Source organism: Aeromicrobium sp. P2_G6 (assembly GCF_056403535.1).
The window spans coordinates 829,691-885,739 of record NZ_JBFUFH010000002.1; the positions used below are offsets into that span (position 1 = coordinate 829,691).

At 68.7% G+C, this 56,049-nt stretch carries 58 protein-coding genes (2 of these 58 only partly in view); 49 read left to right on the forward strand and 9 right to left on the reverse strand.

Annotated features, from left to right (window positions below):
- From AC1DVU_RS10630 to AC1DVU_RS10730, 21 genes are all read left to right on the forward strand, one after another.
- On the forward strand, nt 1–551 hold the 3' portion of the coding sequence (locus tag AC1DVU_RS10630; protein WP_476922400.1) for a class I SAM-dependent methyltransferase. 220 nt of this gene lie to the left of the window's left edge; the window shows 551 of its 771 coding nt (coding positions 221–771); the start codon falls outside the window, past its left edge; it ends in the stop codon at nt 549–551.
- Entirely contained in the window at nt 538–924 is a 387-nt protein-coding gene (locus AC1DVU_RS10635; RefSeq protein ID WP_476922401.1) for a DUF3040 domain-containing protein, read from the forward strand. Before AC1DVU_RS10630 ends, AC1DVU_RS10635 begins: the two co-directional genes overlap by 14 nt.
- A 206-nt stretch (nt 925–1,130) precedes the next feature.
- A complete protein-coding gene (mraZ, locus tag AC1DVU_RS10640; RefSeq protein WP_332661654.1) occupies nt 1,131–1,580 on the forward strand; it encodes a division/cell wall cluster transcriptional repressor MraZ in 450 nt (149 codons plus the stop codon).
- A gap of 127 nt (nt 1,581–1,707) precedes the next feature.
- The gene (locus tag AC1DVU_RS10645) at nt 1,708–1,836 is read left to right on the forward strand and encodes a hypothetical protein (RefSeq protein WP_476922402.1); all 129 of its coding nucleotides are present in this window, start codon (nt 1,708–1,710) and stop codon (nt 1,834–1,836) included.
- Nucleotides 1,833–2,780, forward strand: a complete 948-nt coding sequence (gene rsmH / locus AC1DVU_RS10650) for a 16S rRNA (cytosine(1402)-N(4))-methyltransferase RsmH (RefSeq protein ID WP_476922403.1) — start codon at nt 1,833–1,835, stop codon at nt 2,778–2,780. The genes AC1DVU_RS10645 and rsmH overlap by 4 nt, the downstream gene beginning before the upstream one ends.
- Entirely contained in the window at nt 2,777–3,220 is a 444-nt protein-coding gene (ftsL, locus tag AC1DVU_RS10655) for a cell division protein FtsL (protein WP_476922404.1), read from the forward strand. The genes rsmH and ftsL overlap by 4 nt, the downstream gene beginning before the upstream one ends.
- On the forward strand, nt 3,217–4,962 hold the full coding sequence (locus AC1DVU_RS10660) for a peptidoglycan D,D-transpeptidase FtsI family protein (RefSeq protein ID WP_476922405.1): 1,746 nt from the start codon (nt 3,217–3,219) through the stop codon (nt 4,960–4,962). The genes ftsL and AC1DVU_RS10660 overlap by 4 nt, the downstream gene beginning before the upstream one ends.
- A gap of 159 nt (nt 4,963–5,121) precedes the next feature.
- Complete coding sequence (locus AC1DVU_RS10665; protein WP_476922474.1) at nt 5,122–6,600, forward strand: UDP-N-acetylmuramoyl-L-alanyl-D-glutamate--2,6-diaminopimelate ligase; 1,479 nt, start codon at nt 5,122–5,124, stop codon at nt 6,598–6,600.
- Nucleotides 6,597–7,943, forward strand: coding sequence for a UDP-N-acetylmuramoyl-tripeptide--D-alanyl-D-alanine ligase (locus tag AC1DVU_RS10670; protein WP_476922406.1), 1,347 nt, complete (start codon nt 6,597–6,599; stop codon nt 7,941–7,943). Before AC1DVU_RS10665 ends, AC1DVU_RS10670 begins: the two co-directional genes overlap by 4 nt.
- Nucleotides 7,944–7,996: 53 nt before the next feature.
- On the forward strand, nt 7,997–9,064 hold the full coding sequence (gene mraY, locus AC1DVU_RS10675) for a phospho-N-acetylmuramoyl-pentapeptide-transferase (protein ID WP_476922407.1): 1,068 nt from the start codon (nt 7,997–7,999) through the stop codon (nt 9,062–9,064).
- Nucleotides 9,061–10,518: a UDP-N-acetylmuramoyl-L-alanine--D-glutamate ligase gene (murD, locus tag AC1DVU_RS10680; protein WP_476922408.1), complete on the forward strand. Its 1,458-nt coding sequence runs from the start codon at nt 9,061–9,063 to the stop codon at nt 10,516–10,518. Before mraY ends, murD begins: the two co-directional genes overlap by 4 nt.
- Nucleotides 10,519–10,572: 54 nt before the next feature.
- Nucleotides 10,573–11,790, forward strand: coding sequence for a putative lipid II flippase FtsW (gene ftsW / locus AC1DVU_RS10685; protein ID WP_476922409.1), 1,218 nt, complete (start codon nt 10,573–10,575; stop codon nt 11,788–11,790).
- 4 nt (nt 11,791–11,794) lie between these two features.
- A complete protein-coding gene (murG, locus tag AC1DVU_RS10690) occupies nt 11,795–12,868 on the forward strand; it encodes an undecaprenyldiphospho-muramoylpentapeptide beta-N-acetylglucosaminyltransferase (protein WP_476922410.1) in 1,074 nt (357 codons plus the stop codon).
- The gene (gene murC, locus AC1DVU_RS10695; RefSeq protein WP_476922411.1) at nt 12,865–14,262 is read left to right on the forward strand and encodes a UDP-N-acetylmuramate--L-alanine ligase; all 1,398 of its coding nucleotides are present in this window, start codon (nt 12,865–12,867) and stop codon (nt 14,260–14,262) included. The genes murG and murC overlap by 4 nt, the downstream gene beginning before the upstream one ends.
- Nucleotides 14,259–14,990: a cell division protein FtsQ/DivIB gene (locus AC1DVU_RS10700; RefSeq protein ID WP_476922412.1), complete on the forward strand. Its 732-nt coding sequence runs from the start codon at nt 14,259–14,261 to the stop codon at nt 14,988–14,990. The genes murC and AC1DVU_RS10700 overlap by 4 nt, the downstream gene beginning before the upstream one ends.
- A gap of 124 nt (nt 14,991–15,114) precedes the next feature.
- The gene (gene ftsZ, locus AC1DVU_RS10705; protein ID WP_476922413.1) at nt 15,115–16,281 is read left to right on the forward strand and encodes a cell division protein FtsZ; all 1,167 of its coding nucleotides are present in this window, start codon (nt 15,115–15,117) and stop codon (nt 16,279–16,281) included.
- 2 nt (nt 16,282–16,283) lie between these two features.
- Complete coding sequence (locus tag AC1DVU_RS10710) at nt 16,284–17,003, forward strand: purine nucleoside phosphorylase YfiH/LACC1 family protein (RefSeq protein ID WP_476922414.1); 720 nt, start codon at nt 16,284–16,286, stop codon at nt 17,001–17,003.
- Nucleotides 17,000–17,692, forward strand: coding sequence for a YggS family pyridoxal phosphate-dependent enzyme (locus AC1DVU_RS10715; protein WP_476922415.1), 693 nt, complete (start codon nt 17,000–17,002; stop codon nt 17,690–17,692). Before AC1DVU_RS10710 ends, AC1DVU_RS10715 begins: the two co-directional genes overlap by 4 nt.
- A 40-nt stretch (nt 17,693–17,732) precedes the next feature.
- Complete coding sequence (locus AC1DVU_RS10720) at nt 17,733–18,215, forward strand: cell division protein SepF (RefSeq protein WP_476922416.1); 483 nt, start codon at nt 17,733–17,735, stop codon at nt 18,213–18,215.
- Between the two features lie 3 nt (nt 18,216–18,218).
- Entirely contained in the window at nt 18,219–18,512 is a 294-nt protein-coding gene (locus AC1DVU_RS10725; protein ID WP_476922417.1) for a YggT family protein, read from the forward strand.
- A 124-nt stretch (nt 18,513–18,636) separates the two neighbouring features.
- Complete coding sequence (locus AC1DVU_RS10730; RefSeq protein WP_476922418.1) at nt 18,637–19,431, forward strand: DivIVA domain-containing protein; 795 nt, start codon at nt 18,637–18,639, stop codon at nt 19,429–19,431.
- 71 nt (nt 19,432–19,502) lie between these two features.
- Here AC1DVU_RS10730 and ileS read toward each other — a convergent pair whose 3' ends face one another.
- Nucleotides 19,503–22,646, reverse strand: a complete 3,144-nt coding sequence (gene ileS, locus AC1DVU_RS10735; protein WP_476922419.1) for an isoleucine--tRNA ligase — start codon at nt 22,644–22,646, stop codon at nt 19,503–19,505.
- 82 nt (nt 22,647–22,728) lie between these two features.
- Between ileS and AC1DVU_RS10740 the strand changes: the two genes are divergently transcribed.
- The 4 genes from AC1DVU_RS10740 (at nt 22,729) to AC1DVU_RS10755 (ending at nt 25,895) form a co-directional block, all read left to right on the forward strand.
- On the forward strand, nt 22,729–23,130 hold the full coding sequence (locus AC1DVU_RS10740) for a TraR/DksA family transcriptional regulator (RefSeq protein WP_159540693.1): 402 nt from the start codon (nt 22,729–22,731) through the stop codon (nt 23,128–23,130).
- Nucleotides 23,103–23,645 (forward strand): signal peptidase II, encoded by a 543-nt coding sequence (locus tag AC1DVU_RS10745; RefSeq protein WP_476922420.1) that lies wholly within the window; start codon nt 23,103–23,105, stop codon nt 23,643–23,645. Before AC1DVU_RS10740 ends, AC1DVU_RS10745 begins: the two co-directional genes overlap by 28 nt.
- Complete coding sequence (locus AC1DVU_RS10750) at nt 23,642–24,580, forward strand: RluA family pseudouridine synthase (RefSeq protein ID WP_476922421.1); 939 nt, start codon at nt 23,642–23,644, stop codon at nt 24,578–24,580. The genes AC1DVU_RS10745 and AC1DVU_RS10750 overlap by 4 nt, the downstream gene beginning before the upstream one ends.
- 91 nt (nt 24,581–24,671) lie before the next feature.
- Nucleotides 24,672–25,895 (forward strand): pyridoxal phosphate-dependent aminotransferase, encoded by a 1,224-nt coding sequence (locus AC1DVU_RS10755; RefSeq protein WP_476922422.1) that lies wholly within the window; start codon nt 24,672–24,674, stop codon nt 25,893–25,895.
- Here AC1DVU_RS10755 and AC1DVU_RS10760 read toward each other — a convergent pair whose 3' ends face one another.
- The gene (locus AC1DVU_RS10760; protein WP_476922423.1) at nt 25,896–26,291 is read right to left on the reverse strand and encodes an iron chaperone; all 396 of its coding nucleotides are present in this window, start codon (nt 26,289–26,291) and stop codon (nt 25,896–25,898) included.
- A 145-nt stretch (nt 26,292–26,436) separates the two neighbouring features.
- Here AC1DVU_RS10760 and dnaE point away from each other — a divergent pair, with 145 nt between their 5' ends.
- Together dnaE and AC1DVU_RS10770 are read left to right on the forward strand one after the other, a co-directional pair.
- A complete protein-coding gene (gene dnaE / locus AC1DVU_RS10765) occupies nt 26,437–29,973 on the forward strand; it encodes a DNA polymerase III subunit alpha (protein WP_476922424.1) in 3,537 nt (1,178 codons plus the stop codon).
- Between the two features lie 26 nt (nt 29,974–29,999).
- Nucleotides 30,000–30,452, forward strand: coding sequence for a hypothetical protein (locus tag AC1DVU_RS10770; protein ID WP_476922425.1), 453 nt, complete (start codon nt 30,000–30,002; stop codon nt 30,450–30,452).
- Between the two features lie 2 nt (nt 30,453–30,454).
- Here AC1DVU_RS10770 and ybaK read toward each other — a convergent pair whose 3' ends face one another.
- Nucleotides 30,455–30,946, reverse strand: a complete 492-nt coding sequence (gene ybaK, locus AC1DVU_RS10775) for a Cys-tRNA(Pro) deacylase (RefSeq protein ID WP_476922426.1) — start codon at nt 30,944–30,946, stop codon at nt 30,455–30,457.
- Between the two features lie 34 nt (nt 30,947–30,980).
- Here ybaK and hisD point away from each other — a divergent pair, with 34 nt between their 5' ends.
- From hisD to hisH, 4 genes are read left to right on the forward strand one after another with little or no spacing between them, the layout of a single operon-like run.
- On the forward strand, nt 30,981–32,294 hold the full coding sequence (gene hisD, locus AC1DVU_RS10780) for a histidinol dehydrogenase (protein ID WP_476922427.1): 1,314 nt from the start codon (nt 30,981–30,983) through the stop codon (nt 32,292–32,294).
- Complete coding sequence (locus AC1DVU_RS10785; protein ID WP_476922428.1) at nt 32,294–33,370, forward strand: histidinol-phosphate transaminase; 1,077 nt, start codon at nt 32,294–32,296, stop codon at nt 33,368–33,370. The genes hisD and AC1DVU_RS10785 overlap by 1 nt, the downstream gene beginning before the upstream one ends.
- Nucleotides 33,367–33,966 carry an imidazoleglycerol-phosphate dehydratase HisB gene (hisB, locus tag AC1DVU_RS10790; RefSeq protein WP_149687846.1) on the forward strand — a complete coding sequence of 200 codons (600 nt, stop codon included), beginning with the start codon at nt 33,367–33,369 and terminating at the stop codon, nt 33,964–33,966. Before AC1DVU_RS10785 ends, hisB begins: the two co-directional genes overlap by 4 nt.
- Entirely contained in the window at nt 33,963–34,598 is a 636-nt protein-coding gene (gene hisH, locus AC1DVU_RS10795) for an imidazole glycerol phosphate synthase subunit HisH (protein WP_476922429.1), read from the forward strand. Before hisB ends, hisH begins: the two co-directional genes overlap by 4 nt.
- Before the next feature lie 9 nt (nt 34,599–34,607).
- Here hisH and AC1DVU_RS10800 read toward each other — a convergent pair whose 3' ends face one another.
- The gene (locus AC1DVU_RS10800; RefSeq protein WP_476922430.1) at nt 34,608–35,309 is read right to left on the reverse strand and encodes an alpha/beta fold hydrolase; all 702 of its coding nucleotides are present in this window, start codon (nt 35,307–35,309) and stop codon (nt 34,608–34,610) included.
- 44 nt (nt 35,310–35,353) lie between these two features.
- On the opposite strand from AC1DVU_RS10800, the gene priA reads away from it, so the two are divergent.
- The 3 genes from priA (at nt 35,354) to AC1DVU_RS10815 (ending at nt 37,862) form a co-directional block, all read left to right on the forward strand.
- The gene (gene priA, locus AC1DVU_RS10805; protein WP_476922431.1) at nt 35,354–36,079 is read left to right on the forward strand and encodes a bifunctional 1-(5-phosphoribosyl)-5-((5-phosphoribosylamino)methylideneamino)imidazole-4-carboxamide isomerase/phosphoribosylanthranilate isomerase PriA; all 726 of its coding nucleotides are present in this window, start codon (nt 35,354–35,356) and stop codon (nt 36,077–36,079) included.
- A 2-nt stretch (nt 36,080–36,081) separates the two neighbouring features.
- Entirely contained in the window at nt 36,082–36,621 is a 540-nt protein-coding gene (locus AC1DVU_RS10810) for a DUF1707 SHOCT-like domain-containing protein (protein ID WP_476922432.1), read from the forward strand.
- Nucleotides 36,622–36,791: 170 nt separating this feature from the next.
- Nucleotides 36,792–37,862 (forward strand): class I SAM-dependent methyltransferase, encoded by a 1,071-nt coding sequence (locus AC1DVU_RS10815; RefSeq protein ID WP_476922433.1) that lies wholly within the window; start codon nt 36,792–36,794, stop codon nt 37,860–37,862.
- Nucleotide 37,863: 1 nt separating this feature from the next.
- Here AC1DVU_RS10815 and AC1DVU_RS10820 read toward each other — a convergent pair whose 3' ends face one another.
- Both AC1DVU_RS10820 and AC1DVU_RS10825 read right to left on the reverse strand, forming a co-directional pair.
- Nucleotides 37,864–38,202: a hypothetical protein gene (locus tag AC1DVU_RS10820; protein WP_476922434.1), complete on the reverse strand. Its 339-nt coding sequence runs from the start codon at nt 38,200–38,202 to the stop codon at nt 37,864–37,866.
- A gap of 31 nt (nt 38,203–38,233) precedes the next feature.
- Complete coding sequence (locus tag AC1DVU_RS10825; protein ID WP_476922435.1) at nt 38,234–38,842, reverse strand: hypothetical protein; 609 nt, start codon at nt 38,840–38,842, stop codon at nt 38,234–38,236.
- A 107-nt stretch (nt 38,843–38,949) separates the two neighbouring features.
- On the opposite strand from AC1DVU_RS10825, the gene hisF reads away from it, so the two are divergent.
- The 8 genes from hisF to AC1DVU_RS10865 are packed head-to-tail and all read left to right on the forward strand — an operon-like array spanning nt 38,950 to nt 45,492.
- On the forward strand, nt 38,950–39,711 hold the full coding sequence (gene hisF / locus AC1DVU_RS10830; RefSeq protein ID WP_476922436.1) for an imidazole glycerol phosphate synthase subunit HisF: 762 nt from the start codon (nt 38,950–38,952) through the stop codon (nt 39,709–39,711).
- Nucleotides 39,701–41,551, forward strand: coding sequence for an ABC transporter ATP-binding protein (locus AC1DVU_RS10835; RefSeq protein ID WP_476922437.1), 1,851 nt, complete (start codon nt 39,701–39,703; stop codon nt 41,549–41,551). Before hisF ends, AC1DVU_RS10835 begins: the two co-directional genes overlap by 11 nt.
- Complete coding sequence (locus tag AC1DVU_RS10840; RefSeq protein ID WP_476922438.1) at nt 41,548–43,368, forward strand: ABC transporter ATP-binding protein; 1,821 nt, start codon at nt 41,548–41,550, stop codon at nt 43,366–43,368. The genes AC1DVU_RS10835 and AC1DVU_RS10840 overlap by 4 nt, the downstream gene beginning before the upstream one ends.
- Before the next feature lie 29 nt (nt 43,369–43,397).
- Nucleotides 43,398–43,745, forward strand: coding sequence for a phosphoribosyl-AMP cyclohydrolase (gene hisI / locus AC1DVU_RS10845; RefSeq protein ID WP_476922475.1), 348 nt, complete (start codon nt 43,398–43,400; stop codon nt 43,743–43,745).
- Complete coding sequence (locus AC1DVU_RS10850; protein WP_476922439.1) at nt 43,742–44,314, forward strand: Trp biosynthesis-associated membrane protein; 573 nt, start codon at nt 43,742–43,744, stop codon at nt 44,312–44,314. Before hisI ends, AC1DVU_RS10850 begins: the two co-directional genes overlap by 4 nt.
- Before the next feature lie 37 nt (nt 44,315–44,351).
- Nucleotides 44,352–44,555, forward strand: a complete 204-nt coding sequence (locus AC1DVU_RS10855) for an HGxxPAAW family protein (RefSeq protein ID WP_476922440.1) — start codon at nt 44,352–44,354, stop codon at nt 44,553–44,555.
- 11 nt (nt 44,556–44,566) lie between these two features.
- Complete coding sequence (locus AC1DVU_RS10860) at nt 44,567–45,061, forward strand: DUF4190 domain-containing protein (RefSeq protein WP_476922441.1); 495 nt, start codon at nt 44,567–44,569, stop codon at nt 45,059–45,061.
- 5 nt (nt 45,062–45,066) lie between these two features.
- On the forward strand, nt 45,067–45,492 hold the full coding sequence (locus AC1DVU_RS10865) for a DUF2752 domain-containing protein (RefSeq protein ID WP_476922442.1): 426 nt from the start codon (nt 45,067–45,069) through the stop codon (nt 45,490–45,492).
- A 3-nt stretch (nt 45,493–45,495) separates the two neighbouring features.
- Here AC1DVU_RS10865 and AC1DVU_RS10870 read toward each other — a convergent pair whose 3' ends face one another.
- Genes AC1DVU_RS10870 through AC1DVU_RS10880 form a run of 3 tightly spaced genes read right to left on the reverse strand, consistent with a single transcriptional unit; the run spans nt 45,496 to nt 47,111 of the window.
- Nucleotides 45,496–46,308 (reverse strand): hypothetical protein, encoded by an 813-nt coding sequence (locus tag AC1DVU_RS10870; RefSeq protein WP_476922443.1) that lies wholly within the window; start codon nt 46,306–46,308, stop codon nt 45,496–45,498.
- 45 nt (nt 46,309–46,353) lie between these two features.
- Nucleotides 46,354–46,662 carry a hypothetical protein gene (locus AC1DVU_RS10875; RefSeq protein WP_476922444.1) on the reverse strand — a complete coding sequence of 103 codons (309 nt, stop codon included), beginning with the start codon at nt 46,660–46,662 and terminating at the stop codon, nt 46,354–46,356.
- A complete protein-coding gene (locus AC1DVU_RS10880) occupies nt 46,659–47,111 on the reverse strand; it encodes a DUF4190 domain-containing protein (protein ID WP_476922445.1) in 453 nt (150 codons plus the stop codon). The genes AC1DVU_RS10875 and AC1DVU_RS10880 overlap by 4 nt, the downstream gene beginning before the upstream one ends.
- 101 nt (nt 47,112–47,212) lie before the next feature.
- Here AC1DVU_RS10880 and trpC point away from each other — a divergent pair, with 101 nt between their 5' ends.
- From trpC to gltB, 7 genes are all read left to right on the forward strand, one after another.
- A complete protein-coding gene (gene trpC, locus AC1DVU_RS10885; RefSeq protein WP_476922446.1) occupies nt 47,213–48,019 on the forward strand; it encodes an indole-3-glycerol phosphate synthase TrpC in 807 nt (268 codons plus the stop codon).
- Between the two features lie 62 nt (nt 48,020–48,081).
- On the forward strand, nt 48,082–49,305 hold the full coding sequence (gene trpB, locus AC1DVU_RS10890; RefSeq protein ID WP_476922447.1) for a tryptophan synthase subunit beta: 1,224 nt from the start codon (nt 48,082–48,084) through the stop codon (nt 49,303–49,305).
- The gene (gene trpA, locus AC1DVU_RS10895; protein WP_476922448.1) at nt 49,302–50,099 is read left to right on the forward strand and encodes a tryptophan synthase subunit alpha; all 798 of its coding nucleotides are present in this window, start codon (nt 49,302–49,304) and stop codon (nt 50,097–50,099) included. The genes trpB and trpA overlap by 4 nt, the downstream gene beginning before the upstream one ends.
- Nucleotides 50,100–50,103: 4 nt before the next feature.
- Entirely contained in the window at nt 50,104–51,003 is a 900-nt protein-coding gene (gene lgt, locus AC1DVU_RS10900) for a prolipoprotein diacylglyceryl transferase (RefSeq protein ID WP_476922449.1), read from the forward strand.
- A gap of 17 nt (nt 51,004–51,020) precedes the next feature.
- Entirely contained in the window at nt 51,021–51,374 is a 354-nt protein-coding gene (locus AC1DVU_RS10905; protein WP_476922450.1) for a nuclear transport factor 2 family protein, read from the forward strand.
- Nucleotides 51,375–51,471: 97 nt separating this feature from the next.
- Nucleotides 51,472–52,212 (forward strand): VIT1/CCC1 transporter family protein, encoded by a 741-nt coding sequence (locus AC1DVU_RS10910; protein ID WP_476922451.1) that lies wholly within the window; start codon nt 51,472–51,474, stop codon nt 52,210–52,212.
- 105 nt (nt 52,213–52,317) lie between these two features.
- Nucleotides 52,318–56,049 carry the 5' portion of a glutamate synthase large subunit gene (gene gltB / locus AC1DVU_RS10915; RefSeq protein WP_476922452.1) on the forward strand. Its footprint extends 822 nt past the window's final position, so 3,732 of the gene's 4,554 nt are visible here — the first part of the coding sequence; its start codon is at nt 52,318–52,320; its stop codon lies off the right edge, out of view.

The following is a 56,049-nucleotide window of genomic DNA, read 5'->3' on the forward strand; positions in this document are numbered from 1 at the left end:
GGGTCAACGCCGTTCAGGGCGATGCCGCCGATCTGCTCGAGCACGTCGCGCCGTCCTCGTTCGACCTCGTCATCTGTCACGACGTCATCGAGCACGTGGACGACCCCGGCCAGGCCCTCTCGACCATCGCGACGGTGCTGCGCCCCGGTGGCCACGTCAGCGTCGTCGTTGCCGGGCGCAATGCCGCGGTCGCGGCTCGTGCCCTCGCCGGTGACTTCGTCACGGCCCAGTCCCTCGTGGGCCGCTCCTCCAGCACGTGGGACGTCCGTACGATGGGGCCTCGACGGTTCGTCGTTGCTGAGCTCGAGGACCTGCTGACGTCACACGGGTTCGTGCCGGTCGCGACGACCGGCGTGCGTGTCTTCGCCGACCTCGTGCCCAGCGCGATCGTGGATACCGAGCCGGGAGCTCGTGATGCGTTGTACGCCCTGGAGCGTCTCCTGAGCACTTCTGAGGACTTCACCTCGCTTTCGGCTGGTCTGCACACGATCGCGCGCCTAGACTTGTCAGTAGCAACACCCGATCCAGGAGGCAAAAGTGCCGCTCTCTGATGAAGAGGCCCGGCTGCTCCACCAGCTCGAGCAGTCATTGGCCGCCGAAGACCCTGACTTCGCGTCCACCCTCCGTGGCTCGAAGTTCATGGCACACAACCGCCGCATCGCGATCCTGGCCGTCCTGGGGTTCATCGGTGGGTTGGTTCTGCTGTTCGCCGGCGCTGTGTCGGCCATGACGTGGCTCGGGGTCTTCGGATTCGTCACGATGCTCGCCACCGCCTATCTGTTCATGAATGCGTGGAAGCGCGGGATCGGCCGCACCAACGAGGAGCCCGCCCGCAGCTCGGGCAGGCCCGCGAAGTCCTCCGGAACCTTCGTCGATCGCATGGAGGAGCGCTGGCAGCGGCGCCGGGACGGCGACGAACGCTAGATCCGCCCCACTTCACTCCACTTTCACCATGACCGCCCCCTCGGGGGCGGTTTTTCTTTGCCCTGACGGCATTTTCGGCAGCCCCCACTACGGGGAGCGCATGCCCAGGAATTCCCGTAAACGTCTCCGATTTGGCGTACAGGTGGGGGATCGTGGGGTATGGTGGGGCGAAATGGAGGAACTGTTCGGCGGCGAGGAGGAGAGAGGTGAACCCGGATGTCGCAAACTTCTTCGGCACCTACACCCCTCGTCTCGACGACAAGGGCCGGCTCTTCCTCCCGGCGAAGTTCCGCCCCCGGCTCGAGCACGGCATCGTCCTCACCCGCGGACAGGAGAACTGCATCTACGGGTGGACGACCGAGGCGTTCAACGCCTTCACCGATCGGGTCCGGGACACGCCGTTCACGAACCAGGCCGCCCGAAACTTCACCCGCATGTTCTTCTCCGGCGCTTCCTCGGAGGTCCCGGACAAGCAGGGACGCATCTCCGTACCCCCGGTGCTCCGCGAGTGGGCCCATCTGGACCGCGACTGCACGGTCGTCGGAGCGATGGACCGCATCGAGATCTGGGACTCGGGCCGCTGGACCGATTTCTCGAACGCCCAGGAAGGTCCGTTCGCGGACATGTCAGAGGAAGTGATGCCCGGCATCTTCTGACGGTCGCGTGGCGAGATCTGCGCCCGCGTGGTTCTGACATCACTTCCCCGGTGTCAGACCCAGCGGACGCAGATCTGGCCACACGACATCAGCCGGGCAGTACGACAAGCGGAGAGGACGAGGTGGCATGAGGATCGACCAGGGCACGAAGCGCGTACGGCACGAGGTTGCCGACGGCGTGCGGCTCATGGCCTTCTCCCTCGGCTCTTCCGTCGCGGTCGCCGTGCTCGTCGCTCTCCTCCTGGGGTCGCTATGACCGAGGCGAGCCACGTTCCGGTCCTGCTCGAGCGCGTCCTCGACCTCCTCGCACCATCTGTCGCCGTTGACCGGCCCGTCGTCGTCGACGCGACGCTGGGCCTCGGGGGACACACGGAGGCGATGCTCAACCGTTTCGCTGACCTGCACGTCATCGGCATCGACCGCGACCCGGAGGCGCTGGCACGAGCCAAGACCCGGCTCGCCGGGTTCGGTGACCGGGTGACCTTCGCGCACGCGGTCTACGACGAGATCGCCGACGTCGTCGCCGAGGCCGGCTTCCGCACGGTGTCCGGAGTCCTGTTCGACCTCGGGGTGTCGTCGATGCAGCTCGACCTCGCCGACCGCGGTTTCGCGTACGCCCAGGACGCGCCGCTCGACATGCGTATGAATCCCGAGGACGAGCTGACCGCCGCCGACATCCTCAACACGTACACCTCACGCGATCTCGCCAGGGTGCTGCGGGAGTACGGCGAGGAGAAGTTCGCCAAGCGGATCGCCGACGCGGTGGTCGCCGAGCGCGCGCGTGAGCCGTTCACGGACAGCGCCCGCCTGGTCGACCTCATCCGTACGTCGATCCCGGCGGCCGCACGACGCACCGGCGGGAACCCGGCGAAGCGGACGTTCCAGGCCCTGCGCATCGAGGTCAACGACGAGCTCGGCGTCTACCGCCGCGCGTTGCCCGCCTCGCTGGAGATCCTGGCGCCCGGCGGCCGGGTCGTCGTCCTGGCGTACCACTCGCTCGAGGACCGCATCACGAAGCGCGCGTTCACGGAGGTCACCACGACCGATGTGCCGCGTGACCTGCCGTTCGTGCCCGAGGGGCACGAGGCGCGGTTCCGCCTCGTCACACGCGGTGCCGAGATGGCGACCGACGCGGAGATCGAGGAGAACTCCCGCGCCCGGTCCGTACGCCTTCGCGTCGTCGAGCGAGTCGCCGCATGAGCCCCCAACTTGCGCGCGCCGTGAACGCGGCCTCGTCGGCGGCGCCGCGGTTCTCACCGGAGAGTGCCAAGGCCGCAGGGCTTCGCCTCGTCCGACCCGTACGCAGCCGGGCCCGCAAGGCGCCGTTCGTCGTCGTGATCCTCACGATCCTGTCCATCGGGCTCGTCGGGCTCATCATCATGAGCACGGTGCTGCAGGCGCAGTCGTTCGAGGCGCAGAAGCTCAACCGTCAGGTGGCCGAGCTCGAGACCCAGCAGCAGCTGCTGTCCCGTGAGGTCGACAAGCTCCAGAGCCCCGCGAACGTCGCGCGGCGGGCCATCGCGTACGGCATGGTCCCCAACACCAACCCGGCGTTCCTGCGGCTCTCCGACGGCAAGGTCCTCGGCAAGCCGGAGGCGGCCCAGCCCGGCAAGACCAACATCAGGAGCGTGACACCGTGAGCAAGGCAGTGTCCGGCCGGCGCCTGCGGGTGTGCCTCGCGATGGTCGTCGGCGTGTTCATGGTCTTCGGCGTCCGCCTCTTCCAGATCCAGGGACTAGATGCGAGTGCGTACGCCGCCAAGGCGATCGAGGACGGCACGGCCAAGAGCACCGTCCCCGCACCCCGCGGAGCGATCCTCGATCGCAACGGCGCCGAGCTGGCCACGAACGTCGACGGCCTGACGTTGACCGCGGACCCGAAGATGACGGCCCCGAACGCCCCGCAGATCGCCCGCATCCTGCGCGAGAAGCTCGGCGACCGCATCGACTACTTCGACACGATCGACAAGCTCCGCACGCCGGACTCGCGCTTCGTCTACCTCACCCGCGACGTCCCGGCCTGGACCGCCAAGAAGGCCCTGACGGCAATCTCCGACGCCGGGATGACCGGAGTGTTCAGCGAGAAGGAGACCCTGCGGACCTACCCCGGCGGCAAGCTCGCAGCCAACCTGCTCGGCTACGTCAACGGTGCAGGCAAGGGCGTTGCCGGCATCGAGCAGCAGTACGACAAGACGCTGACCGGCACCGACGGCGCCAGCACGTACGAGGTCGACCCCAACACCGGTGTCCGCATCCCCATGGCCGACAGCACCGTGACCAAGATGGTGCCTGGCCGCAACGTCGCGACCACGATCGACCGTGACCTGCAGTGGTACGCCGACCAGCGGCTCGCCGACGCCGTGCGGCAGTCGAGCTCGGACTGGGGTCTCGCGATCACGATGGACACCAAGACGTGCCAGATCGTGCAGATGTCGCAGGCGCCGACGTTCAACCCTGACGACGAGACCGGGATGGTCGACTCCAACACCGTTTCGCGCGCCGTGCAGAACGTCTACGAGCCCGGCAGCGTCATGAAGACCGTCACGATGGCGGCTCTCGCCGACCAGGGCAAGATCGCGTCGGACACGCCGATCGTCGTCCCCTCGGGCATGAACATCGACAAGTTCCACATCGGTGACTACTGGAAGCACGGGGTCCTGCACCTCACCGCTGCGGGCGTCATCGCGAAGTCGTCGAACCTCGGCACGATCGTCGCCTCGCAGCAGATGAGCAACTCGGTGATGTACAACTACTTCCGCAAGTTCGGGCTCGGCCAGATGTCCGGCGTCAACCTGCCGGGCGAGTCCGACGGCATCCTCAGGAACGGCAAGGAGTGGACCAAGGCCAACCACGCGACGATCGCGTTCGGCCAGGGCATCTCGGTGACCGCGATGCAGATGGTCCGCGCGGTCGGAGCGATCGCCAATGCAGGCAAGATGTGCGAGCCGTCCGTCGTCAGCTCCACGACCGATGCCAACGGCAAGGAGATCAAGATCCCGGCCAAGGCGAGCAAGCGCGTCGTCTCGAAGGACGCCGCGGCAACCGTCACCCGCATGATGGAGGCCGTCACGGCCCCGGACGGCACCGCACCGGCCGCGTCGATCAAGGGCTACCGCGTCGCCGGCAAGACCGGCACGGCCTGGCGGGTCGACCCGGCAACGGGTCGCTACATCCGCGGCCAGAACACGGTGTCGTTCATGGGCTTCGCACCCGCCGACAACCCGCGGTTCCTGACGTACATCGTGCTCGACAAGCCGTACAGCAACGCGGGCGGCGGCTCCACCGCAGCGCCGGTGTTCCACGACATCATGTCGATGGCCCTCGAGCGCTTCGGCGTCGCGCCGACCGGCTCGAAGAGCCCGAAGGTGAAGCAAACTTGGTAAGTCGGAGGGCTGCTTCGTCGCCCTTCTGAGCGGCTTCGCCGCTGCCGACTGTCGGGCTTCGCCCGACCTTCATCTCGCGTGATCGCTGGGTCGGGTTTGCGCCGTGCCTGGCCGTGACCGGAATCAATCGACGGATAGGGTCGAGGAGTGACTGAGGAGATGCGCGTACGGCCGCGGGAGACGCCGCGATGGACCCTCACGGAGCTGGCCGCCGAGCTCGACGCCGTGGCCACCTCGGAGGCGATCGTCACGGGCATCTCGCTCAACACCAAGCACCTCGAGCCGGGCGATCTCTACGCCGCGCTGCAGGGTGCCAACTCGCATGGTGCGGCATTCGCCGGCATCGCCCGCGACCTCGGTGCCAGCGCGGTGCTGACCGACTCCGAGGGCGCCGCGATCGTCAGCGAGCTGCCGATGATCGTGGTCGAGGACCCGCGCCGTGAGCTGGCAAAGCTCAGCAGCACGTTCTACGAGAACCCCAGCGAGGCGTTCACGACGGTCGGCATCACCGGCACGCAGGGCAAGACCACCACGACCTATCTGGCCGAGTCGGCGCTCGGCGGCCGGGTGTCGGCCGTCGTCGGCACGATCGGCACCCGCATCGGCCGCGTCCCGGCGCCATCGACCCTGACGACCCCCGAGGCACCTCAGCTGCAGGCGTTGTTCGCGGTGATGCGTGAGGAAGAGGTCGAGCTGTGCGCGATGGAGGTTTCGAGCCACGCGCTGGTGCAGGGCCGGGTCGACGGGTTCGTGTTCGACATCGGGGTGTTCCTCAACCTCGGGCGCGACCACCTCGACTTCCACAAGGACCTCGAGGACTACTTCCTCGCCAAGGCCGCGCTGTTCACGCCTGACCATGCCCGCCACGCCGTCATCAACATCGACGACCCGCACGGCCGCCGGCTCCGTGAGCTGACGCCTTTGCCGGTCACGACGTTCTCGACCGACGGCAATCCCGCGGACTGGCGTGCCGTCAACATCCGTCCGCACCGCCTAGGCACGGACCTCGAGGTGCTCGGACCTGACGAGATCGCGGTCGACCTGTCGGTGCCGCTGCCCGGCGTCTTCAACGTCTCCAACGCACTCGCCGTCATCGCGGCGCTGTCACAGGCTGGGCACGACCCCAAGGAGCTCGCCGCCGGGATCGCCGCCAGCACCGGCGTGCCCGGCCGCATGGAGCGCGTCGAGGCCGGACAGCCGTTCACGGCGATCGTCGACTATGCCCACAAGCCCGACGCGGTGACCGCCGTCCTGACGGCGCTCCGTCCGGTCACCGCCGGCCGGCTCATCATGGTGATCGGCGCGGGCGGCGACCGCGACCACGGCAAGCGCCCGCTGATGGGTGAGGCGGCAGCACGCCATGCCGACGTCGTGATCGTGACCGACGACAACCCGCGCACCGAGAGCGCCGCGTCGATCCGGGCCTCAGTGCTCGAGGGTGCCGCTGCGGGCCCGGGCGTCGCGATCGAGGTGCCGGGCCGCCGCGAGGCGATCGCCCACGCGGTCCAGATGGCGCACCTCGGCGACACCGTCGTGGTTGCCGGCAAGGGGCACGAGCGCGGCCAGGAGGTCAAGGGTGTCGTGCACCCGTTCGACGACCGCGAGGTCCTGGTCGAGCTGATCGGGGAGCAGGCGTGATCCCTCTGACGCTTCGCGACATCGCCGAGATCACGGGGGGCACGGTCCACGGCGACGAGGCGATCGTCGTCGATGCGCCGGCAACTCTCGACTCGCGCGCGGCCGAACCCGGCGGCCTGTTCGTGGCGATCGCGGGGGAGCACGCCGACGGCCACGAGTTCGCGGCGCAGTCCGTCGCCAGTGGAGCGGCGGCCGTGCTCGCCTCCCGCCAGGTGGACGCGCCGTCGGTCGTGGTGGACGACGTCGTCGTGGCGCTCGGCACGCTGGCTCGCCACGTGATCGACGAGCTGCAGGACGTCACGGTCGTGGCGATCACCGGATCGAGCGGCAAGACCAGCGCGAAGGACCTCATCGCGCAGCTCCTGGAGCCCGATGGGATGACGGTCGCGACGGCCGGCAACTACAACAACGAGCTGGGCGTCCCGCTGACCGTCCTGCGCGCCGACGAGCTGACCCGCTTCCTCGTCGTCGAGATGGGCGCGCGCGCCCTGGGCAACATCGCCGAGCTGTGCCGGGTCGTCCCGCCAGACGTCGGCGTGGTGCTCAACGTCGGCCACGCGCACATCGGCGAGTTCGGCTCGGCCGAGGTCATCGCCCAGACCAAGGGCGAGCTCGCAGAAGCGGTCGAGAGCGACGGCGTGGTCGTCCTCAACGCCGATGACGCGCTCGTGTCGGCCATGGCTGCCCGCACAGACGCTGCGATCGTGACCTTCGGCGAGACCGGTGACGTACGCGTGAGCGACCTCGAGGTCGACCCTGCCGGCAACCCGCGCTTCACCCTGACGCACGGTGGCCGGAGCGTGCCGGCGTACGTCCCGCTGATCGGCGAGTACCACGCGTGGAACGCCGCGGCCGCGGTCGCCGTGGCGATCGTGCTCGGCGTTGATCTCGCGACGGCGACCGAGCGCCTGGCCACGGCCGGGTCCCGATCTCCGATGCGGATGGAGCGCCATGTGCGCGCCGACGGGGTCGTCGTGATCAACGACGCCTACAACGCCAACCCCGAGTCGATGGCGGCCGCCCTGCGCGCAGCATCCGCGATCGGAGCGGGGCGGGCGGTCGCGGTGCTCGGCGAGATGCTCGAGCTGGGCGCCGACAGCCATGCAGCCCATGTCGAGATCGGGCGACTCGCCGCAGAACTCGGGTTCACGCGGGTCGTCGTCGTCGGCGAAGGGGCTCGCGGCATCGCCGAAGGCGCGGGCGACATCGCGGTCAGTGTCGAGGATGTCGATGTGGCCGTTCGCACACTGTCCGCGAGCCTGTCCGGGGACGAGGTCGTTCTTGTGAAAGCATCGAGGGGCGGCCGGCTCGAGCGGGTCGCGGACGCCCTACTGGAGGGCTGACGGCATACTCGACCGAGCATGCCCAACAGCCCGGGGAAAGGACCAGCCACCCGATGAAGGCCATCCTGATCGCAGGAGCACTGTCCCTCTTGGGGACCCTCATCGGCACCCGCTTCGCGATCTCGGTCCTGGTCAAGAAGGGATACGGCCAGCTCATCCGGGACGACGGTCCCACCTCGCACCACACCAAGCGCGGCACGCCGACGATGGGCGGCCTCGTCGTGATCGGGTCCGTGCTGTTCGCCTACTTCATGGCCAAGCTGGCGACCCAGACCGAGCCCAGCGCATCGGCCCTGTTGCTGTTGTTCCTGTTCACCGGCCTGGGCGCGATCGGCTTCCTCGACGACTTCATCAAGGTCTTCAAGCAGCGCAACCTCGGGCTCCGCAGCAAGGCCAAGTTCATCGGCCAGGTGGTCGTCGGCCTGATCTTCGCGTGGCTCGCGATCCGCATGGAGGACAACACCGGAGAGACCCCGATCACCCACGCGATCTCGTTCACCCGGGACTTCAACGGCCCTGAGCTGCCGACCGCTCTGCTCGTGATCTGGGTGCTGCTGCTGATCGCCGGCGCGAGCAATGGCGTGAACCTCACGGACGGCCTCGACGGACTCGCGACCGGCGCCTCGGTGATGGTGTTCGGTGCCTTCGTCATCATCAACATCTGGCAGAGCAACCAGAGCTGCTCGGCCATCGGCGCCGGAGCGAAGTGCTACGAGGTGCGCGACCCGCTCGACCTGGCGGTGGTGGCGTCCGCCCTGACGGGAGCCTGTTTCGGCTTCCTGTGGTGGAACGCGTCGCCGGCCAAGATCTTCATGGGTGACACCGGCTCGCTGTCCCTGGGCGGCGCGATGGCCGGATTCGCGCTCATGACCCGCACGGAGCTCCTGCTGGTCGTCATCGGCGGCCTGTTCGTCGCGATCACGGCGTCGGTGATCCTGCAGGTCGGGTTCTTCAAGCTCAGCGGAGGCAGACGCATCTTCCGCATGGCACCACTGCAGCACCATTTCGAGCTGCTGGGCTGGGACGAGATCACGATCGTCGTCAGGTTCTGGATCATCAGCGGCCTGTGCGTCGCGGCGGGCCTGGGCATCTTCTACGCCGAGTGGGTCACCGGAGCATGACGAGCGTCGACACCCTGGGACGGGAGTCGTCGTGGGAGGGCGTACGAGCCGTCGTCGGCGGGCTCGGCGTCAGCGGGTTCGCCGCAGCCGACACCCTCCAGCACCTCGGTGCGAGCGTCATCGCGCTCGACGACGGCGACGACGACGCCCTGCGTGAGAAGGCGACCCTCCTCGAGATCCTGGGCGTCGACGTACGCCTCGGGCCGGGCTCGACCGCGAGCCTCCCCGCCGACGTCGACCTGGTCGTCACGTCGCCGGGCTGGGGTCCCAGCACCCCGATCCTGCTTGAGGCGGCCGGCCGTGGCATCCCCGTATGGGGCGAGGTCGAGCTTGCCTGGCGCCTGCGCGGCGAGGGCGCTGCGCCCTGGCTCGCCGTCACCGGCACCAACGGCAAGACCACCACGGTGCAGATGCTCGAGTCGATCCTTCGCGCCGAAGGCCTCAACGCGCTTGCCGTCGGCAACGTCGGCACACCCGTGCTCGAGGCCGTCATGAACCCCGAGCCGTTCGACGTGCTGGCTGTCGAGCTGTCGAGCTACCAGCTGCACTGGAGCTCGTCGATCTCGGCAGAGGCCAGCGTCGTGCTCAACCTCGCCCCCGATCATCTCGACTGGCACGGTGGACTCGAGGCGTATGCAGCCGACAAGGCGCGAATCTATGACCGCACACAGCTCGCCTGCGTCTACAACGTCCAGGATTCCGAGACCGAGCGGCTCGTCGAGGAAGCCGATGTCATCGAGGGTTGCCGGGCCATTGGCTTCACCCTCGGCATCCCCGCTCCGGGCATGATCGGCCTGGTCGACGACGCGATCGCCGACCGCGCCTTCATCGCCGGGCGGCTCTCGTCCGCCGCCGAGCTCGGCAGCATCCACGACCTGGCGCCGGCCGAGGGCGAGACGCCGGCCCCGCACAACGTCGCCAACGCGCTCGCCGCTGCGGCGCTGGCGCGGGCGCACGGTGTCGCCCCCCGAGCCGTACGGGACGGGCTCCGGTCGTTCAAGCCCGATGCCCATCGCATTTCCGAGGTCGCCCGCGTCGACGGGGTCCGCTGGGTCGACGACTCCAAGGCCACCAACACGCATGCGGCCCAGGCATCGCTGCAGAGCTTCGAGCACGTCGTGTGGGTCGCCGGGGGACTGGCCAAGGGGGCCAGCTTCGACGAGCTCGTGATCGCGACCCGTGACCGCCTCAGGGCGGCCGTCCTGATCGGCCGCGACCGCGCACTGGTCGCCGAGGCGCTGGCGCGACACGCGCCTGATGTGCCCGTCGTCGAGGTCGACACCGGGGAGACTGATCCCATGGATCGCGTCGTCGAGGTCGCGGCATCGCTCGCCCGCGAGGGTGACACCGTGCTGCTGGCTCCTGGCGCCGCGTCCATGGACCAGTTCCGCAACTACTCCGCACGAGGCGACAGCTTCGCCGCGGCGGTCCACCGGTTGCGTGACAGGTCCTGAACCTTCCTTCCCCGAGGCAGAGGACGACCAGGACATGACGCTAGGTAGTGGCACATGAGCGCCACCACTGAGCGCCGATCGCCCGCGATCGTCGAGGCTGCCCGTCGTACGCTCGAGCGCCCGCTCGCGTCCTACCAGCTCGTGCTGGGATCGACCGCCCTGTTGGTCGGGCTCGGCCTGATCATGGTGTTGAGCGCGAGCTCGGTCTACGCCTATCACAACTACGACGGCAACTCGTTCGCGATCGTCGAGCGTCAGGTCATCTTCGCCGTGCTCGGTCTCATCGGCGCCGTCATCGCCGCTCGTGTCCCGTTGAAGTTCTTGCGCAAGCTGATCCTGCCGTTCCTGCTGAGCACTGTCGCGCTCATCGCCGCCACGTTCGTGATCGGCGTCGACGTCAACGGCAACCGCAACTGGCTGGCGCTACCCGGCGGATTCCAGCTGCAGCCGTCGGAGTTCGCCAAGCTGGCGCTCGTCCTGTGGATCGCCGACCTCTACGCGCGCCGGCAGAAGCACCTCGGCACCCCGCGCTACGTCCTGACCCCCATGGTGCCCGTCGCCGGAGCTGTGGCCGCCCTTGTCGTCGGCCAGCACGATCTCGGCACGGCACTCGTGCTGTTCGCGCTGATCGGCGGCATGCTCTGGGTCGCTGGCCTGCCGGCCAAGCAGATGAGCGGGGTCATCGCCGGCATCGTCGTGATCCTCGTGTTCTTCGTCGCCACGGCGCCGCACCGTGTCGCCCGTCTGTTCAACTTCACCGATCCGCAGTCCGACCCGGACAGTGCCGGTTTCCAGGCCATCCACGGCATGATGGCCCTCGCCCGAGGTGGATTCTGGGGTGTCGGGCTGGGTGGCAGTCGGCAGAAGTGGGGCTCCCTGCCGGAGGCGCACACCGACTTCATCCTCGCGGTCATCGGTGAGGAGCTCGGGCTGCTGGGCACGTTCGTGGTCCTGATCCTGCTGATCGTGCTGGCCTTCGCCGGCATCCGCATCGCCAGCCGCACCAACGACCCGTTCGTCCGCTACACCGCGGCGGGCATCACGATCTGGATCATGGCGCAGGCCGTCATCAACATCGGCATGGTGCTGGGCCTGCTCCCGGTCATCGGGATCCCGCTGCCGCTGATCTCCTACGGCGGCTCGAGCCTCCTCGTGACACTGGTCGCCATGGGCGTTCTGCTTAACTGTGCCAAGACCGAACCCGGCGCCCGGCGCGCCCTCGCCGCAGGCCGTGCCAACCGCGCACGGGGCCGCGTTTCACGGAGGAGCTGAACCAGTGCGTGCGTTGCTCGCCGGCGGAGGAACCGCCGGTCACACGTCGCCGCTCCTGGCCACCGCTGCAGTGCTGAGCGAGGCCGGCGTCGACATCACCTGCCTCGGGACCCCGCGCGGCCTCGAGGTCACACTGATCCCACAGGCCGGCTACCCGCTGGAGCTGGTCCCGCCGGTCCCGCTGCCGCGCAGGCCCGGCAAGGCGATGGTCCAGGTCCCCGGCCGGCTGCGGGCCGCGGTCAAGGCGACGGGTGAGGTCATCGACCGCGTACGCCCTGACGTCATCGTCGGGTTCGGCGGCTACGTCTCGGTCCCGGCCTACCTCATTGCCCGGCGCCGGCACATCCCGCTGGTCGTGCACGAGGGCAACGCGATCCCCGGCATCGCCAACAAGCTGGGCGCACGGTTCACCGAGCACGTGGCGACGAGCTTCCCCGAGACCAACCTGCCGCACGCGCACTACATCGGCCTGCCGATCCGTCGCGAGATCTCGAGCCTCGACCGGGCGGCCGTACGCGCCGAGGGTCGGGCCCACTTCGGCCTCGACCCGGACCGGCCGACGCTGCTCGTGACCGGAGGATCGCAGGGCGCCCGGCGCATCAACCAGACGATCGCGGCTGCGGCGCGGGACTTGGCTGATGCCGGAGTCCAGGTGCTGCATGCCGCAGGCCGCCCTGACGAGGTGCCGGTCCATCCCGGCCCGGGCGACCCGCCGTACGTCGTGCTGCCGTTCATCGACCGCATGGACCTCGCGTATGCCGCGGCGGACCTCATCGTGTGCCGAGCCGGTGCCAACACCGTGACCGAGGTCGCCGCGGTCGGACTGCCCGCGGCGTTCGTACCCCTGCCGATCGGCAACGGCGAGCAGGCGCACAACGCGCATCCTGTCGTGCAGGCCGGGGGAGCGCTGCTGATCGACGACGCCGCGCTGTCTCCCGCGTGGATCGACAACGTCGTGATCCCGCTCGTCTCGCACCCCGGCCGCCTCGCCGCGATGTCGGCAGCCGCCTCGGGCATCGTGCCGCGCGACGCCGACCGGAAGCTCGCCGATCTCGTCCTGAAGGCGGCAAGGCCGTGAGGATCCCCGTACCGGACACGATTCCCGCGGCTCGGGAGCTCGGCGCCGTCCACTTCGTCGGCATAGGCGGCGCAGGCCTGTCCGCCATCGCGCGGCTCATGGCGCAACAGGGAATCCGCGTCAGCGGCAGCGACGCCAGCGAGTCCGCCGTCGTCGAAGCGCTGCGAGCCGAGGGCATCACGTGCTTCGTCGGCCACGACGCGGCCCACCTCGCAGGCGTTGACACCGTGATCGCCTCGACCGCGGTGCGCGAGGACAACCCCGAGATCGTCGAGGCGCAGCGTCGAGGGCTGCGACTGTGGCCGCGATCGGCCGGCATGCGCTCGCTCATGGAGGGCCGCCGCACAGTCGCGGTCGCCGGCACGCACGGCAAGACCACGACGACCGGCATGCTGACCTGCGCCTTGATCGCGGCCGGCGCGGAGCCGTCGTTCGCGATCGGTGCCGAGGTCGCGAGCCTCGGTGCCAACGCGCGCCTCGGCCGCAGCGACCTGTTCGTCGCCGAGGCTGATGAGAGCGACGGCGCCTTCCTGCACTACTCGCCGGAGGGGGCGATCGTCACCAACGTCGACGCCGACCACCTCGACAACTACGGGACTGTCGAGGCCTACGCCGCGGCATTCGATGAGTTCGTCGCATCGGTGAGCGAATTCCTCGTGCTCAACGCAGACGACCCGGGGGCGCGCGCGCTGATCGCCCCGGCACGGCAACGCGGCCTCGAGGTCCTGCTGGCCGGATTCGCCGACGACGCCGACCTGCGCGGTCGCGACCTCGTCGTCGAGGGATCGTCATCGACGTTTTCAGCGTCGCTCCACGGGGTCGACCTGGGTCCCGTACGCCTCTCGGTGCCGGGCGCCCACTACGCGCTGGACGCTCTGCTGGCGCTGGGTGCGGGCCTGTTGGTCGGCCAGCACGTCGATCTGCTCGCGGCGGGGCTCACTGCCTACACAGGAGCCAATCGCCGCATGCAGCTCCTGGGCGCGGCCGGTGGCGTGCGGGTCTACGACTCGTACGCGCATCACCCGACCGAGATCCGCGCCGACCTGGCCGCGGCCCGCTCGATCGCCGGCGGCGACCGGCTCGTCGTCGCCTACCAGCCACATCTCGTCAGCCGCACCCGTCTCTACGGTGCGGAGATGGGCGAGGCGCTGTCGAGCGCCGACCGGGTCTTCGTCGCCGACATCTATCTCGCGCGCGAGGATCCCGATCCGGCGGTCACGTCGGCCCTGATCGTCGACGCGATCCGCGGCACCGAGGCCTCGCTCGGCGGTCCGGTCGAGGGGCTGGCCGCAGTTGTTGCGCCTGAGCTGCGCCCCGGCGACCTGTTCCTCACGCTCGGCGCCGGCGACATCACGACCGTTGGCCCCGCGGTCCTGGCGGCGCTCGGAACATGACCGACTTGGATGAGCGGCTTGCTGCGCGTTCCGCCTACGAGCGCCGGCGTCGCTTCAAGCGAGTCGCAGCCGGTGTGTTGGCACTCGTCGTCGTGGGCACGCTGATCTGGCTCGTCATGTTCTCGAGCGTCCTGGCGGTCCGGCGGGTCGCAGTCGACGGCGAGACGACGCTGAGCGAGTCGCAGGTGCGTCGAGCCGCGGACGTGCGCATCGGCCAGCCGCTGGCACGGATCGACGTCGCGGCGATCGAGGCGCGGGTCGCTTCGATGGAGCGCATCCAGAGCGTCACGGTCTCGCGATCGTGGCTGCACACCGTGCGCGTCACGGTGGTCGAGCGCACGCCCGTCGCGTGGCTCACGGTGGGCGGTGCCATCCGTGCCCTCGATCGCTACGGGATCGACTTCCGCACGTACGACAAGGCGCCCGAAGGCCTCCTCGAGGCCGAGGTGACCGCCACGGATCCGCGCCAACGTCAGCAGACCCTCGAGGCCGTGGCGGCCGTCGTACAGCTGATCGAGGACGAGGACCCGGCCCTGCGCAAGCAGATGCAGGCGGTCAGCGCCGCGACCAAGGACTCGATCCAGCTCAACCTGACGAAGGGGCGGACGGTCGTGTGGGGGAGCCGGGCCGACTCGGCGCACAAGCTGACCGTGCTGCGGGCGCTCCTGCGCATCAAGGCGGACCGCTACGACGTCAGCGCGCCCGATCAACCCACGACAACCGGGTAGTCGCGGCGTGTCGCTCCGGCCAGACTGGCCGGTCCGCGTACCGTTTCACATGAGTCACAGGTTGACATAACTATAAACCTCCACCTCAGGGTTAGAGTTTTCGAATCCCCGGAAGGGACACACGATGGCGGTACAGAACTACCTCGCCGTGATCAAGGTCGTCGGCATCGGCGGTGGCGGCGTCAACGCCGTCAACCGCATGATCGAGGTGGGACTCAAGGGAGTCGAGTTCATCGCGATCAACACGGACGCCCAGGCGCTCTTGATGAGCGACGCAGACGTCAAGCTCGACGTCGGACGCGACTCGACCAGGGGCCTCGGCGCCGGCGCCAACCCCGAGATCGGCAAGCGCGCAGCAGAAGACCACGCCGAGGAGATCGAGGCTGCCATCAAGGGCGCCGACATGGTCTTCGTGACGGCCGGCGAGGGCGGCGGCACCGGCACCGGTGGCGCACCTGTCGTGGCCCGCATCGCCCGTTCGCTCGGTGCGCTGACGATCGGTGTCGTGACCCGGCCGTTCAAGTTCGAGGGCCGTAACCGCTCGGGCCAGGCCGATGCCGGCATCCAGGCGCTGCGCGACGAGGTCGACACCCTCATCGTGATCCCCAACGACCGGCTGCTGTCGATCAGCGATCCCAACGTGAGCCTGCTGGACTCGTTCCGTCAGGCCGACCAGGTCCTGCACCAGGGCGTCTCGGGCATCACGGACCTCATCACGACCCCCGGCCTSATCAACCTCGACTTCGCCGATGTCAAGTCGGTCATGTCCGATGCCGGCTCGGCCCTGATGGGCATCGGCTCGGCCCGTGGCGAGCACCGTGCGGCCGTGGCCGCCGAGAGCGCCGTCTCGAGCCCCCTGCTCGAGGCGTCGATCGAGGGCGCGCGCGGCGTCCTGCTGTCGATCGCCGGTGGTTCGGACCTCGGCCTGTTCGAGATCAACGAGGCGGCCGGCCTGGTGGCCGACGCGGTGCACCCCGACGCCAACATCATCTTCGGCGCCGTGATCGACGACGCCCTCGGCGACGAGGTGCGGGTGACGGTCATTGCGGCAGGCTTCGACGGCGGCGAGCCGATGCTCCGCGACGCGACCAAGCCGGCGTTGCTCAAGGAGACCAAGCCCGAGCCGGCCGACGTCACGACCCCGCCGACGGCGCAGAGCTTCCTCGAGCCGGATCCCTACCTCGACGGGCCCAAGGTCCCCGAGGACGGCGCCGGCAACGCCACGGTCCCGGCCGACCCCGTACCCACCGAGTACGGCGACGACCTCGACGTGCCCGACTTCCTTCGCTGAGCTTGTTCCTCCACCGAGAGACGGTAGGCCGGGTCGAGCTCGCGTTCACCGATCGTGACGGCGGGGTGAGTGACGGCCCGTGGGCCTCACTCAATCTCGGTACGTCCAATGGTGACGATCCCGATCTGGTCGAGCGCAATCTCGGCCTCCTCGCCGAAGAGCTCGAGCTCGACCGGCTCGTGCGGATGACCCAGGTCCACCAAGCCGACGTCGCGTGGACCAGGGACCTTGCCGAGGGTGAGATCCCGGTCGTCGACGCACTCCTGACCGACGAGCCGGGCGTCGGCGTCCTCGTACGCGTGGCCGACTGCACGCCGATCGTGCTGGTAGGCCTCGACGAGCCGGTCGCCGGGGTCGTGCACTGCGGGCGCGAAGGACTCGTCAAGGGTGTCGTGCTGGCTGCGGTGGCCTCGATCCGCGAGCACGGCACCGAGTCGCTCGAGGCCTGGGTCGGGCCGCGGGCCTGTGGGCGCTGCTACGAGCTTCCCGAGGAGATGGCCGACGCCGTCGCCGCCGTCGTGCCCCAGGCCCGGTCGACGACGTCGTGGGGCACGCCCGCGATCGACGTGGGCGCGGGCGTCGTGGCGCAGCTGCACGAGCTCGGGATTCCCGTCACGGACCTCGGCGCGCACGAGTGCACGATCGAGGACGAGCGGTTCTTCTCCTACCGCCGCCAGGGCCAGGACGCCGGCCGCTTCGGCGCCGTCGCGGTGATCAGATGAACCGCCTCGACGAGCTACGCCAGGGTCTCGCCACGACCGAGGAGCGCATTGCCGCCGCGTGCGCAGCAGCCGGACGCGACCGCTCCGAGATCACGCTGATCGTCGTCACCAAGACCTATCCGGCATCGGACGTCGAGCTGCTGGCCGAGCTCGGCGTCACCGACGTGGGCGAGAACCGCCACCCCGAAGCCGGCGACAAGGCCGCCGAGGTCGAGGCCGATGTCCGCTGGCATTTTCTGGGTGGGCTGCAGACCAACAAGGCGGGCGCCGTCGCTCGCTATGCCGACATGGTCCACAGCGTCGACCGCGTCAAGCTCGCCAACTCACTGGCGCGCGGTGCCGAGGCCGCAGGGCGTACGCTTCCGTGCCTCGTCCAGGTCGACTTCGACGCGACCAACCCCGGGCGGTCAGGCGTCGTGCCCTCGGGCATACCCGAGCTGGCCGCCTCGATCGCCGGCTCGGACCACCTGACCCTGGCCGGGCTCATGACCGTCGCACCGTTGGGGGAGGACCCGGCGCCGCACTTCGACCACCTCGTGCGCCTCTCGAAGGAGCTTCGCCAGGACCACCCGGACGCCACGATCATCTCTGCGGGGATGAGCGGCGACTTCGAGTCCGCGGTCGCCGCCGGCGCGACACACCTGCGCATCGGGCGCTCAGTGCTCGGCGAGCGTCCACCTGCGGGGTAATCTCAGTAATGTCATTTCCGATCGCACACACGGAGTTCTCATGGCTGGCGCAATGCGGAAGGTCGGCGAGTATCTCGGCCTCGTGGAACAAGCTGACTTCGACGACGAGTTCGAGGATGACATCGACGACCCCGCACCCGTGAGCCGGCAGCCTGCTGTCGTGCGCCCGGCGCCGGTCTCGAGCATCGACGACCACCGCCGTCCCGAGCGACGCCCCGAGCGCCGTGCGTCCACTGCGTCGGACCTCGCACGCATCGAGACCGTGACCCCTCGCACCTACAACGACGCCCGCACCGTCGGTGAGCACTACCGCTCCGGCGTCCCCGTCATCATGAACCTGTCGGAGATCGACGACGACGACGCCAAGCGCCTCGTCGACTTCGCCGCCGGACTGGTGTTCGCCGTGCACGGCTCGATCAACCGTGTCACCGCCAAGGTCTTCCTCCTGTCGCCCGAGAACATCACGGTGACGGACGAGGACAAGCAGCGCATCGCTGCCGGCGGCTTCTACAACCAGAGCTGACGCATGGAGCTGGTTGGCGGCATTCTCGACCTGATCCTGCTCCTTTGCATCATCTTGCTGATCGCCCGGTTCGTCCTGGACTGGGTGCAGATGCTGGCACGCCACTGGCGGCCACGCGGCCTGGTGCTGGTGTTCTGTGAGGGCCTCTACTCGATCACGGACCCTCCGCTTCGTGCCGTGCGCCGCGTGATTCCACCGCTGCGCCTGGGCGCGGTGATGCTCGACCTGTCGCCCATGATCCTGCTGATCGCGATCTTCATCCTTCGGAGCATCGTCCAGAGCATCTTCTTCTCTTAAGAGGATCCCAAGAGTCTGTCTCGCGACCCGCTGAGTTTGGGACTCCTGTGGAAGAAGTGAACGCGGGCAGAGTACGGTGGAGGCTCCGAGTCCCCAGGACTAACCCCAACCCCGAGGTGTACTCATGCCATTGACGCCAGAGGACGTGCGTAACAAGCGTTTTACGCCTGTCCGTCTTCGCGAAGGCTATGACATGGGCGAAGTGGACCAGTTTCTCGACGAGGTCGAGGCCGAGCTCGAGCGACTCACGGTCGAGAACGAAGAACTTCGCGCCAAGGTAGCCGCCGCATCAACCGGCGAACCAACCGGTCTCATCCCCGCAGTCCAGCCGGCGACCCCGGCTCCCCAGGCTGCGCCGACCCCGGCCGTCCAGGAGCCCGTGCAGCAATACACGCCGCCGCCTCCGCCGGAGCCGGTCCAGCAGGCTCCTGCCCCGACGCCGGAGCCGGTTCGCGCCGCACCGTCGATGGGCGACGCGTCGTCTGCTGCGGCTCGACTGCTCGAGATCGCGTCCTCCAACGCCGACCAGCTCATGGATGCGGCCAAGGAAGAAGCGGATCGGATCGTCGGTGAGGCTCGCGCCAAGGCTGAGCGTCTGGTCAACGAGGCACGTGGCAAGGCTGACCGGCTCGAGACCGATGCCCGCATCCGCGCGCAGAAGCTCGACGACGAGACCAACGAGCGCCGCCAGCAGGCCGTCGCGACGATCGAGCGGGATCGCTACGAGATCCAGCGCGAGGTCGAGCACCTGCGAGCGTACGAGCGTGAGTACCGGGCCCGGCTCAAGAACTACTTCCAGAGCCAGCTCGATCAGCTTGCCGCCAACGAGAGCACCAACAACTCGCAGGCTGTCCAGACTCCGGCTGAGGCGGGTCCCCGCCGTCTCCGGTCGCTGCTGGGCGACGACGAGAGCTTCTGAGCAGCATCTGACAAACGAAGGGCCCGCCACCGCAAGGTGACGGGCCCTTCGTCATGCCTGGGACCAGGGCGCTAAACCTTGGCGAGGGCGAATCCGAAGCCGAGCTCCTCGTCGGTGAAGTCCGACGCACCGTCGCTCTCGCTGATCGACGTCGCCAGCACCTCGTCGGCGATGAGACTGTCGTGCGCCCGCAGCGCGTCGGCCATCGGCCCAGAAGCAGACCACGACAGCGTGATGCGGTCGCTGATGGCGAGGCCGGTGGACTTGCGCGCCTCCTGGATGACCCGGATCGCCTCGCGGGCGAAGCCAGCCAGACGCAGCTCGTCGTCGAGCTCGAGGTCGAGCGCCACGGTCTCGCCCTGGTCGTTGACGACCGACCAGCCCTCGCGGGGGCGCTCGGAGATGATGACGTCGTCAGGGCCCACCTCGACCGGCGAGCCGTCCACGACGACCGTCGCGGTGCCGGTGGCAGCCAGCGAGGCGGCGAGCTCGGCGGCGTCGGCTTCCGCAACGGCGGCAGCGACCTGCGGCGTCTGCTTGCCGAACCGCTTGCCGAGGTTGCGGAAGTTGCCCTTGGCCGAATGGTCCACGAGGTCGCCGCCGGCGTCCGCGAGGGACTCCAGGGAGCCGACGTTGAGCTCTTCGCACACCTGGCCGCGCAGCTCCTCGCCGAGCTGCTGCCAGGCGCCGGACGCCACGAGAGCACGGCGCAGGGGCTGGCGCGTACGCACCTTGGCCTCCGCGCGGGCTGCCCGTCCGAGCTCGGTCACCCGTCGCGCGAGGTCGACGCGAGCGCTGAGCCCGTCGACGATGAGCGACTCATCAGCGACCGGCCAGTCGGCCAGGTGCACCGACTGCGGGGCGCCCGGGGTCACCGGCAGGATGACGTCCTGCCAGACCCGCTCGGCGATGAACGGCGTGAGCGGCGCCATGAGCCGCGTCAGCACGTCGAGCGTCTCGTGCAGCGTCGCGAACGCCGCGGTGTCGCCTCGCCAGAAGCGGCGACGCGACCGGCGGACGTACCAGTTGGACATGTCGTCGACGAACGTCGCGATGCGGGCTCCGGCGGCCTGCGTGTCGAACGCCTCGAGGGATGCCGTGACGTCGCGGGTCAGCGTGTGCAGCTCGGACAGCAGCCACTGGTCGAGCACCTCGCGCTCGGCGACCGGCGGCACCTCACCGGTGGCGGGCGTCCAGCCCTCCGTGCCGGCGTACAGGACATGGAAGGCCGTGGTGTTCCAGTACGTCAGCAGGACCTTGCGGACGATCTCCGACAGCGCGGTGTGACCGATGCGCCGCGGTGACCACGGCGAGCCGGAGCATGCCATGAACCACCGCAGGGCGTCAGCGCCGTGCTCGTCCATGAGCGGCATCGGCAGCAAGATGTTGCCCAGGTGCTTGCTCATCTTCTTGCCGTCCTCGGCGAGGATGTGACCGAGGCACACGACGTTCTCGTAGGAGCTCTGGTCGAACACCAGCGTGCCGACCGCCATCAGCGAATAGAACCAGCCGCGGGTCTGGTCGATCGCCTCGCAGATGTACTGAGCCGGGTAGGCCTGGTCGAACTTCTCCTTGGACCCCTCGACGTGCGGGTAGCCCCACTGGGCGAACGGCATCGAGCCGGAGTCGAACCACGCGTCGATGACGTCGGGCACGCGTCGGTAGGTGCCCGGCTGACCCTCGATCTGGAACGTCACCTCGTCGATGAACGGGCGGTGCGGGTCGAGGTCGGTCAGGTCGCGCCCGGTCAGCTCCGAGAGCTCGCGGAGCGAGTCGATGCACACGAGCTTGCTCGGGTCCTCGTCGTTGCGCCAGATCGGCAGCGGCGTGCCCCAGAAGCGGCTGCGCGACAGCGACCAGTCGATGTTGTTGGTCAGCCAGTCGCCGTAGCGGCCGTTCTTGATCGTCTCGGGGAACCAGTTGGTGCCGGCGTTCTCGGCGAGCAGCTTGTCCTTGATCGCCGTCGTGCGGATGTACCAGGCCGGCAGCGCGTAGTACATCAGCGGCGTGTGGCAGCGCCAGCAGTGCGGGTAGGAGTGCTCGTAGGCCAGCTCGTTGAACATCAGCCCGCGCGCGGCGAGGTCGTCGGCCAGGGCCCGGTCGGCGGTCTTGAAGAACTGCCCGCCGACGAGCGGCACGTCGGCCTCGAAGTGGCCGTCGGGAGTGATCGGGTTGACCACCGGCAGGTCGTACGCCTTGCAGACCGCCAGGTCGTCTGCGCCGAAAGCGGGGGACTGGTGGACCAGTCCGGTGCCGTCCTCGGTCGTGACGTAGTCGCCGAGCACCACGAAGTGCGCGGGACTGGGGAACTCGACCAGCTCGAACGGCCGCTGGTACGTCCAACGTTCCATCTCGCGGCCGCTGAACGACTCACCGGTGGGCGTCCAGCCCTCGCCCAGTGCCTTGGCCAGCAGGGGCTCGGCGACGACGAGTGTCTCCTCGCCGTTGGACGCGGTGACGTAGGTGACGTCGGGGTTGACCGCGACCGCAGTGTTGGACACCAGCGTCCACGGCGTCGTGGTCCAGACCAGCATCGAGGCCTGGCCGGCGAGCGGGCCGGAGGTCAGCGGGAAGCGTACGTAGACCGAGGGGTCGGTGATGGTCTCGTAGCCCTGCGCGAGCTCGTGGTCGGACAGCGTCGTGCCGCAGCGCGGGCAGTAGGGCGCGACGCGGAAGTCCTCGGTCAGCAGGCCCTTGTCGAAGATCGTCGACAGGGCCCACCAGACGCTCTCGACGTACGACGACTCCATCGTGCGGTACGGGTTCGCCATGTCGACCCAGTAGCCCATGCGATCCGTCATCTCCTCGAAGAGATCGACGTTGCGGACCACGGCCTCGCGGCACTTGGCGTTGAACTCGGCGATGCCGTATGCCTCGATGTCGGGCTTGCCGTTGAAGCCCAGCTCCTTCTCGACCGCGATCTCGACCGGGAGGCCGTGGCAGTCCCACCCGGCCTTGCGGTCGACGTGGTAGCCCTGCATGGTCTTGAACCGCGGGAAGATGTCCTTGAACACCCGGGCCTCGACGTGGTGGGTGCCGGGGGTTCCGTTGGCGGTCGGAGGACCCTCGTAGAACGTCCAGCGCGGCGCGTCGGACGGGGTGTCGAGGCTCGCGGCGAACGTGCCCTGATCAGCCCACAATTGCAGGATTTCGCGCTCCAACGCCGGCAGATCGACGTGGGCGGGGACGGGGCGATAGGAAGCGTGCTGGGTCACACGTTCAATTCTACGGGTGACCAGCGGCGACACTGCGGCGGTGCGAGTTGGCTTTGCCCCACCGGGGGTCTAATCTTCGTGCATGCCAAACACCAAGCTCGCCGTTCGAGCCGACGAGAAGCCCTGGACCGCTGCCGAGACCAAGGCCGTCCGTGCCGAGCTCGAAGCCGACCTCGTGAGGTTGCGAGGCGAGCTCGACCAGTCGGCCCGCGAGCTGCAGGACCTGCTGCGTGACGGCGTCGACGGTGCCGGCAACGACCAGGCCGATGTGGGCTCCAAGGGCCTCGAGCGTGACGCAGAGATGTCCCTCGCCGCCAACCAGCGCGAGCTGCTGCTCCAGACCGAGAAGGCGCTCGATCGCCTCGAGAAGGGGAGCTACGGCCAGTGCGAGATCTGCGGGGAGCCGATCGGCAAGAATCGTTTGATGGCGTTCCCCCGTGCGACACTGTGCATGACATGCAAGCAGCGCGAGGAGCGTCGCTGAGCCCTGGCGACGACCACGGCCCGACTGCCACACACACATACGTACGACTGTTTGCGGTTGTTGCTGCCCTGACGCTCGTCGTTGACCAGGTGACCAAAGTGCTGGCGGTCGAGAAGCTGCAGGGCCGCGAGTCGATCGAGCTCATCCCGAACGTGCTGTCGTTGTCGTTCATGCGCAACGGCGGGGCCGCGCTCGGCACCGGCGCCGGGTTCACCGTCGTGCTCACGGTCGTGGCGATCGCGGTGTCGATCGCCGTCGTACGCATGGCCGCCAGCCTGCGCGACCGCGGCTGGGCCGTCGGGCTCGGCCTGCTGTTCGCGGGAGCGGTCGGCAACCTGTGCGACCGGATCTTCCGGGAGCCGGCGCCGTTCAAGGGCCATGTCGTCGACTTCATCGACTACAACGTGTTCGTCGGCAACGTCGCCGACATCGCGTTGACGCTCGCCGCCGTCGTCATCGTCTGGCGCACGTGGCGCGGGATCGGTCTCGACGGTTCACGTCAGGGGAAGTCATGACTGCCGAGGGACTCGAGCACAAGGTCATCCAGGTCCCCGAGGGACTCGCCGGCGAGCGCGTGGACAGCGCCCTCGCCCGGTTGCTGGGGCTGTCGCGCACCCGTGCCAGCGAGCTCGTCGCCGAGGGCTTTGTCACGCTCGACGGCATGGCCCCGGCCAAGTCCGACCGCGTCACGCCGGGCTCGATCCTCGAGGCGTCGATCCCGGCCCCGCGACGCATCGCGGTCGTCGCTGCCGAGGTCGAGGGCATGCGCATCGTGTTCCAGGACGATGACTTCGTCGTGGTCGACAAGCCGGTCGGCGTCGCCGCGCACCCCAGCGTCGGCTGGTACGGCCCCACGGTCCTCGACCACCTCGCGGGCGCCGGCATCCGGATCTCGACATCGGGTGCTCCGGAGCGTCAGGGCATCGTGCACCGTCTCGACGTCGGCACGAGCGGCCTCATGGCGGTCGCCAAGTCCGAGCACGCCTACACCGTGCTCAAGCAGGCATTCCGCGACCGTACGGTCGACAAGACGTACCACGCGCTCGTGCAGGGCCACCCTGATCCGCACATGGGGACCATCGACGCACCGATCGCGCGCCACCCCAAGCACGACTTCAAGTTCACGGTCAAGGACGGCGGCCGCGAGAGCATCACGCACTACGACACGCTCGAGGCGCACCGCTACGCCAGCCTGCTGACGATCAAGCTCGAGACCGGTCGCACGCATCAGATCCGTGTCCACATGAGCGCGCTGCACCACCCGTGCGTCGGCGACCTCATGTACGGCGCCGATCCGACGCTCGCCAAGAAGGTCGGGCTCGACCGCCAGTGGCTGCACGCCAAGAAGCTCGGCTTCATCCACCCACGCACGGGTGACCACGTCGAGTTCGACTCGGACTACCCGGACGACCTCAACGAGGCCCTCGAGGTCGTACGTGACCTCGACTGAGGCCAGTCCCCGCGATTTGTGAAGACAGAGGCGTTATCCGGCCCGGGAGACGCCTCCAACCTCACAGATCGCGGTCATGGACAATGAGTCCATGAGTCCTGTCGTGCGCCAGTCCGAGAAGCTGAGGGATGTCCTCTACGACATCCGTGGACCCGTCGCGTCACGAGCCGCCGCCCTGGAGGCCGAGGGCCACCGGATCCTGAAGCTCAACATCGGCAATCCCCAACCCTTCGGCTTCGACGCCCCGGCGGAGATCCTGCAGGACGTCATCGCCGCGCTGCCCGGTTCGGCCGGCTACTCCGACTCGCGCGGCATCCAGTCGGCCCGGCGCGCGGTCGTGCACCACTATCAGCTGCAAGAGGGCTTCCCGACGATCGACATCGACGACGTCTGGATCGGCAACGGCGTCTCCGAGCTGATCCAGATCGCGCTGCAGGCGTTGCTCGACAACGGCGACGAGGTCCTCGTGCCGGTGCCGGACTATCCGCTGTGGACGGCCGTCACCAACCTCGCCGGTGGCGTGCCTGTGCACTACCGCTGCGACGAGGCCAACGACTGGAACCCCGACCTCGAGGACCTCGAGTCCAAGATCACCGATCGCACCCGCGTCATCGTCGTGATCAACCCCAACAACCCCACCGGCGCGGTCTACTCGCGCGAGACCCTCGACGCGATCGCCGATCTGGCCCGCAAGCACGACCTGGTCCTGATGGCCGACGAGATCTACGACAAGATCCTCTACGACGACGCGGTCCACATCCCGCTGGCCAGCGTCGCGCCGGACGTCCTGACGCTGACGTTCAACGGGCTCTCCAAGGCGTACCGGGTGTGCGGCTACCGGGCCGGCTGGCTCGTCGTCACGGGGCCGCTGGAACGCGCCGGCGACTACCTCGAGGGCATCACGCTGCTCGCGTCGATGCGGCTGTGTCCCAACGTGCCGGCGCAGAACGCGATCCAGGTTGCGCTCGGCGGCTACCAGTCGATCAAGGAGCTCATCCTGCCCGGCGGGCGGCTGCTGGAGCAGCGCGACGCGGCAGTCACCGAGCTGCGCAAGATCCCGGGTGTCAGCGTCGTGACGCCCCGTGGCGCGCTGTATGCCTTCCCGCGCCTGGACCCCGAGGTCTACCCGATCAAGGACGACCAGCAGCTCGTGCTCGACCTGCTGCTGCAGGAGAAGATCCTGCTGACCCAGGGCACGGGCTTCAACTGGCCCGAGACGGATCACTTGCGCATCGTCACGCTGCCGTGGGCCCGCGACCTCTCGGACGCGATCCAGCGGCTCGGCAACTTCCTCAGCACCTACCGACAGGTCTAGCTAGCGGCCGGCCTTCTTGCGCGAGGCGTACGCCGCGGCTTCCTCGGCGCGGAACCGGGTGATGGCGTCGATCAGGTCGACCGGCAGCGGCTCGTCGATCGGGAACTGGATCGCCGACTTGCTCGTCGGGTAGGGCGCCAGCTCCTCGCGGAAGTGCGCGAACGTGGCGGCCGTCGGGAAGAACGAGAGCGACGTGTGGTGGGTGAACCCCGCGAACTGGATCACGACGACGCCGTCCCGCTTGTACGCCGGGATGTTGTAGCTGACGGTCTCCTCGGCGTCGGGGAGCGCCGCGCGGATGATCCGCCGCATCTCGACCAGCCGCGGCTCGACGTCGTACGTGGCCGCCTCGAGGTACTCGTCGACCGTGGTGAATCTCTGCTTGTCGTCAGTCACCACTCAGGTGTAGTCGAGATTCGTCGCGAAGGACAATTTTCAGCGTGGGGACGGGTCGACACGGTCGATGTTGGTCCGGAGCGTCGGAGCCCTCGACTAGGCTGAAGACCTTCCCCCACGATCGCGCCGAGGAGGCCATTTTTCGATGTCGAGCGACTCGCCATTCGTGCACCTGCACGTGCACACGGAGTACTCGATGCTCGATGGTGCCGCCTTGCTCGACGGTCTCTTCGAACGCACGTCACAGCTCGGCATGCCGGCCATCGCGATGACCGATCACGGCAACCTGCACGGCGCCTACGACTTCTACAGCAAGGCCAAGGCGCACGGCGTCAAGCCGATCATCGGCATGGAGGCCTACCTCACGCCCAACATCCCGCGCACGGAGAAGAAGGCCGTGCAGTGGAACAAGGGAGCCAAGGACGCCGACGTCGCGGGCCGCGGCGCATACACGCACATGACGCTGCTGTCGGAGACGACCGAGGGCATGCACAACCTCTTCCGCATCGGCTCCTACGCGAGCCTCGAGGGGCAATACCGCAAGCCGCGTGCCGACCGCGACCTGCTGCAGCGCTACGGCAAGGGGCTCATCGCCACGACCGGTTGCCCGTCGGGCGAGATCCAGACCTGGCTGCGCATCGGCAACTACGACAAGGCACGTGCGTCGGCAGCGGAGTTCCAGGACATCTTCGGCAAGGAGAACTTCTTCCTCGAGCTGATGGACCACGGCCTGGCGATCGAGTCCCAGGTGCGCGAAGGTCTGCTCCGGCTCAAGAAGGACCTCGGCCTCCCGGCGATCGCGACCAACGACTCGCACTACACCGCCCCCGAGGACGCCGAGGCGCACTCGGCGCTGCTGTGCGTCCAGTCCGGCAGCACGCTGACCGACCCCAATCGCTTCAAGTTCGACTCCAACGACTTCTACATCAAGTCCGCCAAGGAGATGCGCGACCTGTGGGAGGACCGCTTCGACCTCAAGGAGGCGTGTGACAACACGCTCCTGATCGCCGAGCGGTGCGACGTCGAGTTCCGCGAGTCCAACGGCGGCTACATGGCGCGCGCCGACGTGCCCCCGGACGAGACCGAGGAGTCGTGGTTCGTCAAGGAGGTGTGGCGAGGCATCGAGTCCCGCTATCCGGGCGACAAGCTCACCGACGAGGTCCGGGCGCGCACCGAGATGGAGCTCGACGTCGTACGCGACAAGGGCTACTGCGGCTACTACCTCGTGGTCGCCGACTTCATCAACTGGGCCAAGGACAACGGCATCCGGGTCGGCCCCGGCCGCGGTTCGGGTGCCGGTTCGATCGCCGCATACGCCCTGCGCATCACCGACCTCTGCCCGCTGACGCACGGCCTGATCTTCGAGCGCTTCCTCAACCCCGAGCGCCCCTCGATGCCCGACTTCGACATCGACTTCGACGAGCGCCGTCGCGGTGAGGTCATCCGCTACGTCAGCAACAAGTACGGCGAGGAGCGCGTCGCGATGATCGCGACGTTCGGCCGGCTCAAGTCCAAGGCCGCGATCAAGGATGCCGCCCGGGTCATGGACTACCCGTTCACGCACGGCGAGCGCATCACCAAGGCGCTGCCCGCCGACGTCATGGGCAAGGGTGTCTCGCTCAAGGGCCTGTTCGACAAGGACGACAAGCGCTACGGCGACGGCGCCGACTTCCGCCGCCTGCACGACGAGGACGCCGACGTCCGCAAGATCTATCAGACCGCGCTGGGGCTCGAGGGCCAGATCCGTCAGTGGGGCGTCCACGCCGCCGGCGTCATCATGTCGAGCGATCCGCTGATCGACATCGTGCCGATCATGAAGCGCGAGCAGGACGGCGCGATCATCACGCAGTTCGACTACCCGATGTGCGAGGCGCTCGGGCTGGTCAAGATGGACTTCCTCGGTCTCCGCAACCTCACGGTGCTCGATGACGCGCTCGAGAACATCAAGCGCAACCGTGACATCGACCTGGTCCTCGAGGACCTGACGTTCGACGACCCTGCGACGTACGACCTGCTGGCCCGCGGTGACACACTCGGCGTCTTCCAGCTCGACGGCGGTCCGATGCGCGCCCTGCTGCGCAGCATGAAGCCCGACAAGTTCGAGGACATCTCGGCCGTCGGCGCGCTCTACCGGCCCGGGCCGATGGGCGCGGACTCGCACAACAAGTACGCCCGCCGCAAGAACGGGCGCGAGCCGATCGACCCGATCCATCCTGAGCTCGAGGAGCCGCTCGCCAAGGTCCTCGGCGAGACGTACGGCCTGATCGTCTACCAAGAGCAGGTCATGGAGATTGCTCAGGTCCTGGCGGGGTTCTCGCTCGGACAAGCCGACAACCTGCGGCGCGCGATGGGCAAGAAGAAGAAGTCCGAGCTCGACAAGCAGTACGCCGGTTTCCAGGCCGGCATGCTCGAGCGCGGCTACTCCCAGAAGGCGATCACGACGCTGTGGGACATCCTGCTGCCGTTCTCGGACTACGCGTTCAACAAGGCGCACTCCGCGGCATACGGCGTCATCTCCTACTGGACGGCCTACCTCAAGGCCAACTATCCGGCCGAGTACATGGCGGCGCTGCTGACCAGCACCCGCGGTGACAAGGACAAGTCGGCGATCTACCTCAACGAGTGCCGGCGCATGGGCATCAAGGTGCTGCCGCCGGACGTCAACGAGTCGGTCTCCAACTTCGCGTCGGTCGGCGCCGACATCCGCTTCGGGCTCGGAGCGATCCGCAACATCGGCGAGAACGTCGTCGCCGGCATCGTCGAGGGCCGAACGTCGAGCGGCCCCTACAGCGACTTCAACGACTTCCTCAACAAGGTGCCGACGCACGTCTGCAACAAGCGCGTGCTCGACTCGCTGATCAAGGCCGGCGCCTTCGACTCACTGGGACATCGCCGTCGCGCGCTGACGACGGTTGCCGAGGAGGGGGTCGACCTCTACATCGACCTCAAGCGGCAGGCCGCGATCGGCCAGGACTCGCTGTTCGGCGGCGTCGACGACGCGTTCACCGGCGGCACGATCGCGGTGCCCGACACGATGCCGGAGTGGGAGAAGACCCAGCTGCTGGCCTTCGAGCGCGACATGCTCGGCCTCTACGTCTCCGACCACCCACTGCAGGGTCTCGAGCACGTGCTGCGAGCCAGCAGCGACTGCACGGTCGGCGAGCTGCTGACCAACGCCGAGCTGCCCGACGGCAGCACCGCACGCATCTGCGGCCTGATCACCGGGGTGCAGCGCCGGATGAGCAAGAAGGGCGACTCCTGGGCGTCGGTCACGATCGAGGACCTCGAGGGTGGCATCGAGGTCATGGTGTTCCCGGGCGCCTACCAGCTGGCGATGCCGGTGCTGATCCCCGACACGATCGTCGTCGTCAAGGGCCGCATCCGCCGCAAGGACGATGGCGTCGAGCTCAACGCGCTCGAGGTCACCCTCCCGGCCATGAACACCGGCGGCCCGGAGCGGCCGCTCGTCGTGAGCCTCCCGGTGGCCCGCTGCACGACCGACACGATCAGCACCTTCAAGCAGGTGCTCGCGACCCATCCCGGCGTCTCCGAGGTGCACCTGCGCCTGATCGGCAACGGCTCGACCAAGGTCATGCGACTCGACGACAGCCTGCGTGTGGCACAGTCATCGTCGTTGATCGCTGACCTGAAAGAGCTGTTGGGCCCCCATTGCCTCTCCTGAGACGACTCCTGCTGTCTGCCGCCGCGATGCTCATCCTGGGTGTCGCGGCAGGTTTCGTGTGGGAGCTCCTCGCCACCCCGGCCGAGTGGGAGGTCACCAACCGCGGGCTGGTGATGGACGAAGCCGCATCCAAGGGGCAATTCTCGGTCATCGTGGTGTTCATCCTCGTCGGCGGCGTCGCGTCGCTGCTGCTGGGCTCGTTCATGGCGTGGTCGCTGCGTGACACCGGTTGGGTGACCACTCCGCTGGTCGTCGTGGCCACGTTGGCGGCGGCCGTGATCGCCTGGCGGCTCGGCATCCACCTCGGTCCACCAGACCCGTCATCGGTCAAGGGCGTCTCGGTCGGCGGTCACATCCCGGCCAGGTTCACGATCGACGGTGTCTCGCCGTTCCTGGTGTGGCCGATCTCCGGGCTCGTCGGCCTGATCGGAACGACGCTGATCGTCACGACTCGCGATGAGCTGACGCAGACCTACTGACGTCAGCGGGCGATGCGGGCGACGACAGCCTGCGTCAGCACGATCAGGTCGTTCGGCTGCAGCTCAGCCTCCAGGCCCCGGCGCCCACCCGACACGAAGATCGTCGGCCATTGCGCGGACGTCTTGTCGACCACGGTCCGGTGTTTCCGCTTCTGACCCAGTGGCGAGATCCCGCCGATGACGTATCCCGTGGCTCTCTGGGCCTGCGCGGCATCGGCCATCTGGGCACGCTTGCCGCCCAGCGCATCGGCGAGAGCCTTGAGATCGAGGGATCCCATCACGGGGACCACGCCGACGCACAGCTCGCCGTCGACCTCGGCCATCAACGTCTTGAAGACCCGGCCGGGTTCGACCCCGAGCGCCTCGGCCGCCTCCATGCCGAACGAGTCCGCGCGCGGGTCGTGGACGTACATGTGGGGGGTGAACGGGATGTTGGCGCGGTGCAGCGCGGCGAATGCCGGCGTTGCGTCAGTCGGCTTCCTGTTGGCGGCCACCAACCCACGGTAGCCCGTCCGTAGACTTGGCGTCGTGATGCGACGTCTCGACCTGCGAAGTCTCGACCCTGCTGCCGAGGAATGGCAGTGGGTCTACAGCGCTGCCGTGCCGCGCGCCGAGGTCGATGTCGAGCACGCGATGGCCGCGATCCGGCCGATCTGCGAGGACGTCAAGTCACGCGGGGCGGATGCCGTGCTCGACGCGGGGGAGCGCTTCGACGGCGTACGCCCTGCGCAGCTTCGCGTCCCGTCGGCCGCGATCACCGGCGCGCTCGAAGCGCTCGCCCCGGACATCCGCGCCGGTCTTGAGGAGTCGATCCGCCGGCTGCGCCAGACCAGCGAGGCCGAGCTCGAGCACAGCCTGGTCAGCGATGTCGCACCGGGCGCCACGGTCGAGCGCCGGATCGTCCCGATGCAGCGCGTCGGCCTGTACGTCCCCGGTGGCCTGGCGCCGCTGGTCAGCACCGTCATCATGAACGCCGTTCCGGCTCAGGTCGCGGGTGTCCCGGGCATCGCGCTCGCCAGCCCTCCCAACGCGGAGTTCGGCGGCCTGCCACACCCGACGATCCTGGCGGCCTGCGGGCTCCTCGGCATCGACGAGGTCTACGCCGCTGGTGGCGCCCAGGCGCTCGCGATGTTCGCCTACGGGGCGGGGGAGTGCCGGCCGGTCAACCTCATCACGGGCCCGGGCAACATCTACGTCGCCGCGGCCAAGCGCTATCTGCAGGGCACCGTCAGCATCGACGCCGAGGCGGGCCCCACTGAGATCGCGATCATCGCCGACGACACCGCCGACGCCGCGTTCGTCGCCGCTGACCTGATCAGCCAGGCCGAGCACGACCCGATGGCAGCCAGCGTGCTCATCACCGACAGCGAGCGGCTCGCCGACGAGGTTGACGCGGCGCTCAAAGACCAGATCGGTTCGGCCAAGCACGCCGAGCGCATCCGGACGGCACTGGAGGGGCAGCAGTCGGCCACCGTGCTCGTACGCGATGTCGACCAGGCGGTCCAGGTCGCCAACGGCTATGCCGCCGAACACCTCGAGATCCACACCGCAGGCGCCGCCGATGTCGCGGCACGCATCGTCAACGCCGGCGCGGTGTTCGTCGGATCGCACACGCCGGTCTCCCTCGGCGACTACGCCGCCGGTTCCAACCACGTCCTCCCCACGGCCGGCTGCGCCTGCCACTCGTCGGGCCTCTCGGTGCGGGCGTTCTGCAAGAACATGCACGTCGTGACCTACGACGAGTCCGCCCTGCGTGAGGTCGGCGATCACGTCGTGACCCTCGCTGAGGCGGAGAACCTGCCCTCGCACGGTGCAGCCGTGTCGATCCGGATGTCCCGCTGATGCCGCTGCCGGCCTGGGTGCCGATCCGCGAAGAGCTGCGCGACGACGAGCCGTACGGTGCGCCGCAGCTCGACGTCCCGGTGCAGCTCAACACCAACGAGAATCCTTATGGACCCAGCGAGAAGGTTGCCCGGGACATCGGCGAGTCGGTGCAGCAGGCTGCGCTGTCGCTCAACCGCTATCCGGACCGTGAGGCGACCGAGCTGCGTACGTCCCTCGCGGCCTATCTCGGCCACGGCCTGACGCCCGACCGGGTCTGGGCCGCCAACGGGTCCAACGAGATCATGCAGCAGGTCCTGCAGGCCTTCGGCGGACCCGGCCGGACCGCGGTGTCGTTCGCCCCGACGTACTCGATGTATCCAGAGTACGCCCGCAACACCCACACGCGCTGGGTGGCGGGGCGCCGGCGCGAGGACTTCGGTGTCGACGTCGACGAGGCACTCGCGCTCATCGCGGCCGAGCGGCCGGACGTCGTCATCCTCACGTCACCCAACAACCCGACCGGCACGGCCCTCGACCCCGCGCACACCCGCGCGATCGTCGAGGCTGCGCCCGGCATCGTCGTCGTGGACGAGGCCTACGCCGAGTTCCGTCGCGACGGCACGCCCAGCGCGCTCGAGCTGCTCGACGAGTTCCCACGGCTGCTGGTGACACGTACGATGAGCAAGGCGTTCGCGCTGGCCGGAGGACGGCTCGGCTATGTCGCGGCGGACGCCGCCATCATCGACGCCCTGCGGATCGTCCGGCTGCCCTATCACCTGTCGACCGTGAGCCAGGCAGCGGCGACCGCGGCCCTGCGGCACGAGGACGAGCTGCTGGCCCAGGTCGATGCGCTCCGGACCACCCGCGACGAGACCGCGGCGTGGCTTCGGGAGCAGGGATTCGAGGTCGCGGAGTCCGATGCGAACTTCATCCTGTTCGGCCGGTTCGATGACCGCCATGCCGTCTGGCAGGGCCTGCTCGACCACGGCGTCCTGATCCGCGAGGTCGGACCCCTAGAATGGCTGCGCGTGTCGATCGGCACGCCGGACGAAATGAACGCGTTCCGACACGCACTCCTGGAGGTGACCCGATGACCCGCACAGCGCGCATCGAGCGGAAGACCTCGGAGTCCCATGTCGTCGTCGAGATCGACCTCGACGGATCCGGCATCAACGACATCTCGACCGGAGTCGGGTTCTACGACCACATGCTGACGGCGTTCTCGCGTCACTCCCTGATCGACCTGACGGTCAAGTCCGAGGGCGATCTGCACATCGACGCTCACCACACCGTCGAGGACACGGCGATCTGCCTCGGCGAGGCGATCCGCGAGGCGCTCGGCGACAAGGTCGGCATCCGTCGCTACGGCGACGCGCTTGTGCCGCTCGACGAGTCGATCGCACAGGCCGTCGTCGACGTGTCGGGCCGTCCCTACTTCGTGCACTCCGGCGAGCCGGATCGGCAGATCACCGCGATCATCGGCGGCCAGTACACCGGTGCGCTGACCGCACACGTCTTCGAGTCCATCGCCCACCACGCCGGGATCACGATGCACGTACGCCTGCTGGACGGCCGCGACCCGCACCACATCGCGGAGGCCCAGTTCAAGGCCGTCGCCCGCGCCCTGCGTGACGCCGTCGCGATCGACCCGCGCGAGTCAGGCATCCCGAGCACGAAGGGTGCTCTGTGACGCGTCCGCGCGTCGCGGTGCTGGATTACGGCTCTGGGAATCTTCGATCGGCGGTTCGTGCAGTCGAGCGCGCCGGGGCCGATGCCGAGCTCACCAGCGACGCGTCCACGGCGATCGAGGCCGACGGCCTGCTCGTGCCTGGCGTCGGCGCGTTCGAGGCCTGCATGCGCGGGCTCCAAGGCGTCGACGGCGTGCGTATTGTCGAGCGTCGGCTCATCGCCAACCGGCCAGTGCTGGGCATCTGCGTCGGCATGCAGATCCTGTTCGCCGAGGGCATCGAGCACGGCGTACGCACCGAGGGTTGTGGCGAGCTGCCTGGCGTCGTCGAGCGGCTCCAGGCACCGATCGTGCCGCACATGGGTTGGAACACCGTCGAGCCCGGCGAGGGTTCGCGGATGTTCGCCGGCATCGAGAACGAGCGGTTCTACTTCGTGCACTCCTACGGCGTGCGCGACTGGGTGCTCAGCCAGCCACCGGCCATGCCGGACCCGGCGGTCACGTGGACCGACTATGCAGGGGACCGCTTCGTGTCAGCCGCCGAGCACGGGCCCTTGTGGGCAACGCAGTTCCACCCCGAGAAGTCCGGCGACGCCGGATCCCAGCTGCTGAAGAACTGGCTCGCGACACTCTGACCCTGCGGTTCAGATCGCGTCGCGCAGGACCTCGGCCAGCTGCTCGGGCTTGGTGAACTGCGGCCAGTGGCTGGTCGGCAGCTCGACGATCGTCACGTCCTTGATCTTGGGCAACTCGGAGAAGTAGGCCTCACCGGCGGCGACGTACTTGTCGATCTCGTCGCGCGTGAACGTCGTGCTGACGAGCGTGACCGGCACGTTGAAGCGAGCCTCGTCGCCCAGGTCCTGTGGGTCCCTGGCGACGCCGATCGGAATCGGCACGGCGCGAGCGCGGAAGTCGTCGAGCTGCGCCTCGGTGAAGTCGTCGAGGTCGCGCGAGCCATCCTCGCGGAAGACCTCCCAGGGCGGCAGCGGGATCTCGCCGCTCACGTCCGGCAGCCCGGCGTTGATCGCCGCACCGTGCGGGAGCGGGCCGCTGTCGACGTAGATCGCCCGAGCCACCTTGTCCGGCCGCTTGTCGACCGCGCCGTGGACCGCCGCGCCGCCACCACTGTGACCGACGAGCACGACCGGCTCGCCCGCCTCGTCGATCGCCGCGACGATGGCGTTGACGTGGTCGGCGAGCCCGATGCCCGAGCGATCGGCGTCGATCGACTCGACGCCGGGCAACGTGAGGGCGGTGACGTCATGGCCGACCGACTCCAGCGCGGGAGTGATGCCGTCCCACGACCATGCGCCGAGCCAGAAACCGGGTACGAGGATGACCTTCATACCGACCACCGTAGGGGTGAGTGCCGACAGATACGATCACCTGCGTGACCCTCGAACTCCTCCCCGCCGTCGACGTCGCTGACGGACAGGCCGTGCGCCTCGTCCAGGGCGAGCTCGGCAGCGAGACGACCTATGGATCCCCGCTCGACGCCGCGCTGCAGTGGCAGTCCGATGGTGCGGAGTGGATCCACCTCGTCGACCTGGACGCCGCTTTCGGCAAGGGCTCCAACCGTGAGCTGCTGGCCGATGTCGTCAACCGGCTCGACGTCAAGGTCGAGCTGTCGGGCGGCATCCGCGACGACGCCTCGCTCGAAGCGGCGCTCGCCACCGGCTGCACCCGGGTCAACCTCGGCACCGCCGCCCTGGAGAACCCGGAGTGGTGCCGCAAGGTCGTCAGCCAGTACGGCGACCAGATCGCGGTGGGCCTCGACGTGCGCGGCACGACGCTGGCGGCACGGGGTTGGACGCAGGAGGGTGGCGACCTGTTCGAGGTGCTCGAACGGCTGGAGCGTGACGGCTGCGCCCGCTACGTGCTGACCGACGTCACCAAGGACGGCACGCTGACCGGTCCCAACCTCGACCTGCTGCGCCAGGTGTGCGAGATCACCGACAAGCCCGTCGTCGCCTCCGGCGGGGTCTCGAGCCTCGACGACCTGCGGGCGATCGCCTCGCTGACCGGGGTCGGCGTCGAGGGCGCGATCGTCGGCAAGGCCCTGTACGCCGGTGCGTTCACGCTCCCCGAGGCACTCGCCGCCGTCGCCGAGGTCTAGACATGGCCTCCGGGAAGGCGGTCTGGTCGGCGTTCTCCGCCGATCCCCGCGATCCCGCCTCGGCCGACCTGAAAGCGACTGACGCCGACCGCGACGTCGCCGCAGATGCGCTTCGTGAGGCGTACGCGGACGGGCGGCTGACCCGGCCCGAGTACGACGAGCGCTCGGCCACGGCGCTCGGGGCGCGAACGATCGGCACGTTCCTGCCACTGCTGGTCGATCTCCTCCCTGCAGGCCAGGCCGCCGCGATCCACGATCCCTCGGCCGATCTGCGCGCCAAGGCCGTGCAGCGCTACGAACGCGATCTCCACGATGCCCGCAACGGCTGGATGTTCGTCTCCGTCGTCACGTTGGTGATCTGGGGCGTCACGAGCCTGGCGTCGGGGCAATGGCTCTTCTTCTGGCCGGTCTTTCCGATTGTCGGCGTCGGCATCGGTTACGTCTCGACCCGCGCCAACGCGGAGTCGCGCATCGAGAGGTACGAGGAGAAGATCGCAGAGACGCGCCGTGTCAGACGCAGGCGCAACCGCGACCTCGAGTGAAGTCGGACGGGCCGGAAAAGCCTGAACATCCTGCAATTCCCGGGCGTACGATCGGTGGACAGGCGACGAGCCACAGCCTGAAAAGGTGAGTTCGCTGACGCACGGGGAGCCGGACGGACGAGCATTCGAGTGCAGCGGCCGCACGGCCGTGAGTCCAAGGAGGCGGAGCCATGGCAACGGTCGACGAGCAGCTCGTCGAGAAGTTCGCGGGGGAGCTGATCGGGCACTACACCAGCGGGATGGTGACCATGATGGTCGACATCGGCCATCGCAGCGGTTTGTTCGAGGCGGCCGCCGAGGGCCCGGCCACCAGCGAAGAGCTGGCTGACCGCGCCGGCCTGAACGAGCGGTACGTCCGCGAGTGGCTCGGCTCGGTCGTGTCGGCCGGGATCTTCGGCTACAGCCCGCGGACCAGCACCTACACGCTGCCGCCCGAGCACGCGGCATGCCTGACCGGGCCCGGCTCGGCGAATCTCGCGACGGTGGCGCAGATCAACACCCATCTGGGCAAGCACCTGCACCAGGTCGCGACGGCGTTCCGCGACGGTGGCGGGGTGCCGTACTCGGAGTTCCGGCCCGAGTTCACCGACGTCATGGACAGCCTGAGCCGCGGTACGTACGACGAGCTGCTGGTCAACGCGTGGCTGCCTCTGGTGCCAGGCCTCACGAAACGACTGGTCCAGGGCATCCGGGTTGCCGACATCGGCTGCGGGACCGGCCACGCGGTCGTGACGATGGCTGCGGCGTTCCCGGCCTCCACGTTCGTGGGTTACGACATCGCCGAGGAGGCCCTCGAGCGTGGTCGCGCCGAAGCGAATGAGCGCGGGCTCACCAACGTCGTCTTCGAAGCGCAGGACGCCGCGACCCTCGTCCCCGAGACGCCGTTCGACCTAGTCACGTCGATCGATGCGATCCACGACCAGGTCGACCCGGTCGGCGCGGTGCGCAGCATCTTCGAGGCGCTCGTTCCCGGAGGGACGTACGTGATGGTCGAGCCGGCCGCGTCGAGCAATCTCGAGGACAACGTCAGCAACCCGTTCGCGCCATGGATCTACGGAGTGAGCACGCTCCACTGCCTGACGGTGTCGCTGGCCCATGGCGGAGCGGGACTGGGTACGGCGTGGGGTGAGCAGCGAGCCCGCGAGATGCTCACCGCCGCCGGGTTCGGGGACGTGACGACGCACGAGACACCCGGAGATCCGCTCGACACGATGTTCGTGACGACCAAGCCGGAGGCCTGAGTCAGCGCTGGAGGACTTCCTGCCAGAACTGGATCCCGCCGTAGACCGTCAGCGCGACGATCACGGGGATGACGAGCGTCAAGGCAAGGCATCCGGCCACGCCTCCCGGCGAGACGCTGTCGTCGATCCTGACCGGGGGGAGGGGCACCCGCTCCATGTGCGCGCCGAGGTGTTGCTGGCTGCAGTACCGGAAGGTCAGGCGCTCCCCGGACACCAGCTCGTCGGGCGCGTCGTCCCACTCATTGGCGTCCACTCGCCGATGCACGCCCACGATCAGCGCCGTGTCGGTCCTCGTGTCGATCGTGGCCCGGCAGTAGTCGCAGCTGAAGGTGTCGGTCACCCGCTGATCCTAGGTCGCGCGCTCCAGCGGCTCAGCAGCCGCTACGCATGAGCTCCGGGAGCTTGCCGGACGTGACTTCCATGAACGAGACCTTGGAGGAGTTGGTGATCGTCGCCGGGGTGGCATCCCCGAACAGGAAGCCGATGTGGTCCTCGCCGACGGTGTGGAACGAGCCGGCCTGGTCGAACCCGGCCTCCTTGACGGAGGAGAGCTCGGGATAGGCGGCCTTGACCTCGGCGAGCGTGCTGCCGACTCCGACGCCTTCCAGGGTCTTGGGCCCGCCCGCCGTGACGCCGAGCGAGCCGATCGCGCCGTCCTCGTGAGTCAGCACGTCGACACCCTCGTACTGCTTCTTCCACTGCAGCTGGAACGTGCAGCCCTCGACGCCCTCGACGTCGGCGTCGAAGAACCCGGTGGCGAGCGCCTCGTCCTTTGTCATCCCGGCCCTGACGTCGCCGACCTTTCCGGGGGTCACCACCAGTCCGCTCGAGTCGGTGGGCGGTGCGGTCGTCTCAGGCGTGTCGCTGGGCGCGGAAGACGTCTGCTCGGCGGGTGTCGAGCCGCCGTCGCTGCTGGGATCGCTGCCGCATCCTGCGGTGAGCAGGGCGAGCACCGCGAGAGTGCCGAGCATGCGCTTCAATGAGTCCTCCGACCGGGCTGGGTGAGTCGACCGTAGTGGCTGGCGCCGGTGGCCGGAGGGATTTCCCCGACGGCCGCGTTGTCGGCGCCGACAGATAGGCTCATCCAGTGAGCCTCGCCGTGCGTGTCATTCCGTGTCTGGACGTCGACAACGGCCGGGTCGTCAAGGGCGTCAACTTCGTCAACCTGCGCGACGCGGGCGATCCCGTCGAGATGGCCAAGGTCTACGACGCCGAGGGCGCCGACGAGCTGACCTTCCTCGACATCACGGCGTCATCGGACAGCCGCGACACGACGTTCGACGTGGTCGGGCGCACGGCTGACCAGGTGTTCATCCCCCTGACGGTCGGCGGCGGAGTGCGTACGCCTGAGGATGTCGACCGCCTGCTGCGTGCCGGGGCGGACAAGGTCGGCATCAACACCGCGGCGATCGCGCGGCCCCAGGTCATCGCCGAGATCGCCCAGCGATTCGGCAACCAGGTCCTCGTGCTGAGCGTCGATGCGCGACGCAGCAGCGACCAGCCGAGTGGCTTCGAGGTGACGACCCACGGCGGTCGTACGTCGGCCGGACTCGACGCCGTCGAGTGGGCGCGCACGGCCACCGAGCTCGGCGCCGGAGAGATCCTGCTCAACTCGATGGACGCCGACGGCACCAAGGACGGCTTCGATCTGGAAATGATTCGGGCGGTCCGTGGCGTTACACAAGTGCCACTCATCGCGAGTGGCGGCGCCGGCCGGCTCGAGCACTTCCCCGCGGCCATCGATGCCGGCGCCGACGCAGTGCTCGCCGCAAGCGTGTTCCACTTCGGCGACATGACCATCGGACAGGTGAAAGAGACGTTGCGAGCAGCAGGACACTGTGTCCGATAGGACCACGGCGGACCCCATCGAGTCCGCCGCTCCCGATCCGGACGAGCGTGACCTCGGATCGGCCGATCACACGCATGTGACCGGCCGAGGATTCGCCCTGCTCGGGCGCGGCATCCGCGAGCAGCGATTCCTGTTCTCGCTGTCGGTCATCGGCAGCATCCTCTACGGCGCCATGACCGTCGCCGACGCCTGGGTGCTCGGCTGGGCGACCGATCACGTGATCCGCCCGTCGTTCGCGCAGGGTGAGATCGCCAAGGGAGCGCTGGCCGCCGCCATCGCGCTGTTTCTCGCCGTCGCGATCCTCCGTGCGCTTGGCATCATCGGCCGCCGGCTCATCGGCGGCATCGTGTTCTACCGGCTCATCGCCGACTACCGGCGCCGCGTCACGCGCAAGTACATCTCCCTGCCGATGGCCTGGCACCACCGTCACCCCACGGGCCAGCTGCTCTCCAACGCCAACGCCGATGTCGAGGCGACGTGGTCGGTGTTCATGCCCCTGCCGATGGCCGTGGGCGTCATCGCGATGCTCCTCGCCGCGATCATCGCGATGCTCGCCGCCGATGTCGTGCTGACGATCGTCGGGCTGATCGTCTTCCCGGCGCTGTTCGCGATCAACGTGTTCTACCAGCGCTGGCTCTCGCCCAAGGTCTCCTACGCCCAGTCGCTCCGTGGCGACGTGAGCTCGGTGGCTCACGAGTCGTTCGACGGTGCGCTGGTCGTCAAGTCGCTGGGCCGTGAGGCCGACGAGACAGAGCGGTTCACCCGCGTGACGCACGAGCTGCGTGACGCCAACATCGCGGTCGGTCGCATCCGCAGCATGTTCGACCCGTTGCTCGAGGCGCTGCCCAACTTCGGCATCCTGCTGGTCATCGTGCTCGGCGTCGGCCGGGTGGCCAGCGGCGCCGCTGACCCCGGCGACGTCGTCCAGGTCGCCTACCTGTTCACGGTCGTGGCGTTCCCGGTCCGTGCGATCGGCTGGGTGCTCGGCGAGCTGCCGCGCAGCGTCGTCGGGTGGGAGCGCGTGTCGTCGGTCCTCGAGGCCGAGGGGTCGATGGCCTACGGCTCCCGCAACCTGCCCGGCGCTGGGCCGGTGTCTCTCGACGTCGACGGCTTGACGTTCGGGTTCGCCGACGGGGATCGCGATGTCCTGCGTGGCATCGACTTCGAGGTCGAGCCCGGCAAGGTCATCGCGGTGGTCGGGGCGACCGGCAGCGGCAAGAGCACCCTGACGTCGCTGCTGACCCGGCTCGTCGACCCGCAGCACGGCGCGATCCGGGTCGACGGCCACGACATCCGCGAGCTCACCCACGCTGAGCTCGCCAAGGCGATCGCGGTCGTGCCGCAGGCCACGTTCCTGTTCGACGACAGCGTGCGCGAGAACGTCACGCTCGGCGGCGACTTCACCGATGAGGAGGTCTGGGCCGCTCTGCGTACGGTCCAGGCCGATGGGTTCGTCGCCAATCTCCCGGCCGGACTCGACGCCGAGCTCGGCGAGCGCGGCACGACGTTGTCGGGCGGCCAGCGGCAGCGACTTTCACTGGCTCGCGCGCTCGTACGCCGCCCGCGCCTGCTGGTGATGGACGACGCGACCAGCGCGGTCGACCCCGAGGTCGAGCAGCGCATCCTCAAGGCGCTCGCGGCCCACACGGCCGACGACGAGGGCCCGACGGTCCTCGTCGTGGCCTACCGCAAGGCGACCATCGCGCTCGCCGACGAGGTGGTGTTCCTCGACGAGGGCGTCATCGCCGATCGGGGCGGCCACGCCGACCTGGTGGCGCGCTCCGCCGACTACCGCGACCTCGTCAACGCCTACGACCACGCCAGGGAGGTGGAGTCATGAGCACTGCGACCGACACCGACACCCAGGCCGACCGGCTGACCGGCATCGCGATCATGCGTCGCGGCCTCGCACTCTCGCCGGCGATCAAGGACGGCCTCGGCCTGACCCTGCTGCTGGCGATGCTCAGCACGATCGGCGGGTCCGTCGTGCCGATCGTCATCAAGGAGACCGTCGACTCCGGCCTCGGCGAGGGCAACGGCACCGAGCTGAGCGACGTCGCCCCCTACCTCCTGGCTGCGCTCGCGGTGATCATCGTCTCCGGGCTGCTGGCCTACTGGATGCGCGTACGCCTGTTCGTCGCGAGCGAGCGGGGCCTCGCCCAGCTGCGCGTCGACGCGTTCCGGCACGTCCACGACCTGTCGATGCTGACCCAGAACTCCGAGCGCCGCGGCGTGCTCGTCTCGCGGGTGACCTCCGACATCGACCAGGTCTCGCAGTTCCTGCAGTTCACCGGGATCATGATGGTCGTCAGCATCGGCCAGATCATCGTGGCCACCGGCATCATGGCCTACTTTTCCTGGCAGCTGACGATCGTCGTGTGGGTGTGCTTCCTGCCGCTCGGCATCAGCCTCAGGTACTTCGCCGAGCGACTCAGCCGGGCCTACGACATCGTGCGCCGCACCGTCGGCGAGATGCTCGCGGTCATCGCCGAGCCCGTTGTCGGCGCCTCCGTCGTCCGTGCCTACGCGATCGAGCGCCGCACCCAGCAGCGCGTCGACGACGGCATCGCCCGCAACCTCGACGCCAACGTGAAGGCCCAGAAGCTCGTCGCGGTCACGTTCGCTTCCGCCGGCGTCGCGGGCGGCCTTGCCAACGCCGCGGTCATCGCGTTCGGTGTCGCGATCGGCCTGTCCGGGCAGCTGTCGATGGGCACCGTGATCGCGTTCGCGTTCCTCGTCGGCCTGTTCGTCGGCCCCGTGCAGATGGCCACCCAAGTCCTCACGGATGCCCAGAACGCCATCGCGTCCTGGCGCCGCGTGATCGACCTGCTCGACACCCCGGCCGATGTCGTCGACCCCGGCGAGGCCGGCACGACGCTGCCCGGCGGCACGCTCGGCGCCCGATTCGAAGGCGTGACGTTCGCCTATCCCGGCGGTCCTGACGTGCTCAAGGACGTCGACGTCGAGATCGCACCACGTCAGCGGGTCGCGGTCGTGGGCGAGACCGGGTCCGGCAAGACCACGTTCGCCAAGCTGCTGACCCGGCTCATGGACCCCTCGGCCGGCGTCGTACGCCTCGGAGAGACGGACATCAGCCGCGTCTCGTTCGACGACCTCCGCAAGCACGTGCTGATGGTCCCGCAGGAAGGCTTCCTGTTCGACGCCACGCTGCGCGACAACCTGCTCTACGGCAAGAAGGACGCGACGGAGACCGAGCTGCTGGACGTCTTCGACCGGCTCGGCCTGACCGACTGGTACGCTTCGCTGCCGCGCGGTCTCGACTCACAGGTCGGCCAGCGCGGCGAGTCCCTGTCGGCGGGGGAGCGCCAGCTCGTCGCGCTCGTACGCTCCGCGCTCGCCGATCCGGAGTTCATCGTGCTCGACGAGGCCACCAGCGCGGTCGATCCGCAGACTGAGCTGCGAGCCACGCGAGCGCTCGACCGACTGCTCGAAGGTCGCTCCAGCGTCACGATCGCGCATCGCCTCTCGACTGCCGAGAACGCCGATCGCGTCCTGGTGTTCGACGCAGGCCGTCTGGTCGAGGACGGCACCCACGCCGAGCTCGTCCAGCTCGGTGGCGTCTACGCCCGCCTGCACGCGAGCTGGGTCGCCCAGGCGTCGCTGTCGAGCCACCACCCGGTCGTCGACCCCGTGTGACTCCGTCACGTTCAGTGCGGCCTGAGACAATGGTGGGCGTGAGCTCCCTCGACCCTGCCATCGCCGCGCGCCTCAAGCGCGACGCCAACGGCCTCGTGACCGCCGTGATCCAGGACGCCGAGAGCCGTGACGTCCTTATGGTCGGCTGGATGGACGACGAGGCGCTCCACCGCACCTTGACGACCGGACGCGGCACCTACTGGAGCCGCAGCCGTCAGGAGTACTGGGTCAAAGGTGAGACCTCGGGCAACACCCAGGCCGTGCGCGAGGTGCGGCTCGACTGCGACGGCGACACATTGCTCGTGCTGGTCGACCAGACCGGTCCCGCCTGCCACACGGGCGCCCGCACCTGCTTCGACGCGGACCGCTTGCTGTGAATCCCCGCCGCCTCTACGCGCCTGTCGTGCTCGGTACGCTCGCAACCGGCGGGCTCGCGTTCTTCGCCGCGTCACGCACCTGGGCGCACGTGCGCGTCGCCACCGACGGCCTGCCGTCGGACTCCGTCGATGTCAGCGGGGCCGATGCCCAGCCGCTCGTGTCAGCCTTGGCGCTGGTCGTCGTGACGGCTGCCCTCGCCGTACTCGCAGCGTCGCCGCGCGTACGTCGCGGGGTCGGCGTGTTCACGGTGCTGGTGGCTGTCGGCGCCGCCATCGTGGTGCTGGTCGGCTCGTCCCTCGACAGCGCCGTCGACCGTGCGGTCGAGGCCTCACCGGCCTACACCGGCACCGGCGACCACGACTTCACGACGTCGCCCTGGAAGTTCGTCACGGCGCTCGCCTTCGTGCTCGCGGCCTTGCTCGGCGCCATCACGGCGAAGTTCGGGGCAACCTGGCCGACGATGAGCAGCCGCTATGACGCCCCGGCTGCCCGGCCGGCGGCCGCGACTCCGCAGTCCGATGCCGAGATGTGGAAGGCGTTGGACGAGGGCCGCGATCCCACCCAGTAGTCTGAGCGCAGATCACCACCACGAGGAGACTTCACCCATGCACGGATCATCGCCCGCCGCCTGGACCGCCGTCCTGCTGTGCCTCGCCGGCATCACGATCGGCGGCGTCGCTCTGATTCCCGATCCGCACTGGGTGTGGTTCATCGTGGGTTGCGTCGTCGCGGTCGGTTCAGGTCTCGTGGGCCTCGGCATGTCGGCCGCCGGCTTCGGGGTCGACCGCGCTGAGCACTCGGAGCACTGAGCGCCGCAGGCATGAGCAACGAACCGCCGCAGTACCCGAGCTATCCCGGCTCCGAGGAGCCGCACGGCCAGGAGCCGGGGCAGCAGCCGCCGCCCCCTCCTCCGGGTTACGGCCAGGCCCCGCAGGGTCCACCCGCCTACGGTCAGCCTGCCTACGGGCAGCCTGCGTATGGCCAGCCTGCGTACGGTCAGCCTGCGTACGGGCAGCCCGCGTACGGCCCGCCGGCATATGGCTACGGCTACCCGCCACAGCAGCGCACCAACGGCAAGGCCATGTGGGGCATGATCGTCGGGATCATCGCGATCGTGTTCTGCTACCTCGGCGTGCTGATCGGGCCGGTCGCGATCGTCCTGTCGGCGCTCGGCAAGAAGGACATCAAGCGGAGCAACGGCACCCAGTCGGGTGATGGCATGGCGACCGCCGGCCTGATCACCGGCATCGTCGGCACGGTGCTCTGGCTGGCCCTCGACACGTTGCTGATCCTTGCGGAGCTGAACAACTGGTGACACCAATGCCGAGGCTGGACTCCGGGCGCCGCGTGACGGCGGCCGCTCTTCGCGCCCCGGCTCTGGTCGGCGCCGCCGGCCTCGGTGCCGCTCTGCTGCTTCACCTCCACGACCCACATGAGTCGGGGTCGTACGGCTACTGCCCGTTCCTGCAGCTGACCGGCAAACCGTGCCCGGGGTGCGGGGGCCTCCGCGCCGTCAACGACCTGACCCGTGGGGACGTCGTCGGAGCGGCGAGCAGCAACGTCCTCGCGGTGGCACTGGTGGCCTCCCTCGCGGCGGCATGGGTGCTGTGGGTCGCGCGTCGGCTGCGGGGCAGGGTCGGCCCGATGATCACGCTCAACCTGCAGGCCGGCTTTGTCCTGCTCGGTCTAGTCGTGGTCTTCGGGATTCTCCGCAACACCCCATGGGGCTCCTGGCTCGCTCCCTGACGCCTACGGCGCGACAGGCTGGCCCTGGAACCGCCTGTAGGCGTACGCGCCGGCGAGCGTGACGACCGGAACAGCAGCAAGCAGGCCCACGAGGCAGAGCACCGCTCCCGCGATCAGCACCAGCCCGGCCAGCAGTCCGCTGAGCAGGCTGTTGCCGAAGTTGCGGCCGACCAGCGTGCAGCTCGATCCGATCGCCTCAACGGGTTCCTTGGCTTTGTCGACGACGAAGTAGACCGTGAAGAACGAGAAGATCGAGAAGACGAGGCCGGGCAGGACGCACGCCAGGTAGCCGACCGTGGTGATCACGCTGAGCAGCAGCCCGACCAGGAGCACCTTGGGGATGTCGAGGGCGCCAAAGGCCCGGCCGATGTCGAACGACCCGCCATCGACGACGTCCAGAGCCCCCTTGGCCATCATGGCGAACAGGATGTAGCCGATCGTGCCGGTGATGGTCTGGACGATCAGAGAAGCGATGGTCGCGCCGAGCTCGAAGTCGAACTCCCCGCCGTTCGTCACAATGCTGGGGGAAGGGGCGATGACCTCCCCGAGGATGCCGAGCACGATCGCACCAACCGCGACGATCAGCGTCGCGGCGATCATCACGCCGGCGTTCTCCTTGAACTTGCGCCAGCCGTAGCCGATCGCGTCGGGCGCGCTGTAAGGCGCCGCGCCGTAGCCGCCCGGCGCGGGCGGGTGGCCGCCGGGTGGTGGTGGCGGTGGGTAACCGCCCTCGGGCGGCGGAGTCGATCCGTAGGCCGGGAGATCATTCGTCGAGGGGTTGGGGTCTCCGGGATACGGCGGCGGCTCATTCGTCATGTCGTGAGCATAAGGGTGCCTGCTGCCGACCGGGGTCTTTCGCGGTCATCCGGTGACGTACGGCGACAGCAGCCACGACAGGAACACGAGCCCGAGCGTGGTGGCTCCGATCGTGAGCCCGACGACCGCGGTCATGTCGCCGCCCTCGTCGCCCTTCGACGCACTGATCTCGCGGCGGGCGTAGACGCCGCTCGTCACGGAGGGCACGGCCAGCACGAACGCCAGGAACGGGTGGATGAACAGGCTGGGAAACGCCGCCGCCCCCAGGATGACGCTGGCGATCGCCTTGTGGTTGGTGGGGACCCCGGCCCCGCCGTCGGGCGCACCCGGCGGCGGGGCAGGCTCCTGGCTCACGATGTGGAGAAGTCGAACGTGCCGGTCGCGAACAGGATGACCGAGATGACACCAAACACGATGGAAATGATGCCCATCACGAAGCCGGCAGTGGCCATGCCCTCGCCGGTCTGGCTGCCACCCGAGGCACGGATCTCGCTCTTGGCCTGGTTGCCCAGGATCAAGGCCGGGATGCCGGTGAAGAACCCGCAGCACAGGATCCCGATGATGCCGAGGATCATCGACCAGAGCGCCTTCTTGTTCTGCTGTGGTGGTCCGCCGTAACCGCCCGGCGCTGGCGGCGGGTAGCCGCCGGGAGGCGGCGGCGGGTAGGAAGGATAGCCACCGCCGGGAGGCGGCGGAGCCGAACCGTAATTGGGCGGTTCGCTCGGCGGCGGAGGCGGGGTCTGCGGATCGTTCGTGGACGGGTTGGGTTCGCCCGGGTAGGGAGGCGGCTCGTTCGTCGTCATGCGGAGAGCATAGTGACAAGGAGACTCCGGGGAACCCCTGCGAGACGTGACTCGGACCGGGGATACTCTTGAACAAGTCCATTGCGAGTCAGGAGGGTCCCGTGTCCGTACTCGACGAGATCTTGGCCGGTGCGGCCGAAGACCTCCGCGAGCGCATGGACGTGACCTCACTGGACGAGCTCAAGGCTCAAGCCGCTCGCCAGAAGGAAGCCCTCGACCCGATGCCGGCGTTCCGCGGCGACGGTGTCTCGGTCATCGCCGAGGTCAAACGCGCGAGCCCCAGCAAGGGTGAGCTCGCCGCGATCAAGGATCCCGCTGCGCTGGCGTCGGACTACGCCGCCGGTGGCGCCGCCGCGATCAGCGTGCTCACCGAGCAACGACGGTTCAACGGCACGCTCGACGACCTGCGGGCCGTACGCGCGAACGTCGACGTCCCGGTGCTGCGCAAGGACTTCATCACGACCTCCTACCAGCTGTGGGAGGCACGAGCTGCCGGCGCTGACATGGCCTTGCTGATCGTGGCCGCCCTCGAGCAGATCGCGTTGGAGAGCCTCATCGAGCGGGCTCGCTCGATCGGCCTCACACCGCTCGTCGAGGTGCATGACGAGGCCGAGGTCGACCGCGCGGTCGAGGCCGGCGCCGACCTGATCGGCGTCAACGCGCGCAACCTCAAGACCCTCGAGATCGACCGCGGCACGTTCGAGCGCTTGTCGCCGCGCATCCCCGACGGCGTCGTCAAGGTCGCCGAGTCGGGCGTGCGCGGACCCCATGACGTCATCGAGTACGCCAAGTGCGGTGCGCATGTCGTCCTGGTCGGCGAGACCCTCGTACGCGGCGACGACCCCCGCGCGAGTGTCGCGGACCTGGTCGCCGCAGGAGCGCACCCCGCCCTCCAGCACCGGTGGTAGCAGCGTCATCGTCTCGACGGTGACGCGCCTTCGCCCTGCCACTTCCACACCTTTGAGGACCCATGTACGCACAGCCTGACGCCACGGGGCACTTCGGACGCTTCGGCGGCCGCTTCATGCCCGAAGCACTCATCGCCCCGCTCGACGAACTCGATCACGCCTGGACCGACGCCAAGGCCGACCCGGTCTTCATGGCTGAGCTCGACCGCATGCTGCGGGAGTACGCCAACGTGCCGAGCCCGCTGTATGAGGCCCACCGCTTCTCCGAGGCTGCGGGCGCCCGCATCCTGCTCAAGCGCGAGGACCTCAACCACACGGGCGCGCACAAGATCCGCAACGTCATCGGCCAGGCCCTGCTCGCCAAGCGCATTGGCAAGCCGCGAGCCATCGCCGAGACCGGTGCCGGCCAGCACGGCGTCGCGTCGGCGACGGCCTGCGCCTACCTCGACCTCGAGTGCGTCGTCTACATGGGCGAGCTCGACACGCAGCGGCAGGCGCTCAACGTCGCGCGCATGAAGATGCTGGGCGCCGAAGTCGTCCCGGTGACGACCGGCAGTCGTACGCTGAAGGACGCGATCAACGAGGCGCTGCGTGACTGGGTCGCCAGCGTCGACACGACCTCATACCTGTTCGGCACCGCCGCCGGTCCGCACCCCTTCCCGAGCATGGTCCGCGACCTGACCAGGGGCATCGGCGACGAGGCGCGGGCCCAGGTCCTCGAGCTGGACGGCTCGCTGCCTGATGCCGCGGTCGCCTGTGTGGGCGGCGGCTCCAACGCGATCGGGCTGTTCACGGCGTTCATCGACGACGCCGACGTCAGGCTTGTCGGCATCGAGGCCGGCGGCGACGGGGTCGAGACCGGGCGCCACGCGGCGACGATCACCGGCGGCGACGTCGGCGTGCTGCACGGTGCGCGTTCGTTCCTGCTGCAGGACGAGGACGGCCAGACGATCGAGTCGCACTCGATCTCAGCAGGGCTCGACTATCCCGGTGTGGGGCCGGAGCACTCCTTCCTCGCCGACACGGGCCGCGCGTCATACGTGCCTGCGACGGACGCCGAGGCGATGTCGGCGTTCGACCTGCTCTGCAAGACAGAGGGCATCATCCCGGCGATCGAGTCGGCCCACGCACTCGCCGGCGCCCTGGCCCTCGCCAAGGAGCTCGGCCCCGACTCGACGATCCTCGTCAACCTGTCGGGCCGCGGCGACAAGGACGTGCACACCGCTGCGGAGTACTTCGGGCTGATCGACGAGCCGGTCGTGCTCGAACAGGGGGTCGAGGAATGAGCTCGATCGACGAGCTGTTCGTGCGTACCCGCGCGGCGAACCGTGCCGCGCTGGTCGGCTACCTCCCCGCGGGCTTCCCGTCCAAGGAGCTGTCGATCAAGGCCATCGAGGCGATGGTCGAGGGCGGCGTCGATCTCGTCGAGGTCGGCCTGCCCTACAGCGACCCGGTCATGGACGGCCCGACGATCCAGGCCGCTGCCGACCAGGCGCTGCGGGCCGGCACGCGTACGACCGATGTCCTCGACGTCGTGCGCGCGAGCGCTGCGACCGGCGCGCCGACGGTCGTCATGACGTACTGGAACCCGGTCGAGCGCTTCGGCGTCAACCGGTTCGCCGAGGCGCTGGCCGACGCCGGGGGAGCGGGCCTCATCACCCCGGACCTGATCCCCGACGAGGCGGAGGAGTGGGTCGCCGCGTCGGAGCAGTACGGCCTCGACCGGGTCTTCCTCGTCGCCCCGTCCTCGACTGACGAGCGGCTGGCGATGACCKCCGATGCGGCAAGCGGATTCGTCTACGCGACCGCGGTCATGGGTGTCACCGGTGCCCGTGAGCAGACCAGCGCGCTGGGCCCGGAGCTCGTCGCGCGCCTGCGCAAGGTCACCGACAAGCCGGTCGGGGTCGGACTGGGCGTGAGCAACGGAGACCAGGCTCGTGAGGTCGCCGCCTTCGCCGACGCGGTGATCGTGGGGTCCGCCCTCGTACGCTGTCTGCTGGATGCCGAGGACGAGTCCGCCGGGCTCGAGGCGATCCGCCGGCTGGCACAGGACCTGCGCGCCGGCGTCGAGAGGAACTAGCCACGTGAGCGTCGCGTCATACATCCCCAGCCCGTCTCACGGCGTCTGGGACATCGGGCCGATCCCGATTCGGGCGTACGCGCTCGGCATCATCGTCGGCGCCATCGTCGCGATCATGATCGGCGAGCGACGGTTCCAGGCACGGGGCGGTCGCGAAGGCCTGATCGGCGACGTCGCGATCTGGGCGATCCCGTTCGGCATCGTCGGCGCTCGGATGTACCACGTGGCGACCGACCCGGAGCTCTACTTCAGCGACGGCAAGCACCCGATCAACGCGCTCAAGATCTGGGAGGGCGGCCTCGGCATCTGGGGCGCCATCGCGGGCGGGGCCCTGGGGGCATACATCGCCTGCCGTCGATACGGCGTCTCGTTCTCGTCGGTGGCCGACGCGCTCGCGCCCGGGCTGCTGGTGGCCCAGGCGATCGGCCGCATCGGCAACTACTTCAACCAGGAGCTGTTCGGCAAGCCGACGACCAAGCCGTGGGGCCTGGAGATCGACCTGGACAGGCGCCCCGACGGCTACACGCAGTTCGCGACGTTCCACCCCACATTCCTCTACGAGCTGCTGTGGAACCTCGCCGCGGCCGCGCTGATCATCGCGATCGACCGCAAGGTCAGGCTCACCGGCGGGCGGGCGTTCGCGCTCTACGCGATGCTCTACACGTCCGGGCGGGTGTGGATCGAGGCGCTGCGCATCGACACCGCCAACCACATCGGCCCGTTCCGCCTCAACATCTGGACGTCGATCATCGTGTTCGCGGTGGCGGCGACCTACTTCGTCGCGACCCGCAAGCGGTCGCGCTCCGAGGAGCCCGTTGCCAAGGCGACCGACGAGGAGTCGGTGCCAGAGTCGGTCGACGCGCCGGCTGACGAGAGCACGGACGAGTCGGAATCGGCCAGCTAGCCGTGGACGCGTCCATCGTGCTGACTCGCCTCTGTGCCGCGATCGACGAGCGCAGGTGGCACGACCTCCCGGCATTGCTCCACGATGACTTCGTCTGCCGATACGTTCACACGGGCGAGACCTTTGACGGCGAGTCGTGGGTGCGTCTCAACGCCGACTATCCCGGATTCGACCGTATGACCGTGGAGGACCTGGTCGGATCGAAGGATCGCGCCGTGGCTCGTTGTCACGTGACGGGTCGTGCCGACGGTCAGCTGATCCACTTCGAGGTGGCAACGTTCGTCACGGTTCACGATGGTCGGATCTCGGAGATGACCGAGGTGTGGACCGACGTGGCTCAAACCCCTCCGGCCGGCACTCGACCGGGTTGACGCACCTTCGGGGGGCATCGCCAGCATCCGTCGACCGCAACCTCAGGAAAGCCTGACCTTTGGTGCGCGATCGCACTGTCGGACGTACGTTTTCATCATGACCGAAGCAGTCGAGAGCACCGAACCCATGCCTGATCCTGACCATGTCGACCACGAGCACCCCGACGTCACGGGCGGCTGGCTCCGGCCCGCGGTGTTCGGCGCGATGGACGGGCTGGTGTCGAACTTCGCGCTGATCATGGGCGTCGTTGGTGGAAGTAGCGCCAACGACACCAAGCCGGTCGTCCTTGCGGGTCTCGCGGGGCTGGCTGCGGGATCATTCTCGATGGCGGCGGGGGAGTACACCTCGGTGGCCAGCCAGAGCGAATTCGCTCTGGCGCAGGTCGACATCGAGCGCGACGAGATCCTCAACAACGAGCACGCCGAAGAGGCTGAGCTCGCTGTGATGTTCGTCGAGAAGGGCGTCGACGAGAAGGTCGCTCGCGAGGTGGCGTCTCAGATCCACCGTGACCCGGAGAACGCCGTTAGGGTCCATGCCCGCGAGGAGTTCGGCGTCGACGTCGACGACCTGGCCTCGCCGATGCTCGCGGCGGTGTCGTCGTTCTTCTCGTTCGCGCTGGGTGCACTGCTCCCGGTGTTCCCCTACCTGATCGGCATCGAGTCGCCCTGGACAGCGATCGCTCTCTCGCTCGTGGCGCTGTTCGCCTGCGGTGCGATCGTCACGCGCATCACGGCGCGGTCGTGGTGGTACGGCGGCATCCGACAGCTCGTGCTGGGCGGCGCGGCGGCCGGACTCACCTACCTCGTCGGCGACGCCGTGGGCGGCGCGATCGGCTGATGCGGCATCCACGGCGTCCGCCGTGTAGCCTTGATCTGCTGTCCGAGGCCAACGTCGTCCCCGGTACGAGAATTTTCGTGATCCTGATGACGTGAAGTGAGGCCCATGGTGCGCGCCCCCCTCTATTCGGCTCAGCCTCCTGCGCAAGGTCTGTACGACCCGCAGAACGAGCACGACGCCTGTGGTGTCGCCTTCGTCGCGACGCTGACCGGTGTGCCGAGCCACGAGATCGTCCTCCAGGGCCTCACCGCCCTGCGCAACCTCGACCACCGCGGAGCCGTCGGTGGCGACCCGGACACCGGCGACGGCGCCGGCATCATGATCCAGGTCCCCGACGCCTTCCTGCGGGGAGTCAGCGGAGTCGAGCTGCCCGACGCCGGCACGTACGCCGTCGGCCTGGCATTCCTGCCGACGGACGAGACCGAGGCCGCCGAGGCACGCGTCAGGTTCGAGGAGATCGCGACTGAGGAGGGCCTCACGGTCCTGGGTTGGCGCGACGTGCCGATCGAGCCCGAGGTGCTGGGCCACGGCATGTCCCGCGCCGCCATGCCGGCCTTCGCCCAGGTCTTCGTGACTGCGACGGGTGAGGCGCAGAGCGGGATCCAGCTCGACCGCACGGCGTACTGCCTGCGCAAGCGCGCCGAGCACGAGCTCGCGGTCTACTTCCCCTCGCTGTCGAGCCGCACACTCGTCTACAAGGGCATGCTGACGCCGGAGCAGCTCGAGGGATTCTTCCCCGACCTGGCCGACCCGCGCATGGAGTCGGCGATGGCGATTGTCCACAGCCGCTTCTCGACCAACACGTTCCCGAGCTGGCCGCTGGCCCACCCGTTCCGCTTCATCGCGCACAACGGCGAGATCAACACCGCGCGGGGCAACCGCAACTGGATGCGGGCACGCGAGGCGCTCCTCGAGAGCGACCTCATCCCGGGCGACCTGAACCGGCTCTTCCCGGTCTGCGACCCGCTCGGCAGCGACACCGCGTCGTTCGACGAGGTGCTCGAGCTGCTGCACCTCGGCGGCCGCAGCCTGCCGCACGCCGTGATGATGATGATCCCCGAGGCGTGGGAGAACGACGACGACATGGACCCGGCCCGCCGGGCGTTCTACGAGTTCCACTCCTCCGTCATGGAGCCGTGGGACGGGCCTGCCGCGATCGCGTTCACCGACGGCAACCAGATCGGCGCGGTCCTCGACCGCAACGGCCTGCGCCCCGGCCGCTACTGGGTCACCGAGGACGGGCTCGTGGTGCTCGCCTCCGAGGCCGGAGTGCTCGACCTCGACCAGAAGACCATCACCCGCAAGGGCCGCCTCGAGCCGGGCAAGATGTTCCTGCTCGACCTCGACGAGCACCGCATCATCGAGGACCACGAGATCAAGAACACGCTCGCCTCGGAGCACCCGTACGACGAGTGGCTCTACTCCGGGCTCGTGCGGTTCGAGGACCTGCCCGACCTCGAGCACATCGTGCACACGCACGCGTCGGTCACCCGGCGCCAGCAGGTGTTCGGCTACACCGAGGAGGAGCTGCGGATCCTCATCGCGCCGATCGCCCGCACCGGCGCCGAGGCCATCGGCTCGATGGGCACCGACACGCCCATTGCCGCGATCTCGGACCGCCCGCGTCAGCTGTTCGACTACTTCTCACAGCTGTTCGCCCAGGTCACCAACCCGCCGCTCGACGCGATCCGCGAAGAGGTCGTCACCTCGCTGGCCGGCACGATTGGTCCTGAGCGCAACCTGCTCGCGCCCAGCCCGGCGTCCTGCCGCATGTTGCAGCTGCCGTTCCCGGTGCTCGACAACGACGAGCTCGCCAAGATCCGGCACATGAACAAGGACGGCGACATGCCGGGCTTCTCCGTCCACGTCGTGCGCGGTCTGTACGACGTCCACGGCGGAGGCGCGGCGCTCAAGGCCAAGCTCGACGAGATCTGCGCTGAGGTGTCGCGAGCCATCACCGAGGGTGGCGCCCGGATCATCGTGCTCTCGGACCGCCACTCCAACGCCGACCTTGCGCCGATCCCGTCGCTCCTGCTGACCGGTGCAGTGCACCACCACATGGTGCGGGAGAAGCTGCGTACGCAGGCCGGGCTCATCATCGAGGCCGGTGACGTCCGCGAGGTGCACCACGTCGCGCTGCTGATCGGTTACGGCGCGACCGCCGTCAACCCCTACCTCGTGCTCGAGTCCGCCGAGGACCTCGCCCGCGAGAAGGTCTTCGTCGAGGGCGTCGAGCCCAGCAAGGCGCTGCGCAACGTCGCCTATGGCCTCGGCAAGGGCGTCCTCAAGGTCATGAGCAAGATGGGCGTCTCGACCGTCGCGTCCTACACCGGCGCCCAGATCTTCGAGGCCGTCGGGCTGTCGCCCGAGCTCGTCGATGCGTACTTCACCGGCACGTCGTCCAAGCTCGGCGGCGTCGGCCTGGACGTGCTGGCGCAGGAGGTCCGCTCACGCCACCTCAAGGCATACCCGACGAGCGGCATCGCAGCGTCGCGTCGCCATCTCGAGGTCGGCGGCGAGTACCAGTGGCGTCGTGAGGGACCGGAGCACCTGTTCGATCCCGAGACGGTCTTCCGCCTCCAGCACTCCACACGCACGGGCAGCTACGAGATCTTCAAGCAGTACACGTCTCGCGTCGACGATCAGTCCGAGCGGCTCATGACCCTGCGCGGGCTCTTCAGCTTCCGGGACGGCGAACGCCCGCCCGTGCCGATCGACGAGGTCGAGCCGGTGTCCGAGATCGTCAAGCGGTTCTCGACCGGCGCGATGTCGTACGGCTCGATCAGCCAGGAGGCGCACGAGACCCTGGCCATCGCGATGAACCGCCTCGGCGGCAAGTCCAACACCGGCGAGGGTGGCGAGGACCCCGAGCGCCTGTACGACCCGGAGCGCCGCTCCGCGATCAAGCAGGTCGCGTCGGGCCGCTTCGGTGTCACGTCGGAATACCTCACGAACGCCGACGACCTGCAGATCAAGATGGCGCAGGGCGCCAAGCCCGGCGAGGGCGGCCAGCTGCCCGGCCCCAAGGTCTATCCCTGGGTCGCCAAGACGCGTCACTCCACGCCCGGCGTCGGGCTCATCTCGCCGCCGCCGCACCACGACATCTACTCGATCGAGGACCTCAAGCAGCTCATCCACGACCTCAAGAACGCCAACCCCGCGGCACGCGTGCACGTCAAGCTCGTGTCGGAGATCGGTGTCGGCACGGTCGCGGCGGGTGTCTCGAAGGCCAAGGCCGACGTCGTCCTCATCTCGGGCCACGACGGCGGCACCGGCGCATCCCCGCTGACGTCGCTGAAGCACGCCGGTGGACCGTGGGAGCTCGGCCTGGCCGAGACCCAGCAGACCCTGCTGCTCAACGGGCTGCGCGACCGCATCGTCGTGCAGGCCGACGGCCAGCTCAAGACCGGCCGCGACGTCATGATCGCCGCGCTACTCGGCGCTGAGGAGTTCGGCTTCGCCACGGCTCCGCTCGTCGTGAGCGGCTGCATCATGATGCGCGTGTGCCACCTCGACACGTGCCCTGTCGGTGTCGCGACGCAGAACAAGGCGCTGCGCGAGAAGTACGCCGGCAAGGCCGAGTACGTCGTCAACTTCTTCGAGTTCATCGCCCAGGAAGTGCGGGAACTGCTGGCGCGGCTCGGCTACCGGTCGATCGCGGAGGCGGTCGGCCACGCAGAGATGCTGGACATCCGCAAGGCCGTCGACCACTGGAAGGCCGACGGGCTCGACCTGACGCCGATCCTCTACGTCCCGGAGCTCCCTGAGGGAGCGGCCCTGCACAACACGACGGGCCAGGACCACAGTCTCGACAAGGCGCTCGACAACGAGCTCATC

What these genes read in the sequence shown, in the direction of transcription:
- AC1DVU_RS10645 (WP_476922402.1), top strand. Translation starts at nt 1,708, where the DNA reads ATGAGGATCGACCAGGGCACGAAGCGCGTACGGCACGAGGTTGCCGAC.
- rsmH (WP_476922403.1), top strand. Translation starts at nt 1,833, where the DNA reads ATGACCGAGGCGAGCCACGTTCCGGTCCTGCTCGAGCGCGTCCTCGAC.
- ftsL (WP_476922404.1), top strand. Translation starts at nt 2,777, where the DNA reads ATGAGCCCCCAACTTGCGCGCGCCGTGAACGCGGCCTCGTCGGCGGCG.
- AC1DVU_RS10665 (WP_476922474.1), top strand. Translation starts at nt 5,122, where the DNA reads ATGCGCGTACGGCCGCGGGAGACGCCGCGATGGACCCTCACGGAGCTG.
- mraY (WP_476922407.1), top strand. Translation starts at nt 7,997, where the DNA reads ATGAAGGCCATCCTGATCGCAGGAGCACTGTCCCTCTTGGGGACCCTC.
- murD (WP_476922408.1), top strand. Translation starts at nt 9,061, where the DNA reads ATGACGAGCGTCGACACCCTGGGACGGGAGTCGTCGTGGGAGGGCGTA.
- ftsW (WP_476922409.1), top strand. Translation starts at nt 10,573, where the DNA reads ATGAGCGCCACCACTGAGCGCCGATCGCCCGCGATCGTCGAGGCTGCC.
- AC1DVU_RS10700 (WP_476922412.1), top strand. Translation starts at nt 14,259, where the DNA reads ATGACCGACTTGGATGAGCGGCTTGCTGCGCGTTCCGCCTACGAGCGC.
- AC1DVU_RS10715 (WP_476922415.1), top strand. Translation starts at nt 17,000, where the DNA reads ATGAACCGCCTCGACGAGCTACGCCAGGGTCTCGCCACGACCGAGGAG.
- AC1DVU_RS10720 (WP_476922416.1), top strand. Translation starts at nt 17,733, where the DNA reads ATGGCTGGCGCAATGCGGAAGGTCGGCGAGTATCTCGGCCTCGTGGAA.
- AC1DVU_RS10725 (WP_476922417.1), top strand. Translation starts at nt 18,219, where the DNA reads ATGGAGCTGGTTGGCGGCATTCTCGACCTGATCCTGCTCCTTTGCATC.
- AC1DVU_RS10730 (WP_476922418.1), top strand. Translation starts at nt 18,637, where the DNA reads ATGCCATTGACGCCAGAGGACGTGCGTAACAAGCGTTTTACGCCTGTC.
- AC1DVU_RS10740 (WP_159540693.1), top strand. Translation starts at nt 22,729, where the DNA reads ATGCCAAACACCAAGCTCGCCGTTCGAGCCGACGAGAAGCCCTGGACC.
- AC1DVU_RS10745 (WP_476922420.1), top strand. Translation starts at nt 23,103, where the DNA reads ATGCAAGCAGCGCGAGGAGCGTCGCTGAGCCCTGGCGACGACCACGGC.
- AC1DVU_RS10750 (WP_476922421.1), top strand. Translation starts at nt 23,642, where the DNA reads ATGACTGCCGAGGGACTCGAGCACAAGGTCATCCAGGTCCCCGAGGGA.
- AC1DVU_RS10755 (WP_476922422.1), top strand. Translation starts at nt 24,672, where the DNA reads ATGAGTCCTGTCGTGCGCCAGTCCGAGAAGCTGAGGGATGTCCTCTAC.
- dnaE (WP_476922424.1), top strand. Translation starts at nt 26,437, where the DNA reads ATGTCGAGCGACTCGCCATTCGTGCACCTGCACGTGCACACGGAGTAC.
- AC1DVU_RS10770 (WP_476922425.1), top strand. Translation starts at nt 30,000, where the DNA reads ATGCTCATCCTGGGTGTCGCGGCAGGTTTCGTGTGGGAGCTCCTCGCC.
- AC1DVU_RS10785 (WP_476922428.1), top strand. Translation starts at nt 32,294, where the DNA reads ATGCCGCTGCCGGCCTGGGTGCCGATCCGCGAAGAGCTGCGCGACGAC.
- hisB (WP_149687846.1), top strand. Translation starts at nt 33,367, where the DNA reads ATGACCCGCACAGCGCGCATCGAGCGGAAGACCTCGGAGTCCCATGTC.
- AC1DVU_RS10800 (WP_476922430.1), bottom strand. Translation starts at nt 35,309, where the DNA reads ATGAAGGTCATCCTCGTACCCGGTTTCTGGCTCGGCGCATGGTCGTGG.
- AC1DVU_RS10810 (WP_476922432.1), top strand. Translation starts at nt 36,082, where the DNA reads ATGGCCTCCGGGAAGGCGGTCTGGTCGGCGTTCTCCGCCGATCCCCGC.
- AC1DVU_RS10815 (WP_476922433.1), top strand. Translation starts at nt 36,792, where the DNA reads ATGGCAACGGTCGACGAGCAGCTCGTCGAGAAGTTCGCGGGGGAGCTG.
- AC1DVU_RS10840 (WP_476922438.1), top strand. Translation starts at nt 41,548, where the DNA reads ATGAGCACTGCGACCGACACCGACACCCAGGCCGACCGGCTGACCGGC.
- hisI (WP_476922475.1), top strand. Translation starts at nt 43,398, where the DNA reads ATGGTGGGCGTGAGCTCCCTCGACCCTGCCATCGCCGCGCGCCTCAAG.
- AC1DVU_RS10855 (WP_476922440.1), top strand. Translation starts at nt 44,352, where the DNA reads ATGCACGGATCATCGCCCGCCGCCTGGACCGCCGTCCTGCTGTGCCTC.
- AC1DVU_RS10860 (WP_476922441.1), top strand. Translation starts at nt 44,567, where the DNA reads ATGAGCAACGAACCGCCGCAGTACCCGAGCTATCCCGGCTCCGAGGAG.
- AC1DVU_RS10865 (WP_476922442.1), top strand. Translation starts at nt 45,067, where the DNA reads ATGCCGAGGCTGGACTCCGGGCGCCGCGTGACGGCGGCCGCTCTTCGC.
- AC1DVU_RS10870 (WP_476922443.1), bottom strand. Translation starts at nt 46,308, where the DNA reads ATGACGAATGAGCCGCCGCCGTATCCCGGAGACCCCAACCCCTCGACG.
- AC1DVU_RS10880 (WP_476922445.1), bottom strand. Translation starts at nt 47,111, where the DNA reads ATGACGACGAACGAGCCGCCTCCCTACCCGGGCGAACCCAACCCGTCC.
- trpB (WP_476922447.1), top strand. Translation starts at nt 48,082, where the DNA reads ATGTACGCACAGCCTGACGCCACGGGGCACTTCGGACGCTTCGGCGGC.
- AC1DVU_RS10910 (WP_476922451.1), top strand. Translation starts at nt 51,472, where the DNA reads ATGACCGAAGCAGTCGAGAGCACCGAACCCATGCCTGATCCTGACCAT.